A 57671-nucleotide genomic window follows, 5' to 3' on the forward strand; every position below is an offset into this window, starting at 1 on the left:
GAGACAAAAGGTTGGTATCATTCAAGCTGTGATGGAAAACCAAAATATCATTTTGCTGGATGAACCAACTCGTGGAATTGATCAGGAGAGTATTAACTTATTTGTAACCATGTTGAAAAAATTAAAACAGCAAAATAAAATCGTTGTAGTTGCTAGCCATGATCAAATTAATGAACTTAAATATGATCGTCGATTCATATTGCATCATGGAATACTGCAAGACGAATAAAATAGCTTTAAATATTTGTTCAAACTAATAAAAACAGCATTGAGAAAATTCCTCAATGCTGTTTTATATTTTAACTAATTTTATATAACTAATAATTTTACTTAAATGCTAATGCGCCCATTGGATCCCAAGGTAATAATTGAATTGGGTCTTTAGCACCTTCATCAAAAGCTTTCTTTAAGTCATCAGGCAAGAATTTCTTGTTGATAACTGCTTGGTAAACAAAACTGTCAAACCAGGAATCGCTCATTACAAAGTAACCTTTAAAACCAGGCTTTTCTCCCCAAGAGTTTTCAATCTTCCATTTAGTAGGCTTGTCATCAACTAAGTCAACACCAGTGATAACCATAGCGTGATCCATCATGCTTTCACTGGAATCAAGCATATCTGCTTTTGACATTGAAAAGTCAACGTCAAATAGCTCATCGCGCTTGTAAATATCTGTATCTAGCAGGCCAAGTTGTCTTTCTGAATCCTTACCAACATTTGAACCAAACCAAACAACTTCTCCAGCTTTAAGTTGTTTAATAATCAAATCTTTCATTTCAGAAATTTTGACGTTAAGATGGCGAACTTGCCGACCACCAACAACATTACCCAAGTACTCAACGGAAAAAACTTTATGATATGGTTTATCATCTGTAGGTGAATTAATGATTGAAACGTGATCTTCCAAATTCATGCCTACGAATTTATCAAAGAACTCCTTAGGCGTAATTCCTGCTTCACGGTGATAATTACCATCATCATCTTTATATTCAAAGTCAAATTTCTTTGGCGGAACTCCTAATGAAATAGCCAAAATGCGGAAGACTTCGTTTAAAAAGTCATTCTTGCGTTGCTCAACTTCATCTTCTGACTTGCCGGCGTTAACTAAATTGCGTAATTCTAAGCCATCTTTACGCAAAAGGGTATTCAAAGTATCATTTAAAGCACTTGAATTATTGGAATTAGCTGTTTCTGGATAAACTGACTTAGGTACGATTCCATATTTCTCTACTAGTCCACAAAGCATGTCCCATTGACCACCGTCTTGTTGTGGTGTAGCAAACAAGAAGCTAACTTTACGGTCACCGAGTGGTTTCTTGGCTGAAGCAATCACATTTTCAAAGAAAAAGTTTGATTTTTCAAATTTATCCCAGAAATTAGTGTAATTTTGTGATAATTCAAAATCCTTAATCTTATATTCCTTTTGGATTGGGTGGCGCATAGTATTCAATGCAGAAAACATCCAGCAACGACCGGACTGCTTTTGATCAGCAGGCTTGCCAGTATCAATTTCTACTGAAAAGGTTGGCGTTAAATCAATCTTAGATTGCAAGTTTTGACTAGCTTTATAGATGCCATTTTCTTGGGCGGCATGACTCGCAATATTAATACCAGAGTGATTCGCTAAATCTTTTGTGAAATCATCAATGGCTGCACTTGTAATTTCTTTTGTCATATTAAATAGATCCTCCTTAAACAAATTAATACTATTTTAGCTTATCCGACTGAAGTAGTCTATCTCTGAAAATTTAATTATTGTTAAAAAAGTATTTGTTTTTACCTTACTTATTTAATCTTTCAATACTAAATAGAACCGTTTTTTGGACTTGGTTTGTGATACCAAATTGATTCAAAATCTGGATGCTCATTAAAGTAATTAATAACTAAAGGATCAAGTGGCCAAACGGGCAGATGAGATTTTTGAGCAATAAACATTACTATTTTCATTTGATCATGTAAAATCTTTTTGCTATCCATTTTGGGATTGACGAAGAAGTGATTCATAATCCAAACTGTAGCATCTTTACGCTCGATTTTGTCCATTGTCCAACTATAAACCATTTCCCCATTATCATCGTCTTCGCGAAAAAATTGGTGGGGATCATCTACATTAAACATTTATTCTCCCTTCAAAAGTAAAAATTTTACGTACCTAATTATATAAGATTTCAGATAATGTCTGCAATTTAATGTAAAATAGTGTTTAAAAGTTTTAAAGGAGATAACATGGAAAAGATTCGGGGCTTTGAGATTGTATCTAAATATAAAAATAAAAATGTTACTTTACCAAGAAGACAAACGATTGCTAGTGCAGGCTATGACTTAGCTGCAGCAAAAGATGTATTAATTCCAAGTATTTGGAGGCTTAATTTTGTCCGTATTTTTAGGCTGATCCGTAATGGTCATCAACTATACGAACAAGATTATGAAATGGCTGAACACGTCCTTAAACCTTTTTTAATTCCCACAGGAGTGAAAGCATATATGCCTGAAGATGAAGTATTATTGCTGGCAAATCGGTCATCAAATACTTTTAAAAGGAATCTTGCACTTCCAAATGGGGTCGGTGTCATTGATTCCGATTATTATAATAATGATGCTAATGAAGGCGAGATCTTTGTTCAATTAATTAACTATGGGGTGAGACCTATTCAGATTCATCAAGGTGACCGAATCGGTCAGGGGATTTTTATTCATTATTTAAAAACTGATAATGATGTGCCTATTGACAGACAAAGAATAAATGGCTTTGGTTCAACAAACAAGAAGGGAAGCTAAATGGCAAAACTAAAAACAAAGTATAAATGTCGTTCTTGTGGTTACATTTCTGCTAGTTATTTAGGGCGCTGTCCCAATTGCGGCGCTTGGAATCAGTTTGAAAAAGAAACTGAAGCAGTGCAAAACCGTTCAACTAAAGGCAGTCCCAGCAGGCTTATCAAGAAAACTGGAATTAGTGAACCGGTTAAATTGGAAAATGTTAAAGCAGAAAAAGAAGAACGTGTACAAACCAGTATGGAAGAGCTTAACAGAGTTTTAGGAGGGGGTATTGTTCCAGGTTCATTAGTCTTGATTGGAGGAGACCCTGGCATTGGCAAATCAACTTTAATGTTGCAAATCATGAGCGAATTGGCTAATCAATATAAAGTGCTGTATGTTTCGGGGGAAGAATCAGCCAATCAGATTAAGCTACGGGCTGACCGTTTAGGACTGCCAGCTAATGATATGATGCTTTATCCAGAAACAGACATGGAAGACATTCGCCAACAAATTTCCGACTTAGAGCCGGATTTTGTTGTCATTGACTCAATTCAGACAATGAATGAACCAAGCTTAGACTCAATGACAGGATCAGCTTCACAGGTAAGAGAAGTTACTAGTGAACTAATGAAAATTGCCAAAATGGATGCTATTACCGTTTTTGTTATTGGCCATGTTACAAAAGAAGGTGCGATTGCCGGTCCCAAAATACTAGAACACATGGTAGATACTGTTCTTTATTTTGAGGGTGATGAACACCATGCCTACCGTATTTTACATTCTGTGAAAAACAGATTTGGCGCTGCCAATGAAATAGGCATGTTTGAAATGGTTAATAAAGGTTTAAAAGAAGTTACTAATCCTTCAGCTATATTTTTAGATGAACGCCTGCCAAAATCAACTGGATCGGCAATTGTTGTCTCTCTTGAAGGAACAAGACCTATTTTGGCAGAAATTCAGGCTTTGGTTACGCCTACGGCTTTTGGTTATGCCAAAAGAACTACTTCGGGCATTGATTATAATCGGGCGGGATTATTGCTGGCTGTTCTAGAAAAACGAGGCAACTTGATGTTGCAAAATCAGGATGTATATTTAACAGCTACTGGTGGAATTCGACTGAACGAACCAGCAGTTGACTTAGCCGTTGTCATGGCTATCGCATCCAGTTATAAAAATCAGGAAATTTTGCCAACTGATTGTTTTGTTGGTGAAGTTGGTTTAACTGGTGAGGTACGACGTGTTAATCAAATAGATGCGCGAATTAAAGAAGCTGCTAAAACTGGGTTTAAGCGTATTTTTATCCCGAAACACAATATGCGTGCAAGTCTAAAGAACGCTGGAATTGAAGTTATCCCCGTTTCAAGTATTCCGCAAGCCTTAAAACTAGTTTTAGGCTAACGAACATTGAACTTTTTTTCTATTACGCGTAAACTTAAATTGTTTATATTTACTTTTTGAAAGAGGCATGAATTTTGGCTAAACAAAAAATTCGGGTAAGATATGCCCCAAGTCCAACAGGGCACTTACATATTGGAAATGCACGAACTGCGCTATTTAATTATTTATTTGCGCGTCATAATAAAGGAACTTTTGTCTTAAGAATTGAGGATACCGATCAGAAGCGTAATGTTGAAGGCGGTTCAGAGTCGCAAATGGAAAACTTGCACTGGCTTGGTATTGATTGGGATGAAGGTCCTGACAAGGGTGGCGATTATGGTCCATATCGTCAATCTGAACGAAAAGACATCTATAATAAATACATTAAGCAGCTAGTTGATGAGGGTAAAGCTTATTACTCTTATAAAACTGAAGAAGAATTAGAAGAACAACGTGAAGAACAGCGTGCAATGGGCATTGCACCTCACTACACGTATGAATATGAGGGAATGACAGCAGATGAAATTGCTGAAAAGCAAGAGCAGGCAAAGGCAAAGGGCTTAAAACCGGTTGTTCGTATTCATATTCCTGAAATGGAAACATATTCTTGGGATGATATTGTCAAGGGGCATCTTAGTTTTGAGTCTGATACCATCGGTGGTGATTTTGTCATTCAAAAGCGCGATGGCATGCCTACTTACAACTTTGCAGTGGTAATTGATGATCACCTGATGAAAATTACTCACGTTTTGCGTGGAGATGATCACGTTTCAAACACGCCTAAACAATTAGCAGTTTATGAGGCTCTTGGCTGGGAGCCGCCAAAATTTGGTCACATGACTTTAATTATTAATTCTGAAACTGGTAAAAAACTTTCAAAGCGTGATGAATCTGTTTTACAATTCATTGAGCAATACAGAGACCTTGGCTATCTGCCTGATGCAATGTTTAACTTTATTACATTATTAGGCTGGTCTCCAGTTGGTGAAAGCGAGATTTTCAGCCAACGTGAGTTAATTAAGCAATTTGATCCGGCAAGATTATCTAATTCTCCTGCTGCTTTTGATCAGAAGAAGTTGGAGTGGATTAACAACCAGTATATTAAAAAGGCTGATCGTGATACTCTCTTAGACTTGGCACTTAATAATTTGCAGGAGGCAGGTTTAGTTGAAAAAGATCCAAATCCAGAAAAAATGGAGTGGGTCAGACAGTTGGTTAACATCTATTCTGTTCAAATGTCATATACAAAGCAGATTGTTGACCTGGCAAAAATTTTCTTTAATGCTCCTAAAGACTTAAGTGAAAAAGAAATTGAAGAAATTCGCAAAGATGAGGCTAGACCGGTAATTGAAGAATTTAAGAAGCAAATTGATTTGATACCACGGTTTACTGCTCCTCAAATAATGAATGCTGTGCAAGCAACTCGTAAAGCAACAGGAATTAAAGGTAGACGCTTGTTCATGCCAATTAGAATTGCTACTACCAGATCAATGGTGGGACCAGGAATTGGTGAAGCTATGGAGCTTCTAGGCAAAAATAGAGTGTTAGAACATTTAGATTTAACTCTGAAACAAATGAGTGAAAACGACCTATAGTTATTAAAACAGCGTATTATTCTAGTATTAATAAGAGTAATACGCTGTTTTAACTTGCAGTTAGGCAGAATCTGATTATGGCAAAAAACAAGATAGCAAACTTTTCGTTGAAAAAATTGATTAAGGTTTCTGGTAAAATTAAGATATAGAATTTAGAAAGGTCAGTTAGCCACAGTGAAAATTTATAACACTTTAACTAATACTAAAGAAAAATTTAAGCCGATAACCCCAGGTCAGGTAACAATGTATGTTTGTGGACCAACGGTATATAATTACATTCACATTGGTAATGCCAGGAGCGTTATTGCCTTTGACACCATTAGGCGCTATCTAGAATTTCGCGATTTTAGGGTAAATTTTGTGTCTAATTTTACTGACGTAGACGATAAAATGATCGCTGAGGCTAAAGCTGAAAATGTCACTGTGCCTGTATTAGCTGAGCGCTACATTAAAGCATATCGTGAAGACATTGCAGCTTTAAACGTTAAGCCGGCAACCAAAAATCCGCGTGCAACTCACGAAATCAACGAAATTATTAAATTTATCCAAAAGCTGATTTCTAAGGGGTATGCTTATGAGTCAGATGGTGATGTTTATTATCGTACCAGAAAATTTAAAAATTATGGTGCTCTTAGTAGCCAAAATATTGCAGAGCTTGAGGAGGGTGCTTCTGAGCATGTTAATGAAGAAGAACAAAAACGTAAAGAAGACCCAATAGATTTTGCTTTATGGAAAAAGCAAAAGGAACCTGATGAAATAGCTTGGGATTCTCCTTGGGGCAAAGGTCGGCCTGGCTGGCATATTGAATGTTCAGTTATGGCTACAAAATATTTAGGTGAAACAATTGATATTCATGGTGGTGGTCAAGATTTGGAATTTCCTCATCATGAAAATGAAATTGCTCAAAGTGAAGCAGCAACAGGCAAACCGTTTGTTCACTATTGGATGCATAATGGCTTTGTTACAGTTGGAGCAGATGCAGAAAAAATGTCCAAGTCATTGCATAATTTTGTAACTGTACATGATTTGTTGCAAAAAATTGATCCACAAGTCTTGCGCTTCTTTATGGCCAGTGTTCAGTACAGAAGGCAAATTAATTATTCGACTGATAATTTAAAACAAGCGCAAATTATTTTGCAGAGGTTTAAAAATACTCTTAACAATCTTAAATATCGACTTAAGGATGGATCAACAAGCCAAAAGTCAGAAACTTTAGTCAATAAAATTCAAGACACTCAGCACAAATTTATTAATGCCATGGATGATGATTTTAATGTTCAGAATGCTTTAACTGCCATTTACGATTTATTACCTGAAATAAATGCTAATATTAATGCTAAAAATGCAGATAAAGATGCGCTTAACAATTCTCTAGAATTGTTGACAAAGTGGTTAGCTATTTTTGGAATAGATGCTCAAAAATTAATTAATACTGATGATCGAAATGATGATAAGCAGATCCAAGAGCTAATTAATAAGCGTGAAGAAGCACGTAAAAACAAAGATTGGGCACAAAGCGATGCTCTACGCGATGAACTTAAGCAAATGGGTGTTACAGTTGAAGATACACCACAAGGAACAAGGTGGCTACGTGAATAAAACTCTAAAAATGACAGAAAGTGATGTTAATCCGGATACTCTAAATGGGCAAACATTAGCTTATCTAGGTGATGCTGTTTATGAAATTTTTATCAGGCGACATTTAATTAAATGCGGTATTGTTAAACCCCAAGTCTTGCAAAGAAGAGCTACTTATTATGTGTCGGCCAAAGCGCAAGCAGCATTAATTACCAAACTTCAGGAAGAAAATTTGCTTTCTGAAGATGAAGTAGCGACTTTTCATCGCGGTCGCAATTCAAAAACCTATACTAAAGCAAAAAATACCAGTTTGGCTACTTATCAGTTATCTACAGGTTTTGAAGCTGTTTGGGGTTACTTAGAACTGTTAAACAAAAAAGATCGTATAAAGCAGCTAACAGAATGGTGTATTAAAACTATTGAAAATGGGGGCATAGAGAAGTATGACTTCAAATGACAAAGACTTTGTTTTTGGCAGGCATGCGGGACTGGATTATTTAAAAACTCAAGATGCTGATCATATTAACAAAATATTTTTACAGCAGGGCATAAAAGAAAGTTTTGCCAATCAAGTATTTACCTTGGCTAAACAGAAGGGGTTGATTATCCAAACAGTACCTAAAAACAAACTTGATAAATTAGTTCAAGGTGAAAATCATCAAGGATTAGTTTTAACAGTTGCTAGTTTTGAATATGCTGATCTGAATCAACTGCTGGATCAATTTGACCACAATAATGAAGAACCGTTTTTGCTAATGCTTGATTCAATTGAAGATCCACATAATTTAGGTTCTATTTTAAGAACAGCCGATGCTACGGGAGTAGATGGAATTATAATTCCTAAAAGAAGAGCTACCGGATTGACTTCCGTTGTTGCTAAAACTTCAACGGGAGCAATTGATTATGTGCCAGTAGCAAGAGTAAATAATCTGGTTCAAACTGCGAAAATATTAAAAAAGCGTGGCTATTGGCTTTTTGGTACTGATATGAAAGGAACAGATTATCGGCAGTGGAACAGTAATGGCAAAACCGTTTTAGTAATCGGTAATGAAGGTAAAGGAATTTCACGCCTGCTTAAAGAGCAGATGGACCAAATGCTGACATTGCCAATGGTCGGCCATGTACAATCGCTTAATGCCAGTGTTGCAACTGGTGTTTTACTTTATCAGATGCTTAACAGTCGAAACCCTCTTAAATAGTTTTTCTTACACTCTGATTAATCAGAGTGTATTTTTATGTCTAAAAATGTCCTGTTCTTTTTTTTATTTAATGCGGTTTCAACAAATTTGGCTTTTTGTTTTTGCCGAACTAACAGTAAAAAATAGTTGCTGAGTTTGAACTTAGGTTCGATTTTTGAGGTTTATTAGTTACTGTATTCTTCAATAAAAATTTAAATAGGAGAAGTGGAATGAAGAATACTGAAGTAAATATTAAAAGTGAGGCGGAACTTATTAGACAAATAAAAAATGGTGAGGATGAAGCTATATTAGATTTGTGTTTTCTTTATAAACCATTGATTAACAAAGTGAAGAATTTGTATCACGTTCGCTATTATGACAGTCAAGATTGGGAACAAGATGCAATGATTATTTGTCATGCTTCCGCAATAAGTTTTGACTTAAATAAAGGAAAATTTGGCAGTTATTTTAAAACACGTTTGATTAACCATGCACGTTCACTCGTAAGGTATGATAATGCCTATCGCCGGCAGGCTTTGAAGCAATCCGTTTCGTTAGAAACAGCTAAGAAAAACAATTTATTGCCTTTAGATAAATCATTTGTTTCTATACCGGAAATTCCTTTAAGTGAGAATATTGCAATTTTAACAGGCAGGTTGTCTCATTTGGAGACCAATGCATTATTAATAGGACTTGGCGTAATAGAACAAAAAGAAGTTATCCAAAAATTAAAAATTAGTAAATTAACCTTATCAAGAGCGCGTTCACGACTCGTGCAGAAAATGCGTCAAACACTCCTCAATTAGTATTTTTGTAGTTGACATCTGGAAATTGCGGTATAATGGGTCTTGTAGAATAAATTTTAGGAGGTAGTTAAGATGGCTGATGAAGTTATGAAGACTGCATTGTTAGATCGTCACATGAAAGAAGTTTTTGACTGGAGTGATTCAGATCTTCCAGTTAGAGATGCCCTTTGGGATTATTTTATGGAAAAGAATGGCAGAGATACCATTAAAACGGAAGAAGCTATGCTTCCATTCCTGAAAGACTCTGATGATAAAATCGAATCCTTCGTTAATGAAAATCTTAAGAAGTAAATCCGACTAATACAATGTTCTACGCACTGTGGTCACGCATTTGTTTGGCTACTACAAAGGCAGTTGCTTGAATGGGCAACTGCTTTTGTTTTGTAATAATTAAGTTTGCAAATAATTATTAAATTAATTGCTTAAGTTAGCCATTTTTGCTAAAATACAATAGTTTGGAAGTGAGATTATGGCAGTGAAAAAAGCATCATTAGCTTGCAGCATCTGCGGCTCTCGTAATTACTCAATCGCTGCAAGTAAGAATCGCACTCAGCGACTAGAATTAAAAAAATTTTGTAAACACTGTGGTAAAATGACGTTACATAAAGAAACGAGGTAATTATGGTTAAATTCTTTAAGAGTGTAGTTGAGGAAATGAAGCTGGTTACTTGGCCAACAGCAAAACAAAACCGTCACGACACCGGAATCGTAATTGTTTCTTCAATTTTGTTTGCTGCATATTTAGGGCTACTTGATCTGTTGTTGACTAATGTTACACAGATAGTTATGTAATAGCACAGTTTTTTAATTTGTGATACAATAATATTAATTAGAAAGTCCTCTGGAGCAGAGGCTTTTTTGTTTGCCAAAAATATAAGGAGAATACGTAATAATGGTAGAAACTACTAAAAAGCAATGGTATGTCCTTCATACTTATTCAGGTTATGAAGACAAGGTTAAATCAGACTTGCTGTCGCGAGCTCAAAGTATGGGGATGCAAGACTATATTTTTCGAGTAATGGTTCCTGAACAGGAAAAGATTGAAAAGGTAAATAACAAGAAAAAAGAAGTCGAAGAAAAGATCTTCCCAGGTTATGTTTTAGTTGAAATGGTAATGACTGATGAAAGCTGGTTTGTTGTGCGGAACACACCAAATGTAACTGGATTTGTTGGTTCGCATGGTGGTGGTTCTAAGCCATCCCCACTTTTAGAAGACGAGGTTAACAGGCTTTTACGTCAACAAGGCGAACCTGCTAAAAGACCGCAAATTGACTTTGAAATTGGTGAAACTGTTACGATCATTGATGGAGCCTTTAACGGTGTTGAAGGAAAAATTACTGAAATTCAACCTGATAAATATAAATTGTTTGTTTCCGTTGACATGTTTGGTCGTGCTACCACAACTGAGCTTGATTATGATCAAGTAAAGAAAATTAGTTAGTAATAAGTCATTTATTGCAAAATTACTAAATCGATGATAATATATTAAAGTACTTTTATTATTGTGGGAGGAAAAGTAGGTAACTTTTCCATTTTAACCACGCACGGAATCAAGGAGGTTTTGACCGTGGCAAAGAAAGTTATAAATGTTGTTAAATTACAAATACCAGCTGGTGCTGCAACACCTGCTCCTCCAGTTGGTCCAGCTTTAGGTCAAGCTGGTATTAACATTGTTGGCTTTACTAAGGACTTCAATGCTAGAACTGCTGACCAAAAGGGCATGATTATTCCTGTAGTCATCACAGTATACGAAGATCGTTCATTCGAATTCGTAACTAAGACTCCACCAGCTCCAGTACTTTTGAAGCAGGCTGCTAAAATTGACAAGGCATCCGGTGAACCAAACACCAAGAAAGTTGGTAAGGTTACCAAGGATCAAGTTAAGGAAATTGCTGAAACTAAGATGAAGGACCTTAACGCTGCTGATGTCGAAGCTGCTATGCGGATGATCGAAGGTACTGCTAGAAGCATGGGTATCGAAGTCGAAGACTAATCCTGTTATTTATAACAATTTAGGTGGGAGAGCTTTAGCTCGCTTGACCACATATTAAGGAGGAAATCACATGCCAAAGCATGGTAAAAAATATTTAGAAGCTGCTAAAAAAGTAGATTCAAAGAAATTATATTCAGTTGCTGAAGCAATGAAGTTAGTTAAAGAAACTTCATACGCAGGCTTTGATGCTTCAGTTGAAGTTTCATACAATTTGAGCGTTGATCCTAAACAAGCAGACCAACAAATTCGTGGCTCACTGGTTTTGCCTAATGGTACTGGTAAGACACAAAAAGTTATTGTATTTGCTGAGGGTCCTCAAGCTGAACAAGCTAAGGCTGCTGGTGCTGATGAAGTTGGTTCTGACGACTTAGTTGAAAAAGTACAGAACGGTTACTTAGACTTTGATGTCGTTGTTGCTACACCAACAATGATGGCAAAAGTTGGTCGTTTAGGTCGTGTACTTGGACCTAAAGGCTTAATGCCAAACCCTAAGACTGGTACCGTTACAATGGATATTGAAAAAGCCGTTAAGAACGTAAAAGCTGGTCAAGTTGAATACCGTGTTGACCGTCAAGCTGCTATTCATGCTGCTATTGGTAAAGTTTCATTTACTGATGAGCAATTAATTGAAAACTTTGATGCATTGCGTGACGTTATTTTACGTGCGCGTCCATCTGCTGCTAAAGGTCAATACATTAAGAGTGTTGCTGTAGCTGCGACCTTTGGACCTGGGATTAAACTTGATCCATTAAATCTGGACTAAAATTGAACAATTAATTAAAGCAACTTTGCCGATTAAGCAGGTTGCTTTTTTTATCTATTTACGAGTATTTATGATTGGTCAAAGGTAAAAGTTTTGATAAACTAGAGCTAAATTTTATTTGTTTAATTGAGGGAATTTTATATGAAAAAAAGTAATTTAGGCAGACTGCTGACATTAATATTATTTATGTCCCTATTTTTGGCAGGTTGCAGTCAAAACCGAGAAAAAATTACTATTGTTGGCTCCAGTGCCTTACAACCTTTAATAGAACAAGCTGGTAATGACTATCACTTAGCCCACATGAGCAGCAACATTGTAGTTCAGGGTGGAGGATCCGGTACTGGTTTAAGTCAAGTTCAAGCCGGAGCCGTTGAAGTAGGCACTTCAGATGTTTATGCTGAGACCCAAAAGGGTATTGATGCAAAAAAATTAGAAGATTATCCTGTGGCAGTAGTTGGTATTGTGCCAATTGCAAACAAGGGTGTCGGAGTTAAAAATTTATCTACTAAACAACTTTCTGATATTTTTACTGGTAAAATTAAAAATTGGCGTCAAGTGGGTGGCAAAAATCAGTCAATTATTGTGATCAACCGTTCTCGTGGGAGTGGTACGCGATCGACATTTGAGGACTTGGTTCTAAATGGAAAAGAAGCAATTAATTCTCAAGAACAGGATTCAAATGGAACTGTCAAAAAAATTGTCAATTCTACACCGGGTACTATTTCTTATATTTCTTTTCCTTATGCTAATGACCAAAATATTCAAAAAATAAGTATAAATAACGTTCAACCAGATAATAGAAACATACCTACGAACAAGTGGCCACTTTGGTCTTATGAGCATATGTATACAAAAGGCAAACCGAATAAGCCTACTGCAGCTTTTATTAAATACGTATTGAGTAAAAAAGTTCAAAAAGATTTAGTTCCTAAAATTGGCTATATAAGTGTACATGAAATGAAAGTTTCGCGTGATAGTCAAAATAAAATTACGAAGATAGGTAAATAAAATGGCAAAAAAAGAACAAGATTTACAACAAGTTGTTGAGAATGCTCTTGCCGAACAAAAAGTACCGCATGTTAAGTTTAAAGGTATTGATCCCAAAAATATTGATGTTGATCGCTTAACTAAACCATCAAAAGAAACACGACAAGAATGGTGGGGCAGAGGATTAACATTTTTGGCAATTATATTAATAGGAATATTAATAGTTGCAATCATTGGTTTTGTTGGCATGCATGGTTTAGCAACTTTTATTGATAATAAAGTGAACATTTTCCATTTTCTGTTTTCTACTGACTGGAATCCTAATGCTGGTAAAAACCATGTGGGTGCTGCAGCAATGATTGTAACTTCATTTGCTGTAACACTTTTGGCTGCTTTGATTGCAACACCGTTTTCGATTGCAGTTGCTTTATTCATGACAGAATATGAATCGGGTAAGAGAGTGCAGTTACTGCAATCCGTAATGGAGCTTTTAGTAGGTATTCCTTCTGTAGTTTATGGCTTTATTGGCTTAATGGTAGTTGTTCCAGCTGTTAGAACTATTTTTGGTGGAACAGGTTTTGGCATCTTAACTGCCACATTGATACTTTTTGTAATGGTTCTGCCCACAATTACTTCTCTTACTGTTGATGCGTTTAAAGCTATTCCCAAAGATTTGCGAAAGTCTTCAGCAGCACTTGGTGCGACGAAATGGCAGACTATATATCACGTTGTGCTGAGAGCAGCTCGCTCACGTATTATGACAGCCGTTATTTTCGGTATGGCTCGCGCTTTTGGTGAAGCTTTAGCTGTACAAATGGCAATCGGAAATGCAGTATTAATGCCATATAACCTCGTTAGCCCAGCAGCAACATTAACCAGTCAGTTGACAAGTCAAATGGGTAATACTGTTATGGGTACTTTGCCGAACAATTCATTATGGTCTTTGGCACTTTTGTTATTAATTATGTCACTGGTATTTAATTTCTTGGTACATTTAATTGGAAAGAAGAGTTAGTAGTATTATGAACGCAAAAAAAACAAATAGAATTGCTACTGGCGTAATTTATTTCTTAGTCGGAATCGTTGTACTTCTTTTGGTTGGTATTCTTGGTAATATCTTAGTTTCGGGATTACCGCATTTATCGTGGCATTTCTTGAGTTCAGAATCATCCTCTTTTGAAGCAGGCGGTGGAATTAGAGACCAATTATTTAATTCTATCTATCTTTTATTACTTACCTTACTAATTTCTATGCCAATTGCACTCGGTGCTGCCATTTATTTAGCCGAATATGCTCCTGATAACTGGTTCACTCAGTTAATCAGAACCACGATTGAAATTTTGAGCTCTTTACCTTCAATAGTTGTTGGTCTGTTTGGCTATCTTTTATTTGTGGTTCAGTTCGGATTTGGCTTTTCAATTCTCGCAGGCGCTTTAGCACTAACTTTTTTCAACTTGCCAACTCTTACTAGTAATATTGAAGAAGCCATTAAAGGTGTTCCTCAAACTCAAAGAGAAGCTGGCTGGGCTCTGGGCTTATCTAATTGGAAGACCATCCACGGCATTGTATTGCCAGCAGCCCTGCCAGGAATAATTACTGGTGTTATTTTGAGCGCTGGGCGTGTTTTTGGTGAAGCTGCAGCTTTGATTTATACCGCAGGTCAAAGTGGTTCAACGGTTGATTATTCTAACTGGAATATGTTCAGTCCTACTAGTTTTTTGAATGTAATGCGTCCAGCAGAAACGCTAGCTGTACATATTTGGAAAGTAAATACTGAGGGGATAATTCCAGATGTGAATGTGGTTTCAGCTGCCACTTCTGCTTTGCTAGTCATTGTTGTCATTATCTTTAACTTCGGTGCTAGAGCGTTGGGAAACTGGATCTATAAACGGCTTACTGCCGCAAGAATAAAGTAAAGGGGGGTTCTTATGGAAAATTGGCAAAAACAAAAAACCTACATTAAGACCTTTCCTGAAGATGACTGTGCAATTTCAACTAATGATTTGAGTGTTTTCTATGGTGGTACAGTTCAAAAGTTGTTTAATGTTAGCCTAGGCTTTAAGAAAAATACAATTACTGCATTAATAGGAGCATCTGGTTCAGGCAAATCAACATTTTTGCGCTCACTTAATCGTATGAATGATCGTGTGGCACGAGTTGACGGCAAAATCATGTTTCATGGCCTTAATGTTAATCAGAGCAAAATTAATGTTTATGAATTGCGGAAGGCAATTGGAATGGTTTTTCAAAAGCCTAATCCTTTTCCGAAGTCAATTAGAGAAAATATCACTTATGCCTTAAAAGCAAATGGCCAGCAGAATAAAAAGAAACTGGACCAAATTGTAGAAGAAAGTCTCAGAGCCGCTGCTTTATGGGATGAGGTAAAGGATAAACTCGATCAAAGTGCATTGGCTCTCTCGGGGGGTCAGCAGCAAAGATTATGCATTGCGCGTGCAATTGCTCTGAAACCTGAGATTTTACTTCTTGACGAGCCTGCCAGTGCTTTAGATCCAGTGTCTACTGCAAAACTTGAAGATACTTTAAAGCAGTTGAGAAAGAAATATACTATGGTTATGGTAACGCATAATATGCAGCAGGCTTCAAGAATTAGTGAATATACAGCATTCTTTCACTTGGGACATGCGTTAGAATATGATACTACTACAAATATTTTCACCAACCCTCAAGGTGAAATTACTGAGAAGTACATTCAGGGTAGTTTTGGATAAAGGTGGCGTTATTGATGACAAATGTGATGGAGGCTAAAAATGTTAAACTTAAGTATGGCAGTTTTGAAGCTTTACACGGTATAAGTTTAGCTTTTCCTGCTCAAAAATTGACTGCCTTGATTGGACCATCTGGGTGTGGCAAATCCACCTTTTTGCGCTGCTTAAATCGTATGAATGATGATATTGACGATATTAATATTACAGGTGAGATACTTTTAGAAGGAAAAGATATTTATCATTCTCATATTGATTTAGTTGCTTTACGTAAGAAGGTGGGAATGGTTTTTCAACAGCCTACGCCGTTTCCGTTTTCAGTTTTTGATAATGTAGCTTATGGTTTACGCATAGCTGGTGTTAAAGATAAAGAATTGATCGAACAGCGAGTTGAAGAAAGTTTGAAACAAGCTGCCATTTGGACTGAAACTAAAGACAGTTTGCAACGTAATGCTCTTGCTTTTTCAGGAGGACAACAGCAACGTATTTGTATAGCCCGGGCTCTGGCAATCAGACCGGAAGTTGTTTTACTTGATGAGCCAACTTCTGCTTTAGATCCAATATCAAGTTCAGAAATTGAAGAAACATTAATGGCTTTGAAACAGAAATATACTTTTATTATGGTGACACACAACTTGCAACAGGCGAGTCGGGTTTCAGATCAGGTAGCTTTTTTAATGAATGGTGAATTGATTGAATCAGGTTCGACACAAGAAATGTTCTTGTCACCTAAAAAAGAAATGACAAACAATTATCTTAACGGCCGTTTTGGCTAATTTTGGAGGTGGATTATGCACGAAATATTTTTAGATGAACTGAAAAAGTTGAACGCTCAGTTTATGGAAATGGGAGTCTTGGTCAATGATTTGATTGACAAGGGTACGCGTTCATTCGTTGAACATGATAAAAAGACGGCGCAAGAAATGATTGCGGAAGACAAGGAAGTAGCTAAAGAAGCTGTCAAGATCGAAAAAAAGGCTTTAGAATTAATGGCTTTACAACAGCCAGTTGCAACTGATTTCCGTGTTGTTATTAGTATTTTAAAAGCTACAACAGATTTGGAAAGAATTGGAGAAAATGCGAATAGCATTGCCGTTGAAACTGTCAGAGTTAAAGGTAATCCACGTCTTCCAGAGGTCGAAAAAATAATTTCTAATATGACTCATCAGGTGCGTGAGATGCTGGTACAAGTATTAACAGCTTACGTGCAAGAAGATGAGAAAAATGCCAGACAAATGGTACTTGGACATGCTAAGGTTTTTAAAGATTATAAGAATGCCAGACAAATGATTATAGACGGGGTTGAGCAGGAGCCTGATGCCGCTGTAGCTTCTGCCAGCTACTTTGTTATCATCAGATTACTAGAGAGAATAAGTGATCATATTGTGAATCTGGCCAGTTGGGTAATTTACAAAACTTCAGGTGAATTATTCGAATTAATAAAACCTCAGCCGAAAAAGAACTGATTGGCTTGCAATTAAGTTATATTCCTGTTATATTTAATAAAGTAAATTCTACCTAAGACTCGGGTGGCATGACGCCTTAATTTCCCGCCGAGGCCAGAAGATATTGATGAGTTTAAAACTCCATGTCTTTCTTGGCATGGAGTTTTTAATTGGGCCTGATGGAATTTATTATTAAATTTGATGGAGGTGAAATCGATTGAGTAAAGCTGCTATTGCTGAAAAAGAAAAGTTTGTTGATGCGTTTGCTGAAGAACTTAAAGCTGCTAAAGCAATCTTAATAATTAACTACTTGGGTTTAACTGTTGAAGAAGTTACTAACATGCGTAAGGAACTTCGTGAAAACGATGTTAACATGAAGGTTGTTAAGAACACTTACTTAAGACGTGCTGCTGCTAAGGCCGGTATAGAAGGTCTTGATGAGACTTTTGTAGGTCCTACTGCTGTAATTTATACTGATAATGCTGATGACATTACCGAACCAGCTCGTATCGTTTCAAAATACGAAGATGATTATGATGTTATCGATATTAAGGGTGGTATGCTGGAAGGTAAATTGACTTCTAAAGAAGAAATCAAGGAACTTGCTGCCATTCCTGGTCGCGAAGGATTATTGTCAATGCTTGTTTCTGTATTACAAGCTCCAGTACGCAATTTCGCATATGCTGTTAAAGCTGTTGCTGATTCAAAAGATGAATCTGCAGAATAAATAAAATAATTTATATCTAAAAATTTCGGAGGATAAATAAGTATGGCTTTAGATACTGATAAGATTATTGAAGACTTAAAAGGTGCTTCAATTCTTGAATTAAATGACCTGGTAAAGGCTATTGAAGATGAATTTGGTGTTTCTGCTGCTGCTCCAGTTGCTGCTGCAGGTGCCGCTGGTGGCGAAGCTGCTGCTAAGTCAACATATGACGTTGAATTGACAGAAGCTGGCCAAGAAAAAGTTAAGGTTATTAAGGCTGTCCGTGACATTACTGGTCTCGGCCTTAAGGACTCAAAAGATCTTGTTGATGGCGCTCCTAAGAACGTTAAGGAAGGCGTTTCTGAAGACGAAGCTAACGACATTAAATCTAAGCTTGAAGATGTTGGCGCTACAGTTACATTGAAATAATTGTAGTCCGATCGGACAAGTTATAAGAAAAGACGTATTTGCAATTTGCAAATACGTCTTTTTATTTTTCGAGAGATTTTATTAAAATTAGACTTAAGCTAAAGGCGGTTAGTTATTTTTACATAATTCTTCTGACAATGCCATCAGGATAGTGAACTGATAAATACTTTGAATTGCGTGAGTTCCAGAATTTATCTTGTAAGCTGGAAACTCCAACCCCACCGTTGTCAGTGTATGGACTATCATGTAAAAATAATCCTTTTCCGAGGTACATTCCAACATGGGCTAAATGACCATCGTCTTTATCATCGAAGAAAATGAGATCGCCACGTTTTTTGTTTTTATAATTAATGGGTTTGCCATTATAACATTGACTAAATGTGGTTGATCCTAGATGATGGCCTGCTTTAGTAAAAAGATAATTCATAAAACTAGAACAGTCAAAATGTCGTGACTTTTCGTCATATTTTGAATGATCAATCATTTTTTCACCGATTTTGATAATACGCTCAAGAGATTTTTTATTGCCCTCTAAAGATTTTAAATTATATTTGATATTTTTTCCTAAAATCCAATAATTTTTCCCTTGATGTTTAAAACGATAATAAACTGCATGCAAATTAGTATGGGCAATCATGTTGACATAAACCCACTTATTCTTCAAATGTAATTTTTTACTGGTTCCTATTTTTCTAGCTTCGTTAGTGTGAGCTGGTAAGTTATACAATTTGGCATTTCTGATAATTTTCATTTTATAATTTATTTTATTTTTAGTTAATAAAAACTGATTGAAAGCTTTTTTATTCAGCCACCCATACTTGGTCTTAACAAAAGTTCCTTTGTTAGTTTTCGCTATTTTGCTATAGCTAATTTGTTTTTTATACCAATTTTTGACTGATCTTTTTTTACTGGTTAATGTTTTACTAAAGCGATAATGGGTTTGATAAATTTTACCACTGCCTTTTTTCCTTAAATAGATAATCTTCGGTGCTTTTTTTTGTTTTTTATCAGTGTTGATTGACTTGTGGGACTGAGAATTATCTTTACTCTTATTAGAATTTACAGTCTGATTATTATCAAAACTGGAATTATCACTAATGTCTGATTTAGATTGGTTTTGCTCTTTTTGTTCATTGTTTGGCTGATTAGTGATCGTTTGTGTACTGATAGTATCTGCAGAAACTTTTACACTAAAACTGAATATTCCCAAAAATGATAGACTGATAAACATTAAAAATAGTTTTGATTTGCTTAACATTTTAGCTCCAATCAATTTTAAAAAAATTTAACTACATTTACCATTTTATAATATAATAAAATTTATAGTTAATTAATTTTAAAATATCACCTGTAATTTTAAATTTGAAAATGTATAGGGAGGTATAGGTGCAAGTCAAAAATAAGTGTATTTTTGGACTTTTTTCTATAATAGCAACTTTTTTTGTGAGCGCTTCAGTAGTTCAGGCTGATGAAACTATTCAAATTGACAGCAATAGTGCAAACAATAAAGTGGATCAAAAAACTAAAAAGAAAAAACATAAGACTACAGTTTATAGTCACAATCAAGACAAATCAGTTGGTCAATATACTAAGTATATTCATGGAAAAAAGCCTAAAACCAAAGCAAAAGCTTACTTAGTTTTGGATCGTAAGACCGGAGAAGTACTGCTAGCAAAAAATGCGAAGAAGCGCTATTTAACAGCATCTACTGGGAAACTAATGACGATTTATTTAGCCAGGCGCAAGCTTGCCCGTAATCCGCATGATTGGCAAAAAAAGCTCAAGTTTTCTAGCACATTGGTAAAAATGGCCAAAAATCCCAATCTTAACTGCTTTCATGTAAAAAAAGGAAAAAAGTATACTGTCAAAGAGATCATGTCTTCAGCAATAATTGATTCCGACAATAACTCTGCAATTCGATTGGGTCAATGGGTTGCAGGTTCAAATAAGAAATTCATCAAAATGATGAATAAACAGGCAAAGCTATGGCATCTTTCCGCAAATTTCGTATCAGCTTCAGGGCTTGAAAACAGTGATTTAGCACCTTATGGATATTATGTTAAAGGTGCTTGGAGTTCAGGAAACTTATTATCGGCAAAAGATTTAGCAATAATTGGTTATCATGTTGCTCATGATTATCCCAGTTTGATGAAATTTTTTGTCACACCTGAGATGTATGTGGCAGGCCAGAAATTGCATAATTATAATGATACACTGCCTGGTCGTAAATATAACGTTAAATCCTTCAAAACCGATGGTATGAAAACAGGCTGGACGCCACGATCCGGCTATTGTTTTGTTGGCAGCTGTAAAAAAGGCACTGGAAGAATTGTAGTTGTACTGCATGACAAAAATGAGTTTTCAGATGCCAATAAGTTGGTAAAATTTACGTATATGCATCGTAGTTAGAAAATAAATTAAAGAAGGTGAGTAATAAATAGTGAAAATAAAAAAGAATAAATTTATAATGGTTAGTTTTTTAATTATTTTTTGCGGACAAATATTAAATTTTGGTCAGAAAAAAATATTGGCAAAATCTGTTACTGAAATTCCACGAGAATATATGCGTAAACCGATTAGTTATACTAAGTCTTCTGAAATTAAGCCATATCCTCATGGGATGAATGTTAAAAAAGATAAGATAGTAGTCTCATTAAAAAAACAACGCGCTTATTTAATACGTGGTCGAAAAACCAGATACGAGTTCTATGTTTCAACAGGTGCAAATAACTCAACACCAAAGGGACATTTTCGTGTTAATACATATCGGGCCCCGTGGTTTTATTCTGCAAGTGAAAAAATGGGAGCAAGATATGCGGTAGGCTGGCTGCAAGGCGGCTTATATCTTTTTCATGAAAATCCGCGTAATATTCACCACAAATTAATTAAAAAGGTGCAAACAAATTGGGAAAAAAGCCAACCTCTCATGGATGTATCCATTTAAGTACAAGCGATGCAAAATGGTTTTATCAAAAAGCACCAACTGGACTAAGAGTTATTATTAAATAAAGGAGAAAGCAATGAAAAAATTTAATTATCGTAAAACTGTAGCAGTACTATTAACATTTACAAGTATAGCAAGTGGCATGTCTTTTAGTTCAATAACTACAGAAGCTAAGAAAGTTTCCAGCAGTGTGGTTTTGAAAGCACCAGCTGTTAAAAGGGTAAAAGTCAAAAAAAGAACATATTACTATAATAAAAAAGGCAAGAAGTTAAAGAAAAAGATTTTAAAAAAGGGCAAGAAGCTAAAGGTTGTTAAAAAAGCCAAGAAAATAAAAGGAAAAAAATTTTATCTTGTAACTAAAAATAGATTTGTTCTAGTAAAAGATGTTGCAAATATTAAGTCAAAGATTAAAAAGCCACAAAAACAGCCTGTAAATCAAAGCACCCAAACCAATCCAGGTAATTCTACCAATCCAGTAGATACAGATACACCTGCAAACTCTGCTAATACAGGTACAACTCAGCCTACTCAAAATAATTCTACAATTGCTGATTTTTCAATCAGTGAGTTTAGACAGGAATTCTTAAAAGAGTTGAATAATGAGAGAACAAAACGTGGGTTAAGCCCAGTGGCGGAAGATTCTCATCTTGATGAAGTTGTACAGGAAAGAACTAAATTATTACCAGATAATTTTGCTCATGTGGATGCGAATGGAAGATTTATCTTAAATGACTTCTTTGATAAAGCCGGAATCAGTCGTAACAGTACCTCTGAATGTCTAGCGATGTTTCCTTGGGGTTGGACAATGGATCATTCAAGTAACCAGCTTGTTGAGGCCCAACATGGTGGCACTAGTGCTTTAGTGGCCGATAACATGGTTTATGAGTATATTTATGATGATGCTGCATCCAATTGGGGTCACCGTGACATTTTGCTTAATCCTAAGGATAAGACAATTGGACTTGGTGCAGTAGTAGATAACAACAGTGATCAAATTTACTCATCGGTTGGAGTTACATATTAAGTGACGAAAAAGACTTGTTAAAAGTTGTCTGTTAACAATAAAACATGTCAGCTTTAGTAAGTAATTTGATTAAATAATATTAAACGTCCTTTGAGGTAAAAATGAAACATCATAAACCTGCCAAAATTTTGGCTTACATAACTATAGGGTTAGTCAGTCTAGCCTTGCCGTTTACTGCAAAAAGCTCTGAAATAAAGGCATCCTATAATGAATACAATTATTACAGCCTTAAGCATCTAATTCCAAAAAAACATCCTAAAAAGTATGATTACTGCTATAAACTGCAAAAAAAGGCCTCTAAAAAAGCCTATGCTAAGAATCCTTGGATTCATATGAATGGTTATGTTGTCACCGATCATAGTGGATACACAAAATACACTAAAAATATGAAACCAGTTAAATCTTCATATTATCCGAGATTTAAACAATTAAAGGCTCACGCGGTTAGTGCAGACTTTTCAAAAGGTAACTTCATTATGCACTATAAAACTAGGGATAATGCAATAATTCATGGCATAGCTTTTAAGAAAAAGCAGAATATCAAGGTCAAAAGAATTAAATTAACTCCTAATATTTTGCTTAAAGCTTTTTATAAAGACTTTATTGATCCAAAAGGTGGTTTTAAATTAAAAAAGGGTAACGAAACAGATTTTCTTGCATCTAAAAAGCAAAAACACTTTTATCAGAATTGGAAGATTGATACCTCTGATACTATGAAAGATACCGTAGCTGATTTTATGGATACAGTTCGTTTTGGTAATGTTGAGATAAATGATCCCAGTTACGGCTATCATTATATATTCTTTAAAATAGATAAATTTAAAAAATATAAAAACTATGTGAAGTTTCGCATGCTTTACGGTATTTACTAAAATCCAAGAAACTAATTATGTTCGAAAATATCTTTTAAACATAATTAGTTTTTTTATATTTGCAAAAATTTACATGTCCGCTAAAATTATCTGGATAAGGTTTTAGAAATGAGTGAATTATGACTGAAAAAGAAAACCAAATGTATTTTACTGAGAATCCCACTTCTCAGCATGATGAGCATATAATTGATTATCAAGTCAACGGCATTGATCTCAAATTTACCACTGATGCCGGAGTTTTTTCGAAATTACGCGTGGATTATGGTTCAGGTGTTTTAATTAAGAAAATGCTTGATGTAGATTTTCCTCAAAACAATATTTTAGATGTTGGCACCGGATATGGACCAATCGGTCTTTTTGCAGCTAAATTTTGGCCAAAGCAAACAGTAGAAATGATAGACGTAAATGAACGTGGATTGAACCTAGCGAAAAAGAATGCTGAACTTAACCATATAGATAATGTTGCTATTTTTTCTTCTGATGTTTATAGCCATATTTCATCAGCAAAGAAATATGGCTTAATTCTGACTAATCCACCGATTCGAGCAGGTAAAGAAGTTGTTTCAAATATTTTGTATGGTGCGAAAAATCATTTGGTAACTGATGGGGTTTTACTAGTAGTAATTCAGAAAAAACAGGGTGAACCGAGTGCCCGTAAATTATTAACAAAAACTTTTGGCAACTGTACCATTTTAAAAAGAGATAAAGGTTACTACGTTTTGCAGGCGGTGAATAATTAATGCCATTTTCAAGTGCAGAGAAAAAAGACTTTATGCAATTAGCTTTTCAGCAAGCAAAAAAAGCCCAAAATTTGGGAGAAGTTCCAATTGGAGCTGTAATTGTTGATTGTGCAGGGCAAGTTATAGGTACAGGATTTAACCGCCGTGAACTGGATCAAGACTCTACGCAACATGCTGAAATGATTGCTATCAGGGAAGCTTGCAATAAACTCGGTACTTGGCGTTTAATTGACTGCAGTTTGTTTGTCACTTTAGAACCCTGTCCAATGTGTGCAGGTGCGATTATAAACTCTCGTCTTAAGAGTTTGTATTTTGGAGCACTTGACCCTAAAGCTGGTGCAGCTGGTAGTGTGGTTAACCTTTTTGATTTCGAAAAGTTTAATCATCATCCTAACGTTATTCGGGGACTATACCGTGAAGAGTCAAGCCAGATGCTAAAAAACTTTTTTAAAGATATTAGACAAAAACAAAAAGCGAAAAAAGACTCCGGCAAAAATTTCGCAAATTAGTGGAAAAATACCTTGAAATACGTTAATATATCTTATGGGCAATGTTTGACCTCCAAAGCGTGTCAGGACCGGAAGGTAGCAGCACTAAGGTTGCTCGGGCATGTGCCTTTTATTAGACAATTACAAACTCTTAACTCTTTCGAAAGAGTTAAGAGTTTTTTACTAGGGAAGACTGATCAATGGCTTATCAAGCGTTATACCGCAAATGGAGACCCCGCACTTTCGATAGTGTGATTGGTCAAGATGATATTACGGATACTTTGAAAAATGCAATTAAGCGAGGTACAATTTCCCATGCCTTTTTGTTTGCTGGGCCACGTGGTACTGGAAAAACTTCATGTGCAAAAATTTTGGCTAAAGCATTGAATTGTAGCAATCTGCAGGATGGTGAGCCATGTAACAAGTGTGCCAATTGTCTTGCAGCCGACAAGGGCGCAATGGCAGACATTATGGAGATTGATGCGGCTTCCAACAATGGCGTTGATGAAATACGTGATATTAGAGATAAAGTTAAATACGCTCCAACTCAAGGCAAATACAAAGTTTACATTATTGATGAAGTTCATATGCTGTCAATGGGGGCGTTTAATGCTTTGCTTAAAACTCTTGAAGAGCCACCGGAACATGTCGTTTTTATCCTGGCCACTACGGAATTGCAAAAAGTGCCAGCGACTATCATATCAAGGACACAGCGTTATAATTTTAAGCGTATTTCTCAAACTGACCTTGAAAAAAGAATGAAGTATATTCTTGAAAAAGAAAAAATCAGTTATGATGAAAAAGCCTTAGCCGTAATTGCTCAAGTAGCTGACGGTGGTATGAGGGATGCGTTAAGCATCTTAGACCAACTTTTAAGTTTTGATAAAAACAAAGTTGAATATGATGCGGCTCTTGAAATAACAGGTTTTGCTGATGAAGAAAAGATCGAACAAATTTTATTAGCAATTTTAAATAACGATACAAATGAAGCATTGGCTTTGGCACAGACAGAACTTGAAAATGGTGCAAGTTCAAAAAACATATTAGATGAACTCATTGAAATAGCGACTAAAGCATTAATGGCTGTTAAAACTAACGATAGTGATCAGAAAATTTTTTTGAACGATGACTTTATGCAAAAGATTCAGGACGTTAATTCTGAACGTTATTTCCAAGTAATTGCAGCCGCAAATACTGCGTTAAATGATTTGCGCTATACTAATCAGCAGCAGATTCCACTAGAGGTATTTTTAGTTGAGTGTGCTAGCAATCAAAAAAGCAAAATAGATTCTGAAAATGTTTTTGCTGATTCAGAAAGTCAAAAGAATGCAAATACTGATTTGACAGCTGAAATAGCAGCATTAAAAAAGCAAGTTACAGACTTGACTAAAAAAGTTTCTAATTTAAGCAAAAAGCAAACTCAAAATAGCAATAAGATTTTTCATCTTGATAGTGCCGTTTCTGATCGAATTGATACTAATAAAAGTAAAAGTTCCAAAGCAAAAACTGCTTCCAAAACTAAAAAAACAATCGGAAGCAGGAAAAAGGCTAATGAACAAAATCGTAAACAAGTTTACCATGTCTTAGAGAATGCTACTAAGGATAATCTAGTGGCTATCAAAAATGTTTGGCCGGATCTGCAATCAGATTTAGGCGTGTCACAACGTGCTTTGCTAGACGTATTGGAACCTGTTGCAGCCAGTTCAGATCAGGTAGTAATGAAATGCAAATATACTCTTTGGTTTGAAAAAGCCAGTGAAGATGGTAATTTATTAGATGTGTTGCCAGATGAAATTGCTAAATTTACTAAACATAACTATGAAATAGTGCTGGTGCCTGATGAGGACTGGTCCACAGTGCGGGCGGAGTTTTTACAAAAGCATGGTAAAGAACTTCTTAATAAGCAAAAACATTCAAATTCAGATTCTGAGCAAGACGAAACAAGTAAACAGGTTGTAGAAAAAGCAAAAGAGCTATTTGGTGACACAGTAAATGTTAAAGACTAAAATTTAAAGGAGAAGGTATTATGAGTAAAAGACCTAATTTTGGTGCTATGGGTGGCATGAATATGCAACAAATGATGAAGCAGGCCAAGAAGTTGCAGGAGCAGATGGCTCAAGAACAACAAAATATTACTGCACAGGAATTTGTAGGCAAGTCTGCAGATGACTTGGTTGTGGCTACTTTTAGCGGAGATCGCAAATTAAAAAATATTACTATTGATAAAGATGCGATTGATCCTGATGATCCTGATATGTTACAAGATTTGATTATTGATGCAGTTAATAAAGGATTAGAAGAAATCGATCAAGCTACTCAGCAAAGTTTAGGCAAATATACGAAGGGCATGATTTAATTGCAGTATCCAGCGCCAATTGCGCATTTAATTGATTCTTACATGAAATTACCTGGTATTGGTGAAAAAACAGCCACAAGACTTGCATTTTATACGTTAGATATGCCTGATGAAGACGTTCATAGTTTTAGTACTGCGTTAGCCGAGGTGAAGGAAAAACTTCATCGTTGCTCTATTTGTGGCAACATAACAGAAAAAGATCCGTGTACTATATGCAGTAATCCTGAACGTGATCAATCGACCATTATGGTAGTTGAGCAGCCAAAAGATGTGATGGCTTTTGAAGATATGGGTGAATATAGCGGATTATATCATGTTTTGCATGGAGTTTTGTCCCCAATGGATGGTATTGGCCCAGAAGAAATTAATATTAAGTCATTAATTGTTCGTCTGCAAAAGCAAGATCGAGTAAAAGAAGTTATTTTGGCCTTAAATTCAACTCCTGAAGGAGAATCAACAGCAATGTATATCAGTAAGCTAATCAAGCCGTCTGGTATTAAGGTAACAAGGCTTGCTGCAGGTTTGGCCGTTGGGAGTGATATTGAATACGCTAATTCAATAACTTTGAAACGAGCAGTACAGGGGAGAACTTCAATCTAATGGCACGTAACAAAATTAAAAATATGGGTGATGAGTGGCTCATAACTACTATTGAAAACTTACAGGAACAGATTGCTGTTCAAAAAAATCTTGATCCGACAACGCTTGATATGTCTGAAGATAATGTAGTAACAGGTAAAATTTTAAGAGCCAAGTATTCATTTTTATATGATGAAGCGCGACATCGTCATACAAGATTTAGTGGTTTTACCAATGCAATTTCTGACTAAAGTCCTTTTTCAAAAGGGCTTTTTATTTTGATTAAAAATTAAAAGTACGTTGGGGTGTTCATATAAAGAGAACTCTTGTAAAATAGAAACATGGAGAGTTTTATGAAGAGTTATTTTATCAGTTTTGAAGGTCCGGATGGGTCTGGAAAAAGTACAGTTTTAAAGCAAGTTGTGGCAGAAATTGGGCCTAGACTTAAAACACAATATCTAGTAACCCGGGAACCAGGAGGCTCAAAAATTGCTGAGAAAATTCGTCAATTAATTTTGGACCCGGTTAATGAAGAAATGTCTGCGAAAACTGAAGCTTTACTTTATGCAGCTTCTCGTAGTCAGCATATGTTTGAAACTGTCATACCAGCACTTAAAGCAGGAAAAATAGTTTTTTCAGATCGTTTTGTTGATAGTTCATTGGCTTATCAAGGTGCAGGACGAGAATTAGGTATTGCTGCAGTAAAACAGATTAATGATTTTGCTACAAGTAAAATTGAGCCTGATCTAACTATTTTTCTGGATGTTAAGCCACAAGTTGGATTAACCAGAATTGCCAAGGAACGTGCTGGTAAAGAAGATCGCTTGGAACAGGAAAAATTAAATTTTCATCAAAAAGTTTATCAGGGTTATCAAGAAGTAATTAAGGCTCATCCTGAAAGAATAAAGGTAGTTGATGCAAATAAACCCTTTAATTTAGTAGTAGAGGATTGTGTTAAAATAATTGCAAACCAATTACCAGCAGATTTGTTAAAGGACTGATTAAAATGAAGTTAATAGTTGCAATTGTTCAAAAAGAAGATGCTAATAGGCTCCAACGTACCTTTGTTAAGGAAAGCATTCGTGCGACTAAGCTTGCTACGACTGGAGGATTTCTAAGTGAAGGCAACACTACTTTTCTTATCGGAATAGATGATAAACATGTCAAGCAGGTTTTGCGCATCATCAAGGAAGAGTCTAAATCTCGTGAAGAATATATGAACCCTAATTTGGTTATGACAGGTTTTGATATTAGTAGCCAACCAGTGAAAATTACAGTTGGCGGAGCCACTTGTTTTGTTTTGCCTGTTGAAGAATTCAAGCAGTTCTGATGTCAATTGATATTACAAAAAGAGGCAAGAAGCAGTCTGAACTTTTGGGTCATGCTTTTGAGCAAAAAAAATTGGCTCATAGCTACTTATTTGTTGATGCCAATGAAGTCCAGGCATTAAATACAGCATATTGGTTAGCTTGTCTCTTTAATTGTAGCGGTACTGAAAAACCGGATGGTACGTGTCAGAATTGCAGGCAAATTATTTCAGGCAATCACCCTGATGTACTATTGATAGAGCCTGAAAGCAAGCAAAATTTGGGAATTGATCAAGTCCGTGTTTTGAAGGAAGAACTAGCTAAAAGTCCGGTTCAAAGCAGTGTACGTTTCTTTTTTATTAATGAAGCGCAGAAGTTAACTTTGCCTGCTGCTAATGCTTTACTTAATTTATTAGAAGAACCTATTGCTCCTGTTGTTACTATTTTAATCACAAATAATACCGATCAAATTTTGCCAACTATTTGCTCACGTACTCAAATTATTAATTTCACGCTCAATCAAAAAAAACATGACAAGAGTGAAGAATTACTGGCAAATGGTTTTAGTCCGAGTGAAGTTGACTCACTGGAAGATACAGCTAAATTAGATAAAGGAAGCAAATATTTTTACCAAGAAATGCTTGAACATAACTCACTTTCACTTGTGAGTGCACATCAGTTAGCAGAAATGGCTAAAAGCAAAAGTGAGCAAAATTATGTTCTCTTTTTACTTAAAAAATGGGCTCAAGCAGAATTAAAAAGCAATAATCAAAAAAACGGGGCAAGGATGTTAAAGTATTTGCTTGAAATTGACAAAATGCAATACAGCAATGTTAGTTTTCGCAATTTACTCGACTTTCTTGCTTTACAATGGAAGCGGTAGGTGTTCATGGTGGATTCTTATTCAAAGTTGGAACAACTTCACGATTCAATGGTTAGCATGACCAAAACAATCGAAAGTTTAGAAAATAGTATTTTGGAAACGTTGAAAGAAAATACGGAATTAAAAGTAGAGAATCAATTGCTGCGTGAAAAAATGGACAAAATGAATAATGCCCACAATAGCACCGTTAAAACTCAGAGTGGTCTTGAATCTTTACGGCAAATTTATAGTTCAGGTTACCATATTTGCAATATGTACTATGGCTCTCACCGTGATCCTAATACTGACTGCATGTTTTGTTTGGATATTCTTGATAATTTTGGAGAGAAAAAGAAAAAACATTAAAGGATTGATTAAATGCAAAGGCAAAGTAGTTATGGCCAAGACAACGGCAAACTTTTTTTAGTGCCAACTCCTATTGGTAACCTTGAAGACATTACCCTTAGAGCAAAAAGAATTTTACAGGAAGCTGATTATATTGCTGCTGAAGATACTAGAACAAGTGGAATTCTGCTTGAAAAAATTGGGGTTCATAATCATATGCTTTCCTTTCACAAATATAATTCAAAAGAAAGGGCACCGGAATTAATTAAGTTAATGAAGAACGGGGCAGTTATTGCTGAAATTAGCGATGCAGGGATGCCAGTCATTTCAGATCCGGGATACATTTTAGTGCAAGAATGTATCAAAAATAATATTCCCGTAGTGCCTCTGCCCGGTGCTTCCGCATTTGCTACTGCATTAATTGCTTCTGGCTTTGATGCACAACCTTTTACATATTATGGCTTTTTACCACGCAAAAAAAGTGAACAACAATCTTTTTTTGAACAAATGAATAAAGCACGAGCTACCTCTATTTTTTATGAAGCACCACACAGAATGGTAAAAACTCTCAATAATATGTCTGAAATACTGGATTCTGAACGAAAAATTGTTGTTGCCAGGGAGCTTACTAAAATTCATGAAGAATTTATTCGTGGTACAATCAGTGATGTTACAGATTATTTTAAACAAAATGCTCCTAGAGGTGAATTCGTTGTTTTAATTTCTCCTAATGTTGCTCAAGAAACGCAATTGTCGTGGGCCGAATTAATTAAATCGGTGAACCGGTTAGTTGACAAAGGAGAAAGTAAAAAATCGGCGATTAAGACAGTAGCTCAAGAAAATAATGTTTCAAAAAATGAGCTTTATGAACGTTACCATCAAAAGTAGGTGAAAGTATGAAGTATAGTGAAAAACATATAGTAAATTATTATGAGTGTGATGAAAATAAAAATTTGAAATTACCTGCAATGATTGATTTAATGATGAGCGTTTCAGAGCATCAATTGGACTCAGGCAATGGCAGTACAAGTGCGTTAACTAAAAGAGGATTAGGCTGGGTTGTAACACAATATCATATTGAAGTGGCACGTCTGCCCAGACCAAATGAAGAAATTACGCTCACAACCGAACCATTTGGCTATAACCGTTTTTTAGAATATAGAAGTTACGTTTTTACAGATCAAAATGGCAACGAGCTGATAACTGTTAAAAGCGAATGGGTTTTATTTGATTTACAGACTCGTAAATTGGTGTCGACAGACAAGGAAATGATGTCTGAACTGGGAATCCCACTTTTAAAAAAATTACCCCGTTTCCCTAGGTTGCGAGTTCAGAATGAATATCAAAATGAGAGGCAATATCGGGTTCGTTATGATGATTTAGATACAAATCATCACATGACAAATGGACATTATTTTAACTGGTTTATTGATACATTGGATCGTGATTTTTTGAAAAATCATATTGTCAAGACTATTGATATTAAATTTAACCTTGAAGTGCGGTATGGGGAAGCACCATATTCGCGCGTTAGTGTAATCAGTGATGAAAATGCTATTAAATCATATCATACAATTGCGGATGATGACAAAAATGATAAAGCTGTTTGTGAACTAACTTGGCGCAAAATATAATATAATTATTTTTTGTGTTCTCACAAAAATTAACTAAAGAAAGAATGTGCTGAAAATGACTATTAAAGAGATGCTTAAGGTCGAATTGCGAGACCTTGTCCTTTTAGGAATTATTGTTGCAATGAAAATTATTCTTAGTCGTTTTACAGTTGGAACAACTATTGTGCATGTTAGCCTTGGATTTATAGGCAGTGTAATGCTAGGTTATTTGTTTGGACCAGTATGGGGAAGCATTGGTGGTGGAATTAGTGATTTGGTTTCATCAGCTCTATTTGGCAATCAAGGGGGCTTTTTCCTTGGCTTTACATTGAGTGCTATGATAGGTCCCTTTATTTATGGCTTGGTTTTTTATCAAAAGCCAGTTAAAGTATGGCGGATAATTCTTGCAACTCTATTAGTAACTGTTGTTGTTAATATAGGTTTAAATACGCTTTGGGTTCACCTCCTTTACGGCATGGACTTTCGCGTTGTCCTTATTCAACGAATACCTAAAGAAGCGATTACTCCGTGGCTAGAGATGATTATTAGTTACTTTGTTTTAAACGCCATTTCACGCGTTAAAATAAAAAGGTAATTTTCGAAAAGAGAATAAAAATTTTAGAATGAAAATTTTGAGTATGTCCACTGCGACAAATAATTTAAGCGTAGCTTTAAATGATAATAGTAAGACTATTGCAGAAAAAAACGAATTTGATAAACAAAATCACAGTGCACATTTGGATCCTTTAATTGACCAAATTTTAAAAGAACATAATCTGGAATTAGCTGAAATTGATCGCTTTGCCGTTGCGATAGGACCAGGTTCATATACAGGTTTGCGAATAGGTGTGACTACTGCTAAGATGTTTGCCAGCATATTAAATAAGGATGTAGTTGGTGTGTCTACTTTGCAGGCTTTAGCTTCCAGTTGCAATGAACAAGCAACGTTAATAGTAGCAGGTATAGATGCTCGCAATAATAATTATTTTGCAGGAGCCTATATAAATAATGAAAAAGGTAATGTACCTGACTGCGTGATTCCCGATGGTCACTATCACATTGATACTCTTTTAAGTGCGATATCAGAATATTGTACAGCTAATAATTTGGAAAAAGTGATTTATGTTGGGACTGGCTTTGAAAAGCAGGAAGAGGCTATAAGAAAGACAAATATTCCCTTCAGTTTTGGCACGGAAAAACAGAATGTTGTTCATGCTGGTTTAATAGGTAAGCTGGCTCTGAATGCTAAACCTGATGACCCTGATCAATTATTGCCGAATTATTTGCGTCGCACGCAAGCTGAAATTGACTGGCATAAAAAGACAGGGGAAGCCTATAAACCAGATAGCAATTATGTGGAAGAAGTTTAAGCATTTTGGGTCTTTTTGGCTTTTAGCAAAAGAAAAAAAGTTTATTAAGTTTGTGCCAGAAAAAATCATTGTGAATCAATCTAGTCTGAGTATCAGGCAAGCCCAAGTTAAAGATATTTCTGCAATATTGTTATTGGAGCAAAGTCTTTATCAGGGTAAACAACCGTGGAATTCAATGGCTTTTCATACTGAAATAAGTAGAAATGATTCACTGTATTTAGTTGTATTGCAAACTCAGTGTGTCATTGGCTTAATTGGTGTGCATTTTGACGTTAGTAGTGCACATATTACTAATCTGATGGTTGATTCATCTTGGCAAAAACTGGGAATTGGTACTTATTTAATTAAAAAAGTAATTGAAATTGCTAAAAATAAAAACTGTAAAGAACTTAGTTTGGAAGTAAAAGATAATAATTTTACTGCTCAAAATTTATATTATAAGTTAGGTTTTACGGTGAGTTTTGTGTGGCCTAATTATTACCAGAGTTCGCATCAAGATGCTTTTAACATGGTGCTTAAATTGGCAAGTGACTAAAAGAAAGGAAATTAAATTGGTAAATAAAAAAGACATCCGTATTTTGGCTTTTGAAAGCTCGTGTGATGAAACTTCAACATCTGTTGTAAAAAATGGCAGAGAAATAGAAAGTTTGATTGTAGCAACTCAAATTAAGAGCCATCAACGTTTTGGGGGTGTTGTTCCTGAGGTTGCTAGTCGTCATCATATTGAAGTTATTACTCAAATAACCAATGAAGCACTTAAAGAAGCACACGTAGCTTGGAAAGATATTGATGCAATTGCGGTAACCTATGGACCTGGTTTGGTAGGTGCCCTTTTAATTGGTGTTAGTGCGGCAAAAGCTGCTTCAATGGCTACAGGTATTCCTTTAATTGGCGTTGATCATATCATGGGTCACATTATGGCAGCTCAGTTAAAGGAAGAAATCTCTTATCCGGCTCTTGCTTTGCAAGTTTCTGGAGGTCATACAGAGATTGTATTGTTAAAAGATTCAACCCACTTTGAAATAGTTGGCGATACTAGGGATGACGCAGCTGGAGAAGCTTACGACAAGATTGGAAGAGTACTCGGTGTTAATTACCCCGCTGGTAAAACTATTGATGAATGGGCTCAGAAGGGAAAGGATACCTTTGATTTTCCGCGGGCAATGATTAAAGAAAATGATTATGATTTTTCTTTTTCTGGTTTAAAGAGTGCTTTTATTAATACCTATCATCATGCTGAACAAATTCATCAAGACCTGAATAAATATGATTTAGCTGCTAGTTTCCAAGCTGCAGTGATAGATGTCTTGGCTACTAAAACTATTAGAGCAATTAAACAGTATGCTCCAAAAACTTTTATTATGGGTGGAGGAGTCGCAGCTAACTACGGTTTACGTGAAAGAATGAACCATGAAATAGCTAACCTGTCTCGAAACTTACAACCGAAAGTAATTTTGCCAGAGTTAAAGTTGTGCGGAGATAATGCTGCAATGATTGGTGCTGCGGCCTATAACTTGTACCAAGAAGGAAAATTCGCTGATCTTACTTTGGATGCTGATCCATCTTTAGAATTACCTTACGCATCAGAAATGTTGCAATAAAATAAACAATAAAAGAGTCTGTGAAAAAAGTAGGTCAGTGATCTTACTAAAAGAGCCGGCGAATCACTAAAAAAGTGGTTTGTCGGCTTTAGTTTTATTAAGTCAGGGGGGCTAGTTTTTCTTAGACCCTTTTTTATCATTATACGTTTTAAGATAAACTATTTTAAACATTAAATTTATGTATCAATTACTAAATGAGCGTGATCAGTCCTTTTATTGAGAAGAAGCAGAATTTAATCAACTAATTAATGAAGCCTATTATCAAAACTCTGAAAAAGATTTGAATTTTATCTTGTTTAGATAATTTAGTCATAAAATGACCCCCCCAAATTTGTTTTAAATTTGGGGGTCACTTCAAAAATCATATATGACATTTTTTAATTTAGTTTTCCTACCAGATTATAATAAAGTCAAACAGGTAAAATAAGAAATCAAAAAAATAAGTTCAAGAAATACAAAATTTGATAATCATTTTGATTATGAATTTTATAAAGATGAACTATTAATAAAACTCAAATATAACCAAGTTCCTACAAATAAATAGAGGAAATGTTTAAACTACTAATCAAAAAACAATGAAATTGATATAATTCAATGATATCCTGATATAGTATTCTATCATTTCAACTTAATTCACCACTCAAAAGAGGAGACTATGATGCTAACAGTACAAAACCTATCACTCAAAACCAGGCAGCCAATCCTGCATGATTTTTCTTATCAATTTGCACCTGGTCAATTTTATCAAATTGCTGCAGAAAACGGTTCTGGTAAAACAAGTTTCTTGCGTGCTGTTACGGATCTTATTCCAGTTTCTTCTGGTAAAGTCTTATTAGACGGAAAACCATATGCCAAAAATAAGCGTAAGCTTTTTTTCTTTGAAAGCAATGAATGGTTGAACGCCAATTTAACTAGCCTTGATTACTTAAAATTCGTGAAAAGCCAATGGCATTCAAATGTCGACCTTGATCAAGAACTTGATTTGCTGGGTGTACGTGAGTATGTCAAAGTCCCGATTAAAAAGTATTCGCTTGGAATGAAGCAAAAATTGATTGTGGCCATGTACTTAGTTAGTGACGCTGAATATTACTTGATGGACGAGATCACTAACGGTCTTGATGAAGAAAGTCGCACAGTTCTTTATGAAAGGCTAAATGATGAGGTGACTCAGCGTAATAAATGTATTATCCTAACCTCTCATTATAGCAGCGAGATTAAAGTGAATAACTTACACCGCCTCGTTTTACAAAAACAAATGATGCACGAGGTAGACTAATGATCTCATATTTTTCATTGCAACTTAAAAAAGTTACTAAACACAATCTATCAATTATTTCAGTGGTTATTTTATTATTAATTTCTTTTGGCTTACTATACATGAAGTCTACGCAACTCAGTGGTACTGGTTCTTTAAAAGGAGATGCTCAAGGACAGATTGCCATGAAAGAGGAAGCCTTACAAGCGGATCGTCGAGCACTCAAACGATATTCACCGCAAGGAAAATTATACAAGGCCACTGAAAAAGATATTAAACAAACTGAAAAGGAATTAAAAAAAGATCAGGCCTTTGTTGATAATATTAATCACAATCACTGGAAGCGAGTTTATAAGACCAAATTAAAAAGGGATCAAAAAGGCAAATTGACTGATCTAAGTTCGGATGAAAAAGATGGACATAAAAGTGTAATACTGCGTTTAAAGTATCTCATAGCTCACCCTATGCCTTATGAAAGCGATAGCGCAGTCACCGGGATACAGTTTCTATTAGATTTGAATGAAAACTATTTGCCCGTCTTATTTAGTTTAGTAATGATTTTTGTTTTGACTTATTTATTTACTGGTTCTTATAAAAATGGTCTTAACATTTCGACTGTCTTGCCAATTAATCGCTTGCAAAGTACCCTGACTAATAATATTGTTGGGCTATTAGTTGTCAGCTTTATTTTTCTATTACTAAACTTATTAGTTTTCGGTGGAGCAACGAGCATTTTTGGTACTGGTCGCAGTGACTATCCTTACATCATTCACCATCTGGTTAACGACCACTTGGTGCCAGGAATTATTCCGACCGCCAAATTGTTGCCCCAAGCAGCTATACTGCAGCTCTTAAATTTCATATTTATGGTTTTGTTTGTGCAGCTGGCTGCTAAAATCTTTCATAACCAGTTACCGACTCTGTTAGTTTCGCTATTGCTTTTATTAGGAGGTCATTTTATTACAATTTTTATTATTCCGTTGGAGAAGATTGCGCAGTGGCTTCCTGGTACTTATTTAGGAGTTTTAAATGTTGTATCAAACCAAACAGCCTATGCAATGGATAACTCCGCGATTAACTTTTCAAATGGTGTGTTTACCTTAATACTAAGTTCTATATTATTATTCTTGCTGGTACTTTTAATTGATCGCATTACAACTATTGCACATAGAAATGGGAGATTGGCATAATGTCCTATTTGGCTTTTCAGCTTAAAAAAGTATTTAAGAATAAGCTAACCCCAGTTTGCTTAGCAATTTTGCTCTTATTGATGGGTATTGTCTTATTCATGAATATTCGTACTAATCCCCAATTTTCCTTGCAGGCGGGGGCTAAATCAGAGATTGCTTACCGCCAAAAAGAAATTAACCGGCAGCAAAGATTACTTAAACATGATAAACAAAAATCAAAAACTGAAGTTTACCATGATACTAAAGCTGCTATTAAGCAAAACCAAGATGCAGTTAAGCAAGATAAACAAGTTCAAAAAGCGGCAAATAAAGGCAACTGGCGCAAAGCCTACACGATTATGTGGCAACAAAAAAAGCAAGAACAAACTATTACATCAAATGACCAAGATTCAACAGGCCTTAATTCAAGGACAAATGTAGAGAAAAAACTGCAATTCTTTAACTACTTACGCCATGAGCCTTTGCCTTATGAAAGTCAGGATATGCCAGTAACAGGCTGGCAATTCTTACTGCAATTACATCAGCAATATTTGCCTTACGTATTTACTCTTGTTGCTCTGTTTTTATTAACTTTGTCTTTAACTGATTCTTACCATCAAAAGTTAGATACGGCGCAGTTATTACCACTTGAAAAAAATAATTTAATGATTTCGAATACAATAGCAGGAATAGTCCTGACTCTTGTTAGTTTTTTAGGGATTAACTTGGTATTATTTATTGTAGCTTCCCTTATTTCTGGTACTGGTAGTTTATCCTTCCCTTATATCGTAGTTCAATATACAGTTAGTGGTCCTCTTATTAAATGTGTAACTACTGGCAGCTTTATTATTAAAGTAATTGTATTGCAGGCACTTACCTTGATCTTCGATGTTGTCTTAGTTCAGTTCCTTGCCCAAATTTTTCGTGATAAATTACCAGCATTACTTATCGCTATTCTACTTGTCCCAGGGCTCAACATTGCAACTATGATAGTTGAGCCGTTGCGTAAGATCTCCGCCTGGTTGCCAATGACTTACCTGAACGCAGTTGACATAGTATCTGGCAATTTAGGAATGAATTATCAAAATGTGCAGTTGAACTATACGACAGGGCTTTTAACGCTGTGCTGTTCAATTTTAATAATTATTATTATGATTTTACTGTCCAGTCATATAAAATATAAAGAATAAAATTTTATATTTCTTAAATTAATATTTTTACTTCTAATTAGTGTTATCATGACTTTAGATCGTTCATTTATTTATTTAAATTATGCTTACTCAAAAGTCTTTTAAAACTAAGTGTAAAAATATATAACAAGCAATAACATTCTCGTCATTACAAAATGGGAAACTCATTTCAAAAGAGTTTCCCATTTTGATTAAATAAATATATACAGATTTAATATTCAATAATATCTTAACTTGCTGTGTAAATTTTAATGTTACAGTGTTATCTATTCTAATCAGGTAATAAGGTACCTACCATGATAAAGTCAACTAGATTGGTGTGAGTTCTTCTTAAAACTAAAAGATAAAATATTGAGCAAAGGAGTCTGGGAAAAGATAGTTTTTTTCCAGACTCCTTATTATCTCTTAAAAATCTTTGTAGAAAGCAATCAAGTTGTATTTGTCACACGGATTAAAATTACAACTCTCATAAAACCTGCGCGTTTTAACGGTATTTTCTGTCAACAAAACTTTCTGTCTGACAGAATTATATTTCTTTAGCACGCTGTTTATTAATTTCGTACCAATTCCTTGTCTTTGATAAGCAGGATTAACAAGTAAATCTTGGATATAAATGATGGTCAGACCATCACCAACTACTCTGATTAATCCTACTAACTGGTTTTGATCATAAGCGCCAATAGCAAAAAGCGAATTTACAACTGCCTTTTGCAGCTGCCGAGGATTTTGCGTATAGGAACTCCAACCTACGCTTGTGTATAAATTTATAAGTTGTTCCATAGCGATATTTTTGTCAGCTATATATTTCATTTTTATTCCTCCTTAATTAATTAATAATTAAAGAGCAGTGCGTAATTTTTCCATGTGTACCTCTCAATTTATTTTTGATAGAGCCAGTAAAATTATTATCTTTAAGTTTAAACAACTACAATTTTAAAAGCAATAGTATAAAGATCTTTTTTGCGTCTTATAATTATTACGTATTTATAAATAAAAAGAAAATTTTATTAATAGTTAATAAAAAAATCTAGCACTAGCTAAGAATAGAAACGGTAGATAAAAGGCTAGTTAATCTTATTTTGGAGTTGTGTTAACTTAATAATATATTATTTTAGTCAAAGCTATCCAGTTTATTCAATGCACTTTCCCATGCATCATTTGCATCGTCCAGTTGTTTTTGTACTGCGCTAAGCTGTTCTTGCAAGGGACCTAATTTGTCAAAATTAGTTGCAATTGCTGGATCAGCCATTTGAGATTGAATATCTTTTTGCTCTTTTTCCAACTTTTCAATTTTATTTTCGGTATTTTCAACTTCTCTTTGCAATTTACGCTTTTGTGAATCGCGCAACTTTTGCTCCTGATAGGACAATTTATTTTTATTTTGTTCAGGTTCTACTATTTCTCTATTCTCAGATGATTCATTTTCGGAGGCTAAGTCTTGCTTATTCTTTTCATCTAGATAATAACTATAATCACCTTCATATACTTGAGCAACACCGTTTTTAATTTCTACAATCTTATTTGCTAACTGATTGATGAAATAGCGGTCGTGAGAAACGAAAAGTAAAGTACCATCATAGTTCTGTAGTGCCTGTTCTAAAACCTCCTTGGCTTCGAGATCCAAGTGGTTTGTGGGTTCATCCATCAATAAAAAATTATTATGCTCAAGCGACAAAACTGTTAGGGTTAATCTCGCTTTTTGACCACCGGAAAGTTGACCTACAGTTTTACCAATATCTTTTGCTGTGAATAAGAAACTGGCTAAAATCGACCTCACATCTTTTTCAGGCATTGTTTTATGACGGTCCCAAACTGTATCGATTACAGTTTTACCTGGATCAAGCCCTTGCAGTTCTTGATCATAGTAGCCGATGTCTAACGAAGCTCCATATTTGATTGAACCTTTTTTCGGTTTTAACTCCTTCATAACGGTTTTTAGTAAAGTTGATTTACCAATACCATTTTGACCAATAACGGCTACACGGTCACCTTTATTAATTTGCAGAGAAATACCGTGAACCATTGTTTTTGTGGGATAGCCAATAGTTAAATCACGTAAAATTAGCACTTCTTTACCAGATGGTCGCTCACTTTGAAAATTAATTCTGACTTTGTTTTTGTGCTTGGGCGGACTAATTCGTTCCATTTTTTCCAGTTGCTTGCGCCGACTTTGTGCTCTCTTAGTAGTTTTAGCTCTTACAATATTTTTTTGAATAAATTCTTCGTCTTTTTTGATTTTTTCTTGTTGCTTTTCGTATGCTTCTTCTTGTTGACGGTCACGTAATTGACGTTCAGAGAGATAGGCAGAATAATTTCCTTTAAATACAGTTAATTTGCCAAATTGTAATTCAAAAATTTGTGTTGCTAAATTATCCAAAAAATATTGATCATGGGAAACTACCAAAATAGCACCAGAATAGTTTTTAAGATAGCTTTCAAGCCAGTCTAGAGTGTCTAAATCCAGATAGTTGGTAGGTTCATCAAGCAGTAATAATGGGGGTTTGCGCAATAACAACTTAACAAAAGAAAGCCGCGTTTTTTCTCCGCCGGAAAGGCTGCCAACCTTTTTAGTCCAAGTTGCTTCAGGAAAATTAAATCCGTTCAAAATACTTTTGATATCGGCCTGGTAGGTGTATCCACCTTGTTGTTCGAAGCTGTATTGCAACTGGTCATATTGTTTTAGCAGGTCCTTTTTTTGCGGATTTGCAGACATTTCTTCTTGTAAATCCCTTATCTTTTTACCCATATTAATTAGGGGAGTAAAAACAGACAGCATTTCATCCCAAATAGTTTTATTTTCATTTAAATCATTTTCTTGAGCAATATAGCCAACATCTATATTTTTATTGATTGTAAAGTCACCATGTGTGGCTTCTTCTTCGCCAGTCATAATTTTAAGCAAAGTCGTTTTACCGACACCATTGGGTCCAATGAGACCTATTCTTGCATTTGAGTCAATTGAAAAATTGACGTTTTTAAATAATGTGTTGGCACCGAATTGTTTTTCTAAATCGTGTCCTTGAGCAATTATCATAATTTTTCACCTAGAAACCATTTTAGCATACGTAGCAAAATTCTTGTGGGAGAGTTTGATTGATAAATATAGGAAATAAATGTAAAAAAGAAGCATTTTTTAATTAAAAGAGTAAAAAAATAAATTTCTATTATCAAACCTGTTACTATTATGCTAAAATTTGATAGATTGTGAAAAAAATGTTTGCAAATGGCGCAAATTTATAGATAAAATAGTAGTGATTGCTGAAAAATTCACAAAACAAAATATATACTTAATCAAGTTGGAGGCTTTTTAAATGGAAAAAATCAAAATACCCACGGCTACGGCTAAAAGATTGCCGCTATATTACCGCTACCTGATAATTTTAAATGAGGCTGGTAAAGAAAAGGTATCCTCAACTGAATTATCTGAGGCTGTTCAAGTAGATAGTGCTTCAATCAGACGTGATTTTTCATACTTTGGTGCATTGGGAAAACGTGGCTATGGTTATGATGTAAAAAGTTTGCTTTCCTTTTTTAAAAAGATTTTAAATCAAGATACTTTAACAAATGTTGCCCTGGTTGGCGTTGGTAATTTAGGCCATGCTTTATTAAACTATAATTTCAAACGCACAAACAATATTCGTATTTCATGTGCTTTTGATATTGATGATAAAATTACAGGCAAGATTCTCAGTGGTGTCCCTGTTTATGACATGAGTGAACTAAAAAAACAGCTTAGTGACCAACAGATTTCTATTGCAATTTTGACTGTTCCTTCCACGACAGCACAAAGGACAGCTGATGATATGGTTGAAGCTGGTATTCGAGGAATTATGAATTTCACGCCAATTCGTTTGTCTGCTCCAAGTGGTATTAGAATTCAGAACGTTGATTTAGCAACGGAATTACAAACTCTAATTTACTTCCTTGACTCAGATAAGAAAAAGTAGGCATAAAAATACGATTAGCACTTTTTTACTCAAAGTGCTAATTTTTTCTTGCATTTTTTATGAAAAGGGGTTATTATCATAAATGTAAGTTAGCACTTGATGAATAAGAGTGCTAATGACACGTAAAATAGATTAATAATTTAATTTTAGGAGGGACAAACGTGTTACAACCAATTGGTGATCGCGTGATCGTTAAAGTTAAAGAAGAAGAAGAGAAAACTGTAGGCGGAATCGTCCTGGCTTCTAATGCTAAACAAAAGCCAACAGAAGGTGAAGTTGTTGCTGTTGGTGAAGGTAGTTATGCCGAAAATGGCAGTAAAATTCCTATGACTGTCAAAAAGGGTGACGTTGTTTTATATGACAAATATTCAGGCACTGATGTCAAATACGATGACGAAAAGTATTTAGTCCTTCATGAAAAAGATATTTTAGCAATTGTTAAGTAATTAAGGAGCGCATAAAAATATGGCAAAAGAAATTAAATTTTCAGAAAAAGCAAGACGTTCCCTGTTAAAGGGCGTTGACAAATTAGCTGATACTGTTAAAGCAACTATTGGTCCTAAGGGCAGAAATGTTGTTTTGGAGCAATCATATGGCAACCCGGACATTACTAATGATGGTGTGACAATTGCAAAGGCAATTGAATTAAAAGACCACTATGAGAATATGGGTGCTAAGTTAGTTGCCGAAGCAGCACAAAAGACTAATGACATAGCTGGTGACGGTACAACTACTGCTGTTGTTTTAACTCAAGCAATTATTCGTGAAGGTATGAAGAACGTGACTGCTGGTGCTAACCCTGTAGGAGTTCGCCGCGGTATTGAAAAAGCTACTAAAGCCGTAGTTAAAGAATTACATAAGATTAGTCATACTGTTTCTTCAAAAGACCAAATTGCTCAAGTAGCTTCAGTATCTTCAGCTTCAAAAGAAGTTGGCGACCTGATCGCTGACGCAATGGAAAAAGTTGGTAATGATGGTGTTATTACTATTGAAGATTCACGTGGTATTGAAACCGAGTTATCAGTAGTCGAAGGTATGCAATTTGACCGTGGCTACCTTTCACAATACATGGTAACTGATAATGACAAGATGGAAGCAGATCTTGACAATCCATACATTTTAATCACTGATAAGAAGATTTCTAACATTCAAGACATTTTGCCATTGTTACAAGAAATTGTGCAACAAGGCAAATCATTGCTGATTATTGCAGATGATGTTTCTGGTGAAGCATTACCAACTTTGGTTTTGAACAAGATTCGTGGTACCTTTAACGTTGTTGCTGTTAAAGCTCCTGGTTTTGGTGATCGTCGTAAAGAACAATTGCAAGATATTGCCGCTTTAACTGGTGGTACAGTAATTACTGATGACTTAGGTCTTGAATTGAAGGACACTAAGATTGATCAGTTAGGTCAAGCTCGTCGCATAACTGTAACTAAGGATTCAACTACTATTGTTGATGGTTCTGGTTCTGATGAAGCAATTAAAGACCGTGAAGATTCAATTAGAAAGCAAATTGAAGAGACTACCTCTGACTTCGATAAGAAGAAATTGCAAGAACGTCTAGCTAAATTAACAGGTGGTGTCGCTGTTATTCATGTTGGTGCTGCTACTGAAACTGAATTGAAAGAACGCAGATACCGCATTGAAGATGCTTTGAACTCCACTCGTGCAGCCGTTGACGAAGGTTATGTTGCCGGTGGTGGTACAGCATTAGTAGACGTTAAGGATGCTGTTAAGGATCTTAAAGGTGATAATGCTGACGAACAAACTGGTATCAACATTGTTTTAGAGGCATTGACTGCTCCAGTCCGTCAAATTGCTGACAACGCTGGTGAAGACGGTTCGGTTATCTTGAACAAACTTGAAGGACAAGATAACGAAGTCGGTTATAACGCAGCTAATGGCAAATGGGAAAACATGGTTAAAGCCGGAATTATTGACCCAACCAAGGTAACCCGTACTGCTTTACAAAATGCTGCTTCAATTGCCGCTTTGCTCCTAACTACTGAAGCAGTTGTTGCCGAGATACCAGAAGATAAACCTGCTGCTGATCCAAATGCTGCAGGTGCTGGCAATCCAGGTGTGATGTAATTTAGTTTTTATTAGTTAATTAATAAATCCTACTAGCAATCCTGTGGGGCTTGCTAGTGGGATTTTTTTGTTACAATTCATTTTTAGTTTATCTTGGTTAAGATTATTCACTAGAAAGGAACATTAGTGGAATATTTAAGTTTGTTGGGTATTGTTGTTATAGTGTTAGGGTTTGCTTTGGGGCTTGATACAATAGCTGTAGTCGTAATTTCTGCTTTAGTTACGGCATTAGTTTCAGGAATAGATTTTACCTCATTTTTGAGAATTCTAGGTAAAGGATTTATGGATAACAGAATGGTTTCTCTTTTCTTTCTCACTTTACCAACTATTGGAATTTTAGAAAGACATGGTTTAAAACAAGCCGCTGTTAATTTAATTAAAAAAATGAAAAAACTGACACCTGGTCGTATATTCGATATTTATCAGGCCATTCGTGAAATTGCCGGTGCCTTTGGTATTTCATTACAAGGACACGTCCAGTTTATTGCGCCATTGATTAATCCAATGGCGCAAGCGGCCGGTAAGGTTAATAGCGAATTGACACCTCTAGAAGTAGACCAAATTAAAGGAAGAGCTGCTGCAACAGAAAATTTTGGTAATTTCTTTGCGCAAAACCTGTTTGTGGCTTCCTCAAGTGTTTTACTTATTGCAAGTACAATGAAATCGCTCGGTCATCCTGTAGATCCATCTGGAATAGTTTTATATACCTTCCCAGTCGCAATTATTAGCTATATTTTATGCTTGTTCTACAATCACGCATTTGACCAAAAGCTAATGAAGAAGAAAGAAAAATAGGAGAAATAATGGAAACTTTAATTAATAATATTTTACTTGCATTCTATATTTTAATTGGCCTTTTTTTCCTCGCTGCTGCTATTGAATCTTGGCGTGATCAATCTAATCCAGTCCGCTGGGGTACTGGAATATTTTGGCTTTTGTTTGCTGTGCTTTTCTGTGCTGGACAGTGGTTGCCAAATGCAATTAATGGTGGCATTATCCTGATCATTGCTTTATTATCTTTGTTTAAACAAGTGCGTGTAGGACACATAAAGGATTTAGATGAAAAAGTTGCTCAAAAAACGGTTAAACGCATTGGCAACTGGATTTTCTTACCAAGTATCCTGCTGGCAGTTTTAGCTTTGGTCATAGCCCAATTTACTAATTTAGGTGGTCAAGTAGGTATCGGTGTAGCAGCTATTGTTTCACTTGTTGTTGCACAAATTTTGACTAGATCGAATACCAAAGTAGTCTACGAAGATACACAAAGAATGGTGCGTTCTGTCGGCTCTGCCGGAATTTTACCACAATTACTCGCTACTTTGGGCGTTGTATTTACAGCTTCAGGTGTAGGACAAGTGACTGCCAAGGCTATTTCTGGTCTTTTTCCTATTGGAAACCACTTATTAGGAGTTGCGCTTTATTGTATTGCTATGGCATTATTTACAGCAATTATGGGTAATGCATTTGCTGCTTTTGCTGTTATTACAGCAGGGATTGGTATACCTTTCGTTGTGGCTCAAGGTGGTTCACCGATTGTAGTTGCAGCATTGGGAATGACATCGGGGTATTGTGGCACACTGCTTACTCCAATGGCAGCCAATTTCAATACTTTGCCAGTTGCATTAATGGAAATGAAAGATCAATTAGGTGTGATCAAACAACAATTTCCGATTGCAATTAGCATGTTGCTCATTCAAATTATTTTAATGTACTTTTTAGCATTTTAGATAGTAAGGAGAAAATATAATGAAAATTCTTGTAACAGGTTTTGATCCCTTTGGCGAGGATAAGATTAATCCTGCAATTGAAGCAGTTAAAAGACTGGACAATGAAATTGCAGGTGCAAAAATCGTGAAACTTGAAATACCAACAGTTTTTGGTGACTGTGCAGAAGTGGTTCATGAGGCTATTCTTAAGGAAAAACCAGATTATGTTTTAAATATCGGTCAAGCTGGTGGTCGTTATGCTTTGACTCCAGAACGCGTAGCTATCAATTTTGATGATGGACGTATTGCTGATAATAAAGGCTATCAACCTATTGCTAGTCCTATTCATGAAGATGGTCAAAACGCATATTTTACACAACTTCCTGTTAAGGCCATGGCACGAGCAATTCGTGAAATTGGATTGCCAAGCTCTGTTTCAACAACTGCAGGAACTTTTGTCTGCAATCATATTATGTATCAAGTGCAGTATATGATTGATAAGGAATTTCATGATTTAAAAGCTGGATTTATGCATATTCCATATTTACCTGAGCAAGTTGTTGCTAAACCTGAAACTCCATGTCTTAATTTAACAGATGATGTTAGAGGCATTACTGCTGCAATTACCGCTATTGTGAAAATGGATGGCAAAAAGGATTTACAGAGTATTGAAGGACACATTGCTTAAATTTTTTAAGCAGAAAGCATTTATTGCAACTAAAAAGCATATTGTGAAAAGAGATCGTTTTACTTGCGGTCTTTTTTCTTTTAACAAGAAGTTTAGCGTATAATAATAACAGTAATGCAGAAAAGAAGGGGAATAATGGCGCAAACAAACCTGACTCCGATGATGGAGCAATATCACGAAATTAAAAAGCAATATCCCGATGCTTTCCTTTTTTATCGGGTAGGTGATTTTTACGAATTATTTGAAGATGATGCAATCAAAGGTGCTCAAATTTTAGAATTAACTTTGACTCACAGATCTAATAAAACCGAAAATCCTGTTCCAATGGCAGGAGTTCCGCATGTAGCGGTTCAATCCTATGTAGATACTTTGGTTGAAAAAGGCTACAAGGTAGCTTTGTGTGAACAGCTCGAAGATCCTAAACAAGCTAAAGGGATGGTTAAACGGGGTATAATTCAACTTGTGACTCCCGGAACCTTGATGAATGACAAACCTAGTGAAGCTAAAGAATCAAATTATCTTACATCGGTTGTGACTACCAAAAGCTGCTTTGGACTTGCATACAGTGACTTATCTACCGGTGAAATTTATGCCACACATTTAAAGAGTTTTGCTGCCGTTTCAAATGAGTTGCTTTCTCTGCGAACTCGCGAAGTTGTTTTTAATGGACATTTAAATGACAAGGATAGTGATTTTTTTCATAAAGCAAATATTACCGTATCAGAGCCTGTTGCATTAACTGGCAAACATGCGGAGATTTCCTTTGCTGAACAAAATTTAACTAATTCTGCCGAAAAGGCAGCTGTTAGACAATTAGTAGGTTATTTATTGCAGACCCAGCGCCGAAGTTTAGCTCATTTGCAAGTAGCCCAAAGTTATGAAGTCAATCAGTATTTACAAATGTCTCATACTGTGCGAGATAACTTAGAATTAACAGCATCTGCTAAAACAGGTAAGAAAATGGGTTCACTTTTTTGGGTTTTGGATAAAACTCACACTGCAATGGGCGGACGGCTGTTAAAACAATGGCTGGCTCGACCACTCTTGTCTGTTGAACAGTTAAATAAACGGCAGGAAATGGTGCAAGCATTAATTGATGAATATTTTACTCGGGAAAATATTAATGATGCTCTTAAAGGGGTTTATGACCTGGAACGCTTAACTGGTCGAATTGCTTTTGGCAGTGTCAATGCGCGAGAATTATTGCAGTTGGCACATTCTCTCAATGCAGTACCAACAATTTTGGCTGAAATGCAAAAGGCGGATAATAAAAATTTGCAAAATTTTGCAAGACAAATTGATCCGTTAAAGGGTATTGCTAAATTAATTACTGATACTATTGTTGATCAGCCACCGGTTCTGACAACTGAGGGCGGGTTAATCAAAGATGGCGTTGATAATCAACTGGATCGTTACCGAGATGCCATGAATAATGGTAAAAGATGGCTGACCGAAATGGAGCAAGATGAACGAACCAAAACAGGAATTGAAAATTTAAAAGTAGGCTACAACAAGGTTTTTGGATATTACATTCAAGTTACAAACTCGAATAAAAGCAAAGTACCTTTAGATCGTTATACCCGTAAACAAACTTTGACCAATGCTGAGCGATATATCACACCTGAACTTAAAGAGCATGAAAACCTTATTTTAGAAGCACAAACCAAATCGACGGATTTAGAATATGATTTGTTTGTGAAACTAAGAGAAGAAGTCAAAAAATACATTCCGGCATTGCAAAAGTTAGGTGGACAAGTAGCTAAACTTGACGTTTTTTGTGCTTTTGCACAAGTTGCCGAGGACAACAATTATTGTAGACCACAATTTCATACTGATAATCAGGATGTTAAGGTTATTATGGGAAGACACCCTGTAGTTGAACAAGTGATGAAGGCAGGGTCGTTTATTCCTAATGATGTAAAATTAACAGAAAATACAGACATTTTTCTGATAACCGGTCCTAATATGTCCGGAAAAAGCACTTATATGAGGCAGATGGCACTTATTGCTGTGATGGCTCAAATCGGGTCATTTGTGCCTGCCGATAGTGCAGATCTGCCTATTTTTGATCAAATTTTTACTCGTATTGGTGCAGCAGATGATTTGATTTCAGGACAAAGTACTTTTATGGTCGAAATGACTGAAGCCAACGACGCACTACAGCATGCAACCAAGCGGAGTCTAGTATTATTTGATGAAATTGGTCGAGGAACAGCAACCTATGACGGCATGGCTTTGGCTGGAGCAATTGTCCAGTATTTACATGATGAGGTTGGTGCTAAAGTTTTATTTGCGACTCACTTCCATGAGCTAACAGCAATGGAACAGACATTGCCTCATTTAAAGAATATTCATGTGGGAGCAACTGAAGAAAACGGTAAATTAATTTTTCTTCATAAAATTTTACCCGGACCTGCTGATCAAAGTTATGGTATTCACGTTGCTCAACTTGCCGGGTTGCCGAGAAAAGTATTACGAAAAGCTACCAAATTGCTTAATAGGCTTGAAGCTCAAGGAAGTAATTTAGGTCCGGCTTCTACGCAATTAGATTTGTTTAGTTCCGCAACCGCAACAGAAGAATCTGAGTCTGTTGAAACACCTTCAGATTCTAAAGATGAATTGACTGATAAAGAAAAAGATATCTTAGATGAAATTTCTAATATTTATTTGGCTGATCAGACGCCACTGCAAGTGATGCAACTAGTCGAAAACTGGCAGGAAGATTTAAAGGATGAAAACTAGTCATGGCAAAAATACATGAGCTTTCGACCAATCTGTCTAATCAGATTGCAGCTGGAGAAGTAATTGAACGACCTGCCAGTGTGGTAAAAGAACTGGTTGAAAATGCAATTGATGCGGGCAGCAATAGAATTAGAATAGACTTTATTGATGCCGGATTGAAGCAAATTGTGGTTCAAGATAACGGCTCCGGAATTGATAACGATCAAATTGATCTTGTTTTTACCAGGCATGCAACTAGCAAAATAGCAAACGAGCGTGATTTATTTAACGTTAACACATTGGGTTTTAGAGGCGAGGCCTTAGCTTCGATTGCTGCAGTAAGTCACGTTGAAATTTTAACTAATTCTTCTGGAGAAATAGGTACACGTGCTGAGTTCTTAGGTGGAGTTAAGAAAATACAGGAAAATGCGGCTGCGAGAAAGGGCACACAGATTACTGTTAAAGACTTATTTTACAACACACCTGCGAGATTAAAATATTTACGTAGTCCGAGAACTGAAATTATGAAAATCGTTGATATTGTTAATCGGATTGCGTTAGGTTATCCCGAAATTGCATTTACGTTGATGAACGAAGGTCGAATATTATTAAGAACTGCCGGCAATAATAATTTACGACAAACAGTTTCTAGTGTTTATGGCAGAAATATTGCTGAAAAAATGCTGTCTTTTAACGGTAGTGATAATGACTTTGAAGTAAGCGGCTTAATTTCTAACCCTGAACTTACCAGATCTACACGTAATTTTATTTCGATTTTGCTTAATGGCCGTTACATTAGGAATTTCAAATTAGCCAGTGCAGTACTGGATGGCTATGGCAATAACCTTGCTGATAAACATTATCCTATAGCTGTTGTTAAGATAAAAACTGATCCGCTTTTGGTAGATGTTAACGTGCATCCCACAAAAAGAGAAGTACGTTTATCCAAAGAAACTGAATTAAGCCGTTTAATAACAAATGCAATCAGCAGTGTGCTCTTGAAGAATGAAAGAAAATCTGATGCTATCAGCAATTTGAATAATGCTACAGAGGATACTTTAGTTGATCAGTTAAAATTTAATTTAAATAAAAACGTGGTTGAAACTAAAAGACCTGAAACTCAAACTGACCAAATTAATGAAGCAGTACCTGAAAAAATTCAGCATATTCAACATACACAGTATGTGAATTTAGATACTCCACGAGATGATGATCGTTATCTGATTACTGCAACTTGGACGGATAATGTAAAAAAGCAATGTCAATTGACCCCTTTTACCAGTAAACAATCTAATAGCGGACTGATTTCTACAGGGGATGAATTACTGGCAAGTAGTTTACCAGAGCTAAGTTTTGTAGGTCAGACTAAAGTTTATATTATAGCTGCAAGTAATGATGACCTATATTTAATTGATCAAGTTGCTGCCAGAAGACTGCTTTCTTTTAAAAAGATTATACTCGAATTGTCTAGTTCTAAAATCAGCCAGCAAGGTTTATTGAGTCCTTTAATTTTGGAATTTGGCAATCTGGATTTTTTACAAATAAAAGATAAGTTGGCAGATATTAAAAAAATTGGTATTTTCTTGGAAGATTTTGGACAAGATACCTTTATATTGAGGTCTTATCCCACTTGGTTGGGCGAAGACGTCGAACATTCCGTACGTATAATTTTAGACACCTTTTTGAACATAGATGATAGCAATTCTCAAAATTTAATTAAAAGGATAGCAGCAGATCAGGCTCAAAGGGAAGTTTCGGGACGTAAAAAACTGACTTCTGCAGATTGTGGCGAAATTTTGACAAATTTAAGGCAAGTTTCTGATCCATATCATGATGCAAAGGGCAATTTGGTAATTGTGCGACTAAAGAAGAATGATTTAAGCAAAATGTTTAAGAAAGATTAATAAAAATGTATGAATATTTGAATGGCATTATTGCAATAGTTAAGCCAGATTTTATAGTAGTTGACGTAAATGGAGTCGGCTACAAGGTTTTTAGTCCCTCACCATATGCATACCAAGAGGGACAAAAAGCTCGAGTTTTTATAGAACAAATTGTGCGAGATACTGGAGTTACCTTATATGGTTTCCAGACTGAAGATGATAAAGGATTGTTTTTAAAACTTTTAAGTGTCAGTGGTATCGGACCAAAGTCTGCTTTAGCAATTATGGCTGCTGAAGACAGTAATTCTCTAGCAGAAGCAATTGAACAGGGTGAGGTGAAATACCTAACTCGTTTTCCTGGTGTAGGCAAAAAAACGGCTTCACAAATTGTCCTTGATTTAAAAGGTAAATTAGGAGACTATGTCAAGAAAGTAAATAAAGAAGCTTTAGCAGAAATAACTCCAGAATTAAATGATGCATTATTGGCATTATTGGCATTAGGTTATACTAAAAAAGAAGTAGATAGGATTACACCGGCTTTAATAGAAGAGGAAAAGACAACAGCAGATCAGTACATTAAAAAAGGACTGGCTCTTCTCTTAAAGAAGTAAATCTTGTTATAATAAAATTAATGTTTTAAAGGGAAGTGAAACAGGTGGCAGAAGACGATAACAGTATTGTTTCTGGAGAGAACCAGGGACAGGAAGAAAAGCAAGCTGAGTTTCCTTTACGTCCTCAAACTTTAAAGGAATATTTAGGTCAAAATCGTGTCAAAAAAGAAATGGCAGTTTATATTAAAGCTGCTAAAAAAAGGGATGAGGCTCTTGATCATGTTCTGCTTTATGGCCCTCCGGGATTGGGTAAAACTACCTTAGCCTTTGTGATAGCGAATGAACTAGGTGTTCATTTAAAGAGCACTAGTGGTCCAGCCATTGAAAAAGCTGGTGATTTGGTTGCTTTATTAACCGATCTGGATCCTGGTGATATTTTATTTATTGATGAAATCCATCGCTTGGCAAAGCCAATTGAAGAAGTTCTTTACTCTGCTATGGAAGATTATTATGTTGATATCGTAATTGGTGAAGGTCAAACTACCCATGCAGTACATGTTCCCTTGCCACCGTTTACTTTAGTTGGTGCAACTACTTTAGCCGGGCAATTGTCTGCACCATTGCGTGGACGTTTTGGTATTGTTGAACATCTGCAGTATTATACTGTTGATGAACTTGAAAAAATCATTTCTCGTTCTAGCAAAGTTTTTAACATTCAAATTGACCCCCAGGCCGCACATGAATTAGCTCGCAGATCGAGGGGCACACCACGTGTAGCCAACCGTTTATTGAGAAGAGTGCGTGATTTTGCACAAGTTAAAGGAGAAGAAATAATTTCTTATAAAACTACGACAGATTCTTTACGGCAATTGCAAGTTGATGATGAGGGTCTTGATCAGACTGATCGTAAAATTTTGCGTGTAATTATTGAAAAATATCATGGTGGTCCTGTAGGAATTAGGACACTAGCTGCTAATACTGGTGAAGATGTAGAAACAATTCAATCTCTTTACGAACCTTATTTGATGCAGAATGGTTTTCTGTTAATGACACCTAGAGGAAGAATGGTAACAGAGAAGGCTTATAGTCATTTGGGACTGCCGCTGCCAAACAAGTAATGCAAATGTTTGTTATTTTCTGTATAATAAATATTTAGACAATAATTAATTTTAATTTGAGGAGTGTAAAAGTGAATAATTTATTTTTAGCACAGGCTAATAATTCAGGTAGTACTATGTGGACAATCATAGTTTTTGTAGTTTTGATTGCCTTAATGTATTTTACTATGATCAAACCCCAAAAAAAGCAACAACAAAAGAAAATGGAAATGATGAATCAATTGAAGAAAGGTGACAGCGTCATCATGATTGATGGTCTTCACGGTAAAATTGATTCAGTTAATACCAAAGATAAAACTGTTGTACTTGACGCCGATGGGATTTATTTAACTTTTAGCAGAATGGCAGTACAGCAAATTTTGCCAAACAATACGACTAATGCTGAACCAGCTGCCACTTCTGAAAGTGCTGATAAAGCTGAAGAATCAGAGCAAAGTGAACCGACAACGGATCAGAAACCAGATAAGCCAGCGGAAAAGTCAACTGAAGAAAGACCAGCCAGTTCATCTGATGAAACACCTGACGATTCAAAATAAAAGTAGTTACTTAAGTGCCTTAATGGCACTTTTTTATTACCTAAAATTAGCTTGCAAAAACAGCAAATATTGCTCAAAGCGCGAGTTTACCGGCAAAATAGTATAAAATAAAGCTAGTGTAAAAAGGTAACAGAAAGGATTTTTTCATGAATAATATTCCGGTAATTATGATTATCTTTGGTGGTAGTGGAGATTTAGCACATAGGAAGCTATACCCAGCACTGTTTAATTTATTTGAACAAGGTTTAATTCACGATAATTTTGCTGTAATTGGCACGGCTCGTCGTCCCTGGTCACATGAATATTTGCGCGACCAAGTGAGTGACGCTGTGCACGAAACACATAATGAAGTGGATGAAAATGATTTAGCTGCGTTTGCCAGTCATTTTTACTATCAGTCTCATGATGTGACAAATGTGGAACACTATGAAACCTTGAAAAATTTGGCGCAAGATCTTGACGATCGATATAGTGCACAGGGAAATCGTATTTTCTACATGGCGATGGCTCCTAAATTCTTTGGTACTATTGCTGAACATATTAATGATCAACATTTAACTAGTTCGGGTTTTAACCGCATTGTTGTTGAAAAGCCTTTTGGTCGTGATCTTGCCACGGCAGAAGAGTTGAACAAGCAAATAACTGCATCTTTTGCTGAAGATGATATCTTTCGGATTGATCATTATTTAGGCAAGGAAATGATTCAGAACATTTTACCAATGAGGCTTACTAATCCATTGATTAAAAATATTTGGAATAATCATAATATTAAAAACGTTCAGGTCACTTTGGCTGAGCAACTTGGAGTTGAGGCTCGAGGTGGCTATTACGAAACAGCAGGAGCTTTGCGCGATATGGTACAGAACCATATTTTTCAGATAATTACGTTGCTCGCAATGCCGGAGCCTAAAGATCTAACTTCGCAAAGTATCCACAAAGCAAAGCAAGAACTTCTTGATAGTATGGTAATTCCCACAGAAGATGAAATTGAGCGGCATTTTGTGAGGGGGCAATATCTTGGAAGCGATGTTACCTTTGGCTATCGTCAAGAGCCTAATGTTGCTGAGGATTCTCATACGGAAACCTATGTAGCAGGTGAAGTAAAGTTTAAAAAGGGGCCATTGGCAGATTTACCAATTTATTTTAGAACTGGTAAAGAAATGAGAGAAAAGAAAAATAGGATTGACATTGTTTTAAAGCATATGTCGAATCAGTATGGCATGGCTCACTCAAATAATATTTCAATCATTATAGATCCGCAGATGCAGATTTTTATTACTATTAACGGTAAAAAAATCAATGAAACTGGAATCAGACGTGAGAATTTAAGCTACGGACTTACAAGTGAAGAGCAAAAACAGGTGCCAGATGGGTATGAACGTTTACTGCATGATGTTTTTGTAAATGATTCAACTAATTTTACTCACTGGAGTGAACTAAAAAACTACTGGAAATTTATTGACCATGTTGAAGAAGCATGGCAAAAAGAAAACGAACAGGGTCAGGAACCTGAACAATATTTGCCATACAGAATGGGTCCTAAGTCAGCTGCTAAAATTTTTGAGTCGCCGACAGAGCGTTGGATTTATGAGTAATTTTGACGATGGCCTTTTGCCTAAAAATGATACACATAGAAAAATTATTCATCTTGATATGGATGCTTTTTATGCATCTGTAGAAACACGCGATAATCCCGAATTAAAAAATAAAGCACTGGTAATTGGTCAAGATCCTAGAAATTATCACGGTCATGGTGTGATTGCAACAGCTAATTATATCGCTCGTCAATACGGTGTACACTCTGCTATGCCATCGATTAAGGCATTAAGACTGATACCGAAAAATAAATTGGTATTTTTGAGCCCAAATTTTACTAAATATCATAGTGTTTCTGCTGAAATACATCAGTTGATGCATGAAATTACTGATAACGTCCAATCTATCGCGCTTGATGAAGCATATTTGGATGTAACTGAAAACAAATTAGGGATAACCTCTGCATTGCAGATTGCAATTAATCTTCAGAAGAAAATAAAAAAAGAAGTTGGTCTTAATTGTTCTTTTGGCGTCACATATAACAAATTTTTAGCAAAAATGGGTTCTGAGTATTCGAAGCCATTCGGGCGCACTGTTATTCTGCCAGATGAAGCCAAGGAATTTTTAGCAAAACAAAAAATTGCTCAGTTTCATGGTATCGGTCCCAAAACTCAAGCGAAATTAGCAGAAATGGGCATTTTTACAGGCCATGGGTTGCAAAAAATGCATGTTCGTGATTTAATAAAACACTTCAACCGTATGGGATACTTAATGGCTGAACACGCTAACGGTATTGATTTATCACGAGTAATTCCTGATGATGAGCGTAATCGCAAATCTATTGGTATTGAACGATCCTATGAACCTAGTGTTTACAATGAGCAAACTGCACTGACAAATTTGCGTAATTATGTTAATGATCTGACTGATAAGCTAATTGAACGAAATTTTTATGCCAATACGGTTGTTTTAAAAATTCGCAACAGTGACTTCAAGACTGTTACTAAAAGGCGTAAACTTGATCATGCTACTAATAATCCATTAGAGCTATACAATGCTGCTAAAGAACTTTTTGATCCTATTTCCAGTTCATTTTTAAATGATGGAATAAGACTTTTGGGTGTGACAGCTACAGATTTTACAGAAGCAGACTATGAAAATATGGATTTGGATTTGTTTACTCAATAAAAAGTTGTTATTAGGCTGGAATCTATATAAGTAACAAAGGAGTTTAGATATGAATACTTTTACCGAAATATATCAAAAAATCACACAATATGACACCATTATTTTACATAGACACACTAGTCCAGACCCTGACGCTTTAGGTTCACAGGCTGGACTTGCACGTTCTTTAAAGCTGCAATTTCCCAATAAGCGTATTTTATGCGCGGGTGAAAATGATGAAGGAGATCTAGCATGGATCAATCATATGGATCAAGTGACTGAACAGGATTATGAAGGAGCTCTTGTAATTACAACAGACACTGGAAATACAGCCCGTATTTCTAATAAACTATATAGCAAAGGTGATTTCTTAATAAAAATTGATCATCATCCCGATGTTGAACCGTACGCTGAAATGAGTTTTGTTGATGATCAGGCTCCTGCTGCTTCACAAATTGTAGCTGATTTTATTATTACTGAAAAAATGCCACTTATTGCAGAAGTTGCCTATCCCCTTTATGCTGGAATAGTGGGTGATACCGGTAGATTTATGTATCCTGAAACAACAGATCATACTTTTAAAATTGCGGCTAAATTGGCAGCGACCGGAATTAATATTAATGAGATTGCGCGTAATATCAGTGATGTTACCTTCGAACAGGCAAAATTACAGGCCGAAGTTTTGGCGTATATGAAAGTCGATGCTAGTGGTGCAGCCTATGCAATTTTAACTCAAGATACTTTGCATAAATTGGGTGTAGATTCAGAACAAGCTTCATGTACTGTTTCTACTCCCGGTCGAATTAAGGATATCATTGCCTGGAATGTTTTTGTTGAAAAACCAGATGGTACATTCAGAGTCCATTATCGTTCAAAGGGACCAGTAATTAACGAATTAGCAGCAAAACATGATGGAGGCGGTCACGCTTTAGCAAGTGGAGCTAACGCAAAAGACATGGCGGAAGTGAAACAAATTTTCGCAGAACTAGTTCAGGTAACCAAGGAATATCAAGAGGAACATGAATAATATTTTTGAAAATGAACAGATAAATCCAGCAATTAGACAGGGATTAAAAAAGATTAACTTTGTTAAACCTACTGAAGTGCAGGAAAAAGTGATCCCTGTTTTAATGGCACACAAAAATGCTGTAGTGCAAGCAGTTACCGGTTCGGGTAAAACTCACGCCTTTTTGATTCCTGTTATGAATGAAATTGACGAGAATCTTCAATTTCCTCAGGCAATTTTGACTACGCCTAGTCGTGAACTTGCACAGCAATTGTATCAAGTAACCCGCCAATTAAGGGATGCTTCCAATCTAAACCTGTCTATTGCGTTATTAGCAGGTGGTACCGATCGTGAGCGACAAATTGAAAGTATTAGCAGACATAAACCGCAAATTATCATTGCTACTCCCGGTAGACTACATGATTTTGGTGAAAAAAAGATTTTGCCATTAGATTATGTCAAAAACTTTGTCATTGATGAGGCTGATATGACTTTGGACATGGGCTTTTTGAGTGAAATCGATTTTATTGCACAAAGATTACCCCAAAACTGTGTTTTGACTGCTTTTTCAGCCACAATTCCGGTTAAGTTGGCTAACTTTTTACGTAAATACATGGCAAAGCCTGAAACTATTATCATAGATAATCCTACCGTTATTTCTCCAACGG

66 protein-coding genes, 1 other RNA gene and 1 other annotated feature (2 of these 68 only partly in view) are annotated in these 57671 nt (G+C 35.7%); of the genes, 62 read left to right on the plus strand and 5 right to left on the minus strand.

The genetic code is table 11. The annotated features are described in order from the left end of the window. A protein-coding gene (locus tag H3T43_RS05250) for an ATP-binding cassette domain-containing protein (protein ID WP_198213109.1) crosses the window boundary here: on the plus strand, positions 1–229 show its 3' end. 371 nt of this gene lie to the left of the window's left edge; only the last 229 of its 600 coding nucleotides appear in the window; the start codon falls outside the window, past its left edge; its stop codon occupies positions 227–229. A gap of 97 nt (positions 230–326) precedes the next feature. Here the strand turns inward: H3T43_RS05250 and pepC are convergent, their stop codons facing one another. Continuing rightward, on the minus strand, positions 327–1673 hold the full coding sequence (gene pepC / locus H3T43_RS05255) for an aminopeptidase C (RefSeq protein WP_034980352.1): 1347 nt from the start codon (positions 1671–1673) through the stop codon (positions 327–329). Between the two features lie 128 nt (positions 1674–1801). Beyond that, complete coding sequence (locus H3T43_RS05260; protein ID WP_198213111.1) at positions 1802–2116, minus strand: hypothetical protein; 315 nt, start codon at positions 2114–2116, stop codon at positions 1802–1804. A 108-nt stretch (positions 2117–2224) separates the two neighbouring features. Here H3T43_RS05260 and H3T43_RS05265 point away from each other — a divergent pair, with 108 nt between their 5' ends. The 21 genes from H3T43_RS05265 (at position 2225) to rplL (ending at position 18335) form a co-directional block, all read left to right on the plus strand. After that, positions 2225–2776 (plus strand): hypothetical protein, encoded by a 552-nt coding sequence (locus tag H3T43_RS05265; RefSeq protein ID WP_034980349.1) that lies wholly within the window; start codon positions 2225–2227, stop codon positions 2774–2776. Then, positions 2777–4153: a DNA repair protein RadA gene (radA, locus tag H3T43_RS05270; protein ID WP_034980348.1), complete on the plus strand. Its 1377-nt coding sequence runs from the start codon at positions 2777–2779 to the stop codon at positions 4151–4153. A gap of 74 nt (positions 4154–4227) precedes the next feature. Beyond that, positions 4228–5727 (plus strand): glutamate--tRNA ligase, encoded by a 1500-nt coding sequence (gene gltX / locus H3T43_RS05275; protein ID WP_198213113.1) that lies wholly within the window; start codon positions 4228–4230, stop codon positions 5725–5727. Between the two features lie 174 nt (positions 5728–5901). Next, positions 5902–7326 (plus strand): cysteine--tRNA ligase, encoded by a 1425-nt coding sequence (cysS, locus tag H3T43_RS05280; protein ID WP_198213115.1) that lies wholly within the window; start codon positions 5902–5904, stop codon positions 7324–7326. Positions 7327–7336: 10 nt separating this feature from the next. Beyond that, the gene (locus tag H3T43_RS05285; protein WP_232350284.1) at positions 7337–7762 is read left to right on the plus strand and encodes a Mini-ribonuclease 3; all 426 of its coding nucleotides are present in this window, start codon (positions 7337–7339) and stop codon (positions 7760–7762) included. Continuing rightward, positions 7749–8504, plus strand: a complete 756-nt coding sequence (gene rlmB / locus H3T43_RS05290; RefSeq protein WP_198213119.1) for a 23S rRNA (guanosine(2251)-2'-O)-methyltransferase RlmB — start codon at positions 7749–7751, stop codon at positions 8502–8504. Before H3T43_RS05285 ends, rlmB begins: the two co-directional genes overlap by 14 nt. Positions 8505–8713: 209 nt before the next feature. Beyond that, a complete protein-coding gene (locus tag H3T43_RS05295; protein WP_198213121.1) occupies positions 8714–9289 on the plus strand; it encodes a sigma-70 family RNA polymerase sigma factor in 576 nt (191 codons plus the stop codon). Positions 9290–9361: 72 nt separating this feature from the next. After that, entirely contained in the window at positions 9362–9580 is a 219-nt protein-coding gene (locus H3T43_RS05300; protein WP_034980340.1) for a hypothetical protein, read from the plus strand. Between the two features lie 178 nt (positions 9581–9758). Next, on the plus strand, positions 9759–9908 hold the full coding sequence (gene rpmG / locus H3T43_RS05305; protein WP_081945356.1) for a 50S ribosomal protein L33: 150 nt from the start codon (positions 9759–9761) through the stop codon (positions 9906–9908). Between the two features lie 2 nt (positions 9909–9910). Continuing rightward, complete coding sequence (secE, locus tag H3T43_RS05310; RefSeq protein ID WP_034980339.1) at positions 9911–10081, plus strand: preprotein translocase subunit SecE; 171 nt, start codon at positions 9911–9913, stop codon at positions 10079–10081. Positions 10082–10181: 100 nt separating this feature from the next. Beyond that, entirely contained in the window at positions 10182–10730 is a 549-nt protein-coding gene (gene nusG / locus H3T43_RS05315) for a transcription termination/antitermination protein NusG (RefSeq protein WP_034980337.1), read from the plus strand. 126 nt (positions 10731–10856) lie between these two features. Continuing rightward, positions 10857–11282 (plus strand): 50S ribosomal protein L11, encoded by a 426-nt coding sequence (gene rplK, locus H3T43_RS05320; protein ID WP_034980336.1) that lies wholly within the window; start codon positions 10857–10859, stop codon positions 11280–11282. Between the two features lie 70 nt (positions 11283–11352). Then, a complete protein-coding gene (rplA, locus tag H3T43_RS05325) occupies positions 11353–12045 on the plus strand; it encodes a 50S ribosomal protein L1 (RefSeq protein ID WP_045928405.1) in 693 nt (230 codons plus the stop codon). Positions 12046–12186: 141 nt separating this feature from the next. Beyond that, complete coding sequence (locus H3T43_RS05330) at positions 12187–13053, plus strand: phosphate ABC transporter substrate-binding protein PstS family protein (RefSeq protein WP_198213123.1); 867 nt, start codon at positions 12187–12189, stop codon at positions 13051–13053. Between the two features lies 1 nt (position 13054). Next, positions 13055–14047 (plus strand): phosphate ABC transporter permease subunit PstC, encoded by a 993-nt coding sequence (gene pstC / locus H3T43_RS05335; protein ID WP_034980330.1) that lies wholly within the window; start codon positions 13055–13057, stop codon positions 14045–14047. Positions 14048–14054: 7 nt separating this feature from the next. Continuing rightward, positions 14055–14948, plus strand: coding sequence for a phosphate ABC transporter permease PstA (pstA, locus tag H3T43_RS05340; protein WP_045928403.1), 894 nt, complete (start codon positions 14055–14057; stop codon positions 14946–14948). 12 nt (positions 14949–14960) lie between these two features. Continuing rightward, entirely contained in the window at positions 14961–15761 is an 801-nt protein-coding gene (gene pstB / locus H3T43_RS05345; protein ID WP_198213125.1) for a phosphate ABC transporter ATP-binding protein PstB, read from the plus strand. 14 nt (positions 15762–15775) lie between these two features. Beyond that, complete coding sequence (pstB, locus tag H3T43_RS05350; RefSeq protein WP_198213127.1) at positions 15776–16531, plus strand: phosphate ABC transporter ATP-binding protein PstB; 756 nt, start codon at positions 15776–15778, stop codon at positions 16529–16531. A 15-nt stretch (positions 16532–16546) separates the two neighbouring features. Further along, a complete protein-coding gene (phoU, locus tag H3T43_RS05355) occupies positions 16547–17221 on the plus strand; it encodes a phosphate signaling complex protein PhoU (protein ID WP_198213129.1) in 675 nt (224 codons plus the stop codon). Between the two features lie 33 nt (positions 17222–17254). After that, positions 17255–17378 (plus strand) — a sequence feature (ribosomal protein L10 leader region). Between the two features lie 39 nt (positions 17379–17417). Beyond that, positions 17418–17927: a 50S ribosomal protein L10 gene (gene rplJ / locus H3T43_RS05360; protein WP_045928399.1), complete on the plus strand. Its 510-nt coding sequence runs from the start codon at positions 17418–17420 to the stop codon at positions 17925–17927. A gap of 42 nt (positions 17928–17969) precedes the next feature. Beyond that, a complete protein-coding gene (gene rplL / locus H3T43_RS05365; RefSeq protein ID WP_034980322.1) occupies positions 17970–18335 on the plus strand; it encodes a 50S ribosomal protein L7/L12 in 366 nt (121 codons plus the stop codon). A 118-nt stretch (positions 18336–18453) separates the two neighbouring features. Here rplL and H3T43_RS05370 read toward each other — a convergent pair whose 3' ends face one another. Beyond that, positions 18454–19593, minus strand: a complete 1140-nt coding sequence (locus H3T43_RS05370; RefSeq protein WP_198213131.1) for a C40 family peptidase — start codon at positions 19591–19593, stop codon at positions 18454–18456. Positions 19594–19721: 128 nt separating this feature from the next. Between H3T43_RS05370 and H3T43_RS05375 the strand changes: the two genes are divergently transcribed. From H3T43_RS05375 to H3T43_RS05495, 25 genes are all read left to right on the plus strand, one after another. Further along, positions 19722–20744, plus strand: coding sequence for a serine hydrolase (locus tag H3T43_RS05375; protein WP_198213133.1), 1023 nt, complete (start codon positions 19722–19724; stop codon positions 20742–20744). 31 nt (positions 20745–20775) lie between these two features. Beyond that, entirely contained in the window at positions 20776–21279 is a 504-nt protein-coding gene (locus H3T43_RS09605) for a L,D-transpeptidase (protein WP_198213135.1), read from the plus strand. Further along, a complete protein-coding gene (locus H3T43_RS09610; RefSeq protein WP_198213137.1) occupies positions 21240–21344 on the plus strand; it encodes a L,D-transpeptidase family protein in 105 nt (34 codons plus the stop codon). Before H3T43_RS09605 ends, H3T43_RS09610 begins: the two co-directional genes overlap by 40 nt. Before the next feature lie 11 nt (positions 21345–21355). After that, positions 21356–22303, plus strand: a complete 948-nt coding sequence (locus H3T43_RS05390; RefSeq protein WP_198213139.1) for an SLAP domain-containing protein — start codon at positions 21356–21358, stop codon at positions 22301–22303. Between the two features lie 101 nt (positions 22304–22404). After that, positions 22405–23175, plus strand: a complete 771-nt coding sequence (locus H3T43_RS05395; protein ID WP_198213141.1) for a hypothetical protein — start codon at positions 22405–22407, stop codon at positions 23173–23175. A gap of 119 nt (positions 23176–23294) precedes the next feature. Beyond that, positions 23295–23915, plus strand: a complete 621-nt coding sequence (locus H3T43_RS05400) for a class I SAM-dependent methyltransferase (protein WP_198213144.1) — start codon at positions 23295–23297, stop codon at positions 23913–23915. Continuing rightward, the gene (gene tadA, locus H3T43_RS05405; protein ID WP_232350273.1) at positions 23915–24424 is read left to right on the plus strand and encodes a tRNA adenosine(34) deaminase TadA; all 510 of its coding nucleotides are present in this window, start codon (positions 23915–23917) and stop codon (positions 24422–24424) included. The genes H3T43_RS05400 and tadA overlap by 1 nt, the downstream gene beginning before the upstream one ends. Positions 24425–24452: 28 nt before the next feature. Further along, an RNA gene (gene ffs / locus H3T43_RS05410) (signal recognition particle sRNA small type) lies at positions 24453–24546 on the plus strand. A 57-nt stretch (positions 24547–24603) separates the two neighbouring features. Beyond that, complete coding sequence (gene dnaX, locus H3T43_RS05415; RefSeq protein ID WP_198213146.1) at positions 24604–26409, plus strand: DNA polymerase III subunit gamma/tau; 1806 nt, start codon at positions 24604–24606, stop codon at positions 26407–26409. Between the two features lie 20 nt (positions 26410–26429). Then, on the plus strand, positions 26430–26759 hold the full coding sequence (locus H3T43_RS05420; protein ID WP_198213148.1) for a YbaB/EbfC family nucleoid-associated protein: 330 nt from the start codon (positions 26430–26432) through the stop codon (positions 26757–26759). After that, positions 26760–27359, plus strand: a complete 600-nt coding sequence (gene recR / locus H3T43_RS05425) for a recombination mediator RecR (RefSeq protein ID WP_034980309.1) — start codon at positions 26760–26762, stop codon at positions 27357–27359. Then, on the plus strand, positions 27359–27589 hold the full coding sequence (locus H3T43_RS05430) for a YaaL family protein (RefSeq protein WP_187153816.1): 231 nt from the start codon (positions 27359–27361) through the stop codon (positions 27587–27589). Before recR ends, H3T43_RS05430 begins: the two co-directional genes overlap by 1 nt. A 102-nt stretch (positions 27590–27691) precedes the next feature. Then, positions 27692–28339 (plus strand): dTMP kinase, encoded by a 648-nt coding sequence (gene tmk / locus H3T43_RS05435; protein WP_198213150.1) that lies wholly within the window; start codon positions 27692–27694, stop codon positions 28337–28339. Between the two features lie 5 nt (positions 28340–28344). Further along, the gene (locus H3T43_RS05440; protein WP_034980303.1) at positions 28345–28668 is read left to right on the plus strand and encodes a cyclic-di-AMP receptor; all 324 of its coding nucleotides are present in this window, start codon (positions 28345–28347) and stop codon (positions 28666–28668) included. Continuing rightward, a complete protein-coding gene (locus tag H3T43_RS05445) occupies positions 28668–29528 on the plus strand; it encodes a DNA polymerase III subunit delta (protein ID WP_198213152.1) in 861 nt (286 codons plus the stop codon). The genes H3T43_RS05440 and H3T43_RS05445 overlap by 1 nt, the downstream gene beginning before the upstream one ends. A 9-nt stretch (positions 29529–29537) precedes the next feature. Beyond that, positions 29538–29873 (plus strand): DNA replication initiation control protein YabA, encoded by a 336-nt coding sequence (gene yabA, locus H3T43_RS05450; protein WP_034980509.1) that lies wholly within the window; start codon positions 29538–29540, stop codon positions 29871–29873. Positions 29874–29885: 12 nt separating this feature from the next. Further along, positions 29886–30740, plus strand: a complete 855-nt coding sequence (gene rsmI, locus H3T43_RS05455) for a 16S rRNA (cytidine(1402)-2'-O)-methyltransferase (RefSeq protein WP_198213154.1) — start codon at positions 29886–29888, stop codon at positions 30738–30740. 8 nt (positions 30741–30748) lie between these two features. Further along, positions 30749–31486, plus strand: a complete 738-nt coding sequence (locus H3T43_RS05460) for an acyl-[acyl-carrier-protein] thioesterase (protein WP_198213156.1) — start codon at positions 30749–30751, stop codon at positions 31484–31486. A 55-nt stretch (positions 31487–31541) separates the two neighbouring features. Then, the gene (locus H3T43_RS05465; RefSeq protein WP_198213158.1) at positions 31542–32060 is read left to right on the plus strand and encodes a folate family ECF transporter S component; all 519 of its coding nucleotides are present in this window, start codon (positions 31542–31544) and stop codon (positions 32058–32060) included. A 28-nt stretch (positions 32061–32088) separates the two neighbouring features. Then, positions 32089–32835: a tRNA (adenosine(37)-N6)-threonylcarbamoyltransferase complex dimerization subunit type 1 TsaB gene (tsaB, locus tag H3T43_RS05470; RefSeq protein WP_198213160.1), complete on the plus strand. Its 747-nt coding sequence runs from the start codon at positions 32089–32091 to the stop codon at positions 32833–32835. After that, positions 32819–33370, plus strand: a complete 552-nt coding sequence (gene rimI, locus H3T43_RS05475; protein WP_198213161.1) for a ribosomal protein S18-alanine N-acetyltransferase — start codon at positions 32819–32821, stop codon at positions 33368–33370. Before tsaB ends, rimI begins: the two co-directional genes overlap by 17 nt. A 16-nt stretch (positions 33371–33386) precedes the next feature. Continuing rightward, positions 33387–34436, plus strand: a complete 1050-nt coding sequence (gene tsaD, locus H3T43_RS05480; protein ID WP_305067082.1) for a tRNA (adenosine(37)-N6)-threonylcarbamoyltransferase complex transferase subunit TsaD — start codon at positions 33387–33389, stop codon at positions 34434–34436. Positions 34437–35091: 655 nt separating this feature from the next. Then, positions 35092–35712 (plus strand): ABC transporter ATP-binding protein, encoded by a 621-nt coding sequence (locus H3T43_RS05485; RefSeq protein WP_223896459.1) that lies wholly within the window; start codon positions 35092–35094, stop codon positions 35710–35712. Next, on the plus strand, positions 35712–36881 hold the full coding sequence (locus H3T43_RS05490; protein ID WP_198213163.1) for a hypothetical protein: 1170 nt from the start codon (positions 35712–35714) through the stop codon (positions 36879–36881). The genes H3T43_RS05485 and H3T43_RS05490 overlap by 1 nt, the downstream gene beginning before the upstream one ends. Beyond that, positions 36881–38050: a hypothetical protein gene (locus H3T43_RS05495; RefSeq protein WP_198213164.1), complete on the plus strand. Its 1170-nt coding sequence runs from the start codon at positions 36881–36883 to the stop codon at positions 38048–38050. Before H3T43_RS05490 ends, H3T43_RS05495 begins: the two co-directional genes overlap by 1 nt. Positions 38051–38455: 405 nt before the next feature. Here H3T43_RS05495 and H3T43_RS05500 read toward each other — a convergent pair whose 3' ends face one another. Together H3T43_RS05500 and H3T43_RS05505 are read right to left on the minus strand one after the other, a co-directional pair. Beyond that, positions 38456–38860, minus strand: coding sequence for a GNAT family N-acetyltransferase (locus H3T43_RS05500; protein WP_198213165.1), 405 nt, complete (start codon positions 38858–38860; stop codon positions 38456–38458). 301 nt (positions 38861–39161) lie between these two features. After that, entirely contained in the window at positions 39162–41084 is a 1923-nt protein-coding gene (locus H3T43_RS05505; protein WP_198213166.1) for an ABC-F family ATP-binding cassette domain-containing protein, read from the minus strand. 277 nt (positions 41085–41361) lie between these two features. On the opposite strand from H3T43_RS05505, the gene H3T43_RS05510 reads away from it, so the two are divergent. The 15 genes from H3T43_RS05510 to H3T43_RS05580 all read left to right on the plus strand — a co-directional run. Beyond that, the gene (locus H3T43_RS05510) at positions 41362–41997 is read left to right on the plus strand and encodes a redox-sensing transcriptional repressor Rex (RefSeq protein ID WP_034980278.1); all 636 of its coding nucleotides are present in this window, start codon (positions 41362–41364) and stop codon (positions 41995–41997) included. Positions 41998–42158: 161 nt separating this feature from the next. Further along, complete coding sequence (gene groES / locus H3T43_RS05515; RefSeq protein WP_034980276.1) at positions 42159–42443, plus strand: co-chaperone GroES; 285 nt, start codon at positions 42159–42161, stop codon at positions 42441–42443. A gap of 19 nt (positions 42444–42462) precedes the next feature. Next, positions 42463–44091: a chaperonin GroEL gene (groL, locus tag H3T43_RS05520; protein ID WP_198213168.1), complete on the plus strand. Its 1629-nt coding sequence runs from the start codon at positions 42463–42465 to the stop codon at positions 44089–44091. A gap of 126 nt (positions 44092–44217) precedes the next feature. Then, complete coding sequence (locus H3T43_RS05525) at positions 44218–44886, plus strand: DUF969 domain-containing protein (protein ID WP_198213170.1); 669 nt, start codon at positions 44218–44220, stop codon at positions 44884–44886. An 8-nt stretch (positions 44887–44894) separates the two neighbouring features. Next, on the plus strand, positions 44895–45818 hold the full coding sequence (locus H3T43_RS05530; protein WP_198213172.1) for a DUF979 domain-containing protein: 924 nt from the start codon (positions 44895–44897) through the stop codon (positions 45816–45818). A gap of 19 nt (positions 45819–45837) precedes the next feature. Next, positions 45838–46485, plus strand: coding sequence for a pyroglutamyl-peptidase I (pcp, locus tag H3T43_RS05535; protein WP_198213174.1), 648 nt, complete (start codon positions 45838–45840; stop codon positions 46483–46485). A gap of 159 nt (positions 46486–46644) precedes the next feature. Then, a complete protein-coding gene (gene mutS / locus H3T43_RS05540; RefSeq protein WP_198213211.1) occupies positions 46645–49227 on the plus strand; it encodes a DNA mismatch repair protein MutS in 2583 nt (860 codons plus the stop codon). Positions 49228–49229: 2 nt separating this feature from the next. Continuing rightward, positions 49230–51110, plus strand: a complete 1881-nt coding sequence (gene mutL / locus H3T43_RS05545) for a DNA mismatch repair endonuclease MutL (protein ID WP_198213176.1) — start codon at positions 49230–49232, stop codon at positions 51108–51110. A gap of 5 nt (positions 51111–51115) precedes the next feature. Then, positions 51116–51700, plus strand: a complete 585-nt coding sequence (gene ruvA, locus H3T43_RS05550; protein ID WP_198213178.1) for a Holliday junction branch migration protein RuvA — start codon at positions 51116–51118, stop codon at positions 51698–51700. 35 nt (positions 51701–51735) lie between these two features. Beyond that, entirely contained in the window at positions 51736–52758 is a 1023-nt protein-coding gene (ruvB, locus tag H3T43_RS05555; protein ID WP_370520787.1) for a Holliday junction branch migration DNA helicase RuvB, read from the plus strand. Positions 52759–52829: 71 nt separating this feature from the next. Further along, the gene (gene yajC / locus H3T43_RS05560; RefSeq protein ID WP_198213182.1) at positions 52830–53294 is read left to right on the plus strand and encodes a preprotein translocase subunit YajC; all 465 of its coding nucleotides are present in this window, start codon (positions 52830–52832) and stop codon (positions 53292–53294) included. Between the two features lie 146 nt (positions 53295–53440). After that, positions 53441–54889 (plus strand): glucose-6-phosphate dehydrogenase, encoded by a 1449-nt coding sequence (gene zwf / locus H3T43_RS05565; protein ID WP_187160591.1) that lies wholly within the window; start codon positions 53441–53443, stop codon positions 54887–54889. Next, on the plus strand, positions 54882–56018 hold the full coding sequence (gene dinB / locus H3T43_RS05570; RefSeq protein WP_198213184.1) for a DNA polymerase IV: 1137 nt from the start codon (positions 54882–54884) through the stop codon (positions 56016–56018). The genes zwf and dinB overlap by 8 nt, the downstream gene beginning before the upstream one ends. Before the next feature lie 49 nt (positions 56019–56067). Next, complete coding sequence (locus H3T43_RS05575) at positions 56068–57024, plus strand: bifunctional oligoribonuclease/PAP phosphatase NrnA (protein ID WP_198213186.1); 957 nt, start codon at positions 56068–56070, stop codon at positions 57022–57024. After that, positions 57017–57671, plus strand: partial view of a DEAD/DEAH box helicase gene (locus tag H3T43_RS05580; protein WP_198213188.1) — the 5' end (the start) only. The gene runs 707 nt beyond the window's last position; only the first 655 of its 1362 coding nucleotides appear in the window; the start codon lies at positions 57017–57019; its stop codon lies off the right edge, out of view. The genes H3T43_RS05575 and H3T43_RS05580 overlap by 8 nt, the downstream gene beginning before the upstream one ends.

The organism is Lactobacillus sp. M0396 (assembly GCF_016101625.1).
Lineage (GTDB): Bacteria > Bacillota > Bacilli > Lactobacillales > Lactobacillaceae > Lactobacillus > Lactobacillus huangpiensis.

Coding starts and splice junctions, on each gene's coding strand:
- rsmI (WP_198213154.1), top strand. CDS start 29,886: ATGCAAAGGCAAAGTAGTTATGGCCAAGACAACGGCAAACTTTTTTTA.
- pstA (WP_045928403.1), top strand. CDS start 14,055: ATGAACGCAAAAAAAACAAATAGAATTGCTACTGGCGTAATTTATTTC.
- nusG (WP_034980337.1), top strand. CDS start 10,182: ATGGTAGAAACTACTAAAAAGCAATGGTATGTCCTTCATACTTATTCA.
- secE (WP_034980339.1), top strand. CDS start 9,911: ATGGTTAAATTCTTTAAGAGTGTAGTTGAGGAAATGAAGCTGGTTACT.
- H3T43_RS05495 (WP_198213164.1), top strand. CDS start 36,881: ATGTCCTATTTGGCTTTTCAGCTTAAAAAAGTATTTAAGAATAAGCTA.
- rlmB (WP_198213119.1), top strand. CDS start 7,749: ATGACTTCAAATGACAAAGACTTTGTTTTTGGCAGGCATGCGGGACTG.
- H3T43_RS05370 (WP_198213131.1), bottom strand. CDS start 19,593: ATGTTAAGCAAATCAAAACTATTTTTAATGTTTATCAGTCTATCATTT.
- H3T43_RS05505 (WP_198213166.1), bottom strand. CDS start 41,084: ATGATAATTGCTCAAGGACACGATTTAGAAAAACAATTCGGTGCCAAC.
- rplL (WP_034980322.1), top strand. CDS start 17,970: ATGGCTTTAGATACTGATAAGATTATTGAAGACTTAAAAGGTGCTTCA.
- pstB (WP_198213127.1), top strand. CDS start 15,776: ATGACAAATGTGATGGAGGCTAAAAATGTTAAACTTAAGTATGGCAGT.
- H3T43_RS05460 (WP_198213156.1), top strand. CDS start 30,749: ATGAAGTATAGTGAAAAACATATAGTAAATTATTATGAGTGTGATGAA.
- H3T43_RS05400 (WP_198213144.1), top strand. CDS start 23,295: ATGACTGAAAAAGAAAACCAAATGTATTTTACTGAGAATCCCACTTCT.
- H3T43_RS05285 (WP_232350284.1), top strand. CDS start 7,337: ATGACAGAAAGTGATGTTAATCCGGATACTCTAAATGGGCAAACATTA.
- rpmG (WP_081945356.1), top strand. CDS start 9,759: ATGGCAGTGAAAAAAGCATCATTAGCTTGCAGCATCTGCGGCTCTCGT.
- H3T43_RS05390 (WP_198213139.1), top strand. CDS start 21,356: ATGAAAAAATTTAATTATCGTAAAACTGTAGCAGTACTATTAACATTT.
- H3T43_RS05490 (WP_198213163.1), top strand. CDS start 35,712: ATGATCTCATATTTTTCATTGCAACTTAAAAAAGTTACTAAACACAAT.
- H3T43_RS05330 (WP_198213123.1), top strand. CDS start 12,187: ATGAAAAAAAGTAATTTAGGCAGACTGCTGACATTAATATTATTTATG.
- mutS (WP_198213211.1), top strand. CDS start 46,645: ATGATGGAGCAATATCACGAAATTAAAAAGCAATATCCCGATGCTTTC.
- rimI (WP_198213161.1), top strand. CDS start 32,819: ATGTGGAAGAAGTTTAAGCATTTTGGGTCTTTTTGGCTTTTAGCAAAA.
- H3T43_RS05295 (WP_198213121.1), top strand. CDS start 8,714: ATGAAGAATACTGAAGTAAATATTAAAAGTGAGGCGGAACTTATTAGA.
- H3T43_RS05420 (WP_198213148.1), top strand. CDS start 26,430: ATGAGTAAAAGACCTAATTTTGGTGCTATGGGTGGCATGAATATGCAA.
- H3T43_RS05530 (WP_198213172.1), top strand. CDS start 44,895: ATGGAAACTTTAATTAATAATATTTTACTTGCATTCTATATTTTAATT.
- pepC (WP_034980352.1), bottom strand. CDS start 1,673: ATGACAAAAGAAATTACAAGTGCAGCCATTGATGATTTCACAAAAGAT.
- ruvA (WP_198213178.1), top strand. CDS start 51,116: ATGTATGAATATTTGAATGGCATTATTGCAATAGTTAAGCCAGATTTT.
- H3T43_RS05500 (WP_198213165.1), bottom strand. CDS start 38,860: ATGAAATATATAGCTGACAAAAATATCGCTATGGAACAACTTATAAAT.
- H3T43_RS05300 (WP_034980340.1), top strand. CDS start 9,362: ATGGCTGATGAAGTTATGAAGACTGCATTGTTAGATCGTCACATGAAA.
- H3T43_RS05440 (WP_034980303.1), top strand. CDS start 28,345: ATGAAGTTAATAGTTGCAATTGTTCAAAAAGAAGATGCTAATAGGCTC.
- pstB (WP_198213125.1), top strand. CDS start 14,961: ATGGAAAATTGGCAAAAACAAAAAACCTACATTAAGACCTTTCCTGAA.
- pcp (WP_198213174.1), top strand. CDS start 45,838: ATGAAAATTCTTGTAACAGGTTTTGATCCCTTTGGCGAGGATAAGATT.
- H3T43_RS05445 (WP_198213152.1), top strand. CDS start 28,668: ATGTCAATTGATATTACAAAAAGAGGCAAGAAGCAGTCTGAACTTTTG.
- H3T43_RS05265 (WP_034980349.1), top strand. CDS start 2,225: ATGGAAAAGATTCGGGGCTTTGAGATTGTATCTAAATATAAAAATAAA.
- groL (WP_198213168.1), top strand. CDS start 42,463: ATGGCAAAAGAAATTAAATTTTCAGAAAAAGCAAGACGTTCCCTGTTA.
- radA (WP_034980348.1), top strand. CDS start 2,777: ATGGCAAAACTAAAAACAAAGTATAAATGTCGTTCTTGTGGTTACATT.
- rplA (WP_045928405.1), top strand. CDS start 11,353: ATGCCAAAGCATGGTAAAAAATATTTAGAAGCTGCTAAAAAAGTAGAT.
- H3T43_RS05465 (WP_198213158.1), top strand. CDS start 31,542: ATGACTATTAAAGAGATGCTTAAGGTCGAATTGCGAGACCTTGTCCTT.
- tmk (WP_198213150.1), top strand. CDS start 27,692: ATGAAGAGTTATTTTATCAGTTTTGAAGGTCCGGATGGGTCTGGAAAA.
- dinB (WP_198213184.1), top strand. CDS start 54,882: ATGAGTAATTTTGACGATGGCCTTTTGCCTAAAAATGATACACATAGA.
- phoU (WP_198213129.1), top strand. CDS start 16,547: ATGCACGAAATATTTTTAGATGAACTGAAAAAGTTGAACGCTCAGTTT.
- H3T43_RS05485 (WP_223896459.1), top strand. CDS start 35,092: ATGATGCTAACAGTACAAAACCTATCACTCAAAACCAGGCAGCCAATC.
- tadA (WP_232350273.1), top strand. CDS start 23,915: ATGCCATTTTCAAGTGCAGAGAAAAAAGACTTTATGCAATTAGCTTTT.
- H3T43_RS05260 (WP_198213111.1), bottom strand. CDS start 2,116: ATGTTTAATGTAGATGATCCCCACCAATTTTTTCGCGAAGACGATGAT.
- tsaB (WP_198213160.1), top strand. CDS start 32,089: ATGAAAATTTTGAGTATGTCCACTGCGACAAATAATTTAAGCGTAGCT.
- H3T43_RS05430 (WP_187153816.1), top strand. CDS start 27,359: ATGGCACGTAACAAAATTAAAAATATGGGTGATGAGTGGCTCATAACT.
- dnaX (WP_198213146.1), top strand. CDS start 24,604: ATGGCTTATCAAGCGTTATACCGCAAATGGAGACCCCGCACTTTCGAT.
- H3T43_RS05575 (WP_198213186.1), top strand. CDS start 56,068: ATGAATACTTTTACCGAAATATATCAAAAAATCACACAATATGACACC.
- H3T43_RS05395 (WP_198213141.1), top strand. CDS start 22,405: ATGAAACATCATAAACCTGCCAAAATTTTGGCTTACATAACTATAGGG.
- zwf (WP_187160591.1), top strand. CDS start 53,441: ATGAATAATATTCCGGTAATTATGATTATCTTTGGTGGTAGTGGAGAT.
- pstC (WP_034980330.1), top strand. CDS start 13,055: ATGGCAAAAAAAGAACAAGATTTACAACAAGTTGTTGAGAATGCTCTT.
- mutL (WP_198213176.1), top strand. CDS start 49,230: ATGGCAAAAATACATGAGCTTTCGACCAATCTGTCTAATCAGATTGCA.
- H3T43_RS05510 (WP_034980278.1), top strand. CDS start 41,362: ATGGAAAAAATCAAAATACCCACGGCTACGGCTAAAAGATTGCCGCTA.